Source organism: Vibrio sp. V04_P4A5T148 (assembly GCF_963875605.1).
GTDB classification, from domain to species: Bacteria; Pseudomonadota; Gammaproteobacteria; order Enterobacterales; family Vibrionaceae; genus Vibrio; species Vibrio anguillarum.
Genome location: NZ_CAWNMS010000027.1, coordinates 1 through 55,827 on the forward strand (window position 1 = coordinate 1; position 55,827 = coordinate 55,827).

The 55,827-nt window shown below is 43.9% G+C and carries 47 protein-coding genes; 15 read left to right on the forward strand and 32 right to left on the reverse strand.

The genetic code is table 11. From position 1 onward, the window contains the following. Positions 1-123: 123 nt before the first annotated feature. The 10 genes from ybeD to leuS all read right to left on the reverse strand — a co-directional run bounded on the left by ybeD (position 124) and on the right by leuS (position 10,811). Complete coding sequence (gene ybeD / locus AACT18_RS05010) at positions 124-402, reverse strand: DUF493 family protein YbeD (protein ID WP_010317329.1); 279 nt, start codon at positions 400-402, stop codon at positions 124-126. 119 nt (positions 403-521) lie between these two features. Beyond that, positions 522-1,700 carry a serine hydrolase gene (locus AACT18_RS05015; protein WP_017045828.1) on the reverse strand — a complete coding sequence of 393 codons (1,179 nt, stop codon included), beginning with the start codon at positions 1,698-1,700 and terminating at the stop codon, positions 522-524. A gap of 92 nt (positions 1,701-1,792) precedes the next feature. Beyond that, entirely contained in the window at positions 1,793-2,575 is a 783-nt protein-coding gene (locus AACT18_RS05020) for a septal ring lytic transglycosylase RlpA family protein (protein WP_017045827.1), read from the reverse strand. A gap of 2 nt (positions 2,576-2,577) precedes the next feature. Then, positions 2,578-3,699, reverse strand: coding sequence for a rod shape-determining protein RodA (gene rodA, locus AACT18_RS05025; protein WP_013857338.1), 1,122 nt, complete (start codon positions 3,697-3,699; stop codon positions 2,578-2,580). Further along, the gene (gene mrdA / locus AACT18_RS05030; RefSeq protein ID WP_013857337.1) at positions 3,699-5,579 is read right to left on the reverse strand and encodes a penicillin-binding protein 2; all 1,881 of its coding nucleotides are present in this window, start codon (positions 5,577-5,579) and stop codon (positions 3,699-3,701) included. Before mrdA ends, rodA begins: the two co-directional genes overlap by 1 nt. 6 nt (positions 5,580-5,585) lie before the next feature. After that, positions 5,586-6,056 (reverse strand): 23S rRNA (pseudouridine(1915)-N(3))-methyltransferase RlmH, encoded by a 471-nt coding sequence (gene rlmH / locus AACT18_RS05035; RefSeq protein WP_013857336.1) that lies wholly within the window; start codon positions 6,054-6,056, stop codon positions 5,586-5,588. A 3-nt stretch (positions 6,057-6,059) separates the two neighbouring features. Then, a complete protein-coding gene (gene rsfS, locus AACT18_RS05040) occupies positions 6,060-6,377 on the reverse strand; it encodes a ribosome silencing factor (RefSeq protein ID WP_013857335.1) in 318 nt (105 codons plus the stop codon). A gap of 62 nt (positions 6,378-6,439) precedes the next feature. After that, positions 6,440-7,465 carry a DNA polymerase III subunit delta gene (gene holA / locus AACT18_RS05045; protein ID WP_013857334.1) on the reverse strand — a complete coding sequence of 342 codons (1,026 nt, stop codon included), beginning with the start codon at positions 7,463-7,465 and terminating at the stop codon, positions 6,440-6,442. 9 nt (positions 7,466-7,474) lie between these two features. Then, positions 7,475-8,101, reverse strand: a complete 627-nt coding sequence (locus tag AACT18_RS05050) for an LPS-assembly lipoprotein LptE (protein WP_017045823.1) — start codon at positions 8,099-8,101, stop codon at positions 7,475-7,477. Positions 8,102-8,237: 136 nt separating this feature from the next. Beyond that, positions 8,238-10,811: a leucine--tRNA ligase gene (leuS, locus tag AACT18_RS05055; RefSeq protein WP_026028474.1), complete on the reverse strand. Its 2,574-nt coding sequence runs from the start codon at positions 10,809-10,811 to the stop codon at positions 8,238-8,240. Positions 10,812-10,933: 122 nt separating this feature from the next. Between leuS and AACT18_RS05060 the strand changes: the two genes are divergently transcribed. Further along, complete coding sequence (locus AACT18_RS05060; RefSeq protein ID WP_029388304.1) at positions 10,934-11,404, forward strand: zinc ribbon-containing protein; 471 nt, start codon at positions 10,934-10,936, stop codon at positions 11,402-11,404. Between the two features lie 51 nt (positions 11,405-11,455). On the opposite strand, the gene lnt is transcribed toward AACT18_RS05060, so the two are convergent. The 5 genes from lnt to miaB form a co-directional block, all read right to left on the reverse strand. Next, positions 11,456-12,976, reverse strand: a complete 1,521-nt coding sequence (gene lnt / locus AACT18_RS05065) for an apolipoprotein N-acyltransferase (RefSeq protein WP_088732071.1) — start codon at positions 12,974-12,976, stop codon at positions 11,456-11,458. Positions 12,977-13,009: 33 nt separating this feature from the next. Further along, entirely contained in the window at positions 13,010-13,885 is an 876-nt protein-coding gene (gene corC, locus AACT18_RS05070) for a CNNM family magnesium/cobalt transport protein CorC (protein ID WP_010317353.1), read from the reverse strand. A gap of 85 nt (positions 13,886-13,970) precedes the next feature. Beyond that, on the reverse strand, positions 13,971-14,435 hold the full coding sequence (gene ybeY, locus AACT18_RS05075) for an rRNA maturation RNase YbeY (RefSeq protein WP_047689615.1): 465 nt from the start codon (positions 14,433-14,435) through the stop codon (positions 13,971-13,973). Beyond that, positions 14,435-15,535: a PhoH family protein gene (locus AACT18_RS05080; RefSeq protein ID WP_017048013.1), complete on the reverse strand. Its 1,101-nt coding sequence runs from the start codon at positions 15,533-15,535 to the stop codon at positions 14,435-14,437. The genes ybeY and AACT18_RS05080 overlap by 1 nt, the downstream gene beginning before the upstream one ends. Positions 15,536-15,605: 70 nt before the next feature. Further along, positions 15,606-17,030 (reverse strand): tRNA (N6-isopentenyl adenosine(37)-C2)-methylthiotransferase MiaB, encoded by a 1,425-nt coding sequence (miaB, locus tag AACT18_RS05085; protein WP_017048014.1) that lies wholly within the window; start codon positions 17,028-17,030, stop codon positions 15,606-15,608. A 257-nt stretch (positions 17,031-17,287) separates the two neighbouring features. Between miaB and AACT18_RS05090 the strand changes: the two genes are divergently transcribed. Further along, complete coding sequence (locus AACT18_RS05090; protein WP_094143148.1) at positions 17,288-18,439, forward strand: 2-octaprenyl-3-methyl-6-methoxy-1,4-benzoquinol hydroxylase; 1,152 nt, start codon at positions 17,288-17,290, stop codon at positions 18,437-18,439. Positions 18,440-18,518: 79 nt separating this feature from the next. Here AACT18_RS05090 and crr read toward each other — a convergent pair whose 3' ends face one another. The 5 genes from crr to cysZ all read right to left on the reverse strand — a co-directional run bounded on the left by crr (position 18,519) and on the right by cysZ (position 23,432). Beyond that, positions 18,519-19,028 carry a PTS glucose transporter subunit IIA gene (gene crr, locus AACT18_RS05095; RefSeq protein ID WP_094124745.1) on the reverse strand — a complete coding sequence of 170 codons (510 nt, stop codon included), beginning with the start codon at positions 19,026-19,028 and terminating at the stop codon, positions 18,519-18,521. 106 nt (positions 19,029-19,134) lie between these two features. Next, positions 19,135-20,859 carry a phosphoenolpyruvate-protein phosphotransferase PtsI gene (gene ptsI, locus AACT18_RS05100; RefSeq protein WP_013857325.1) on the reverse strand — a complete coding sequence of 575 codons (1,725 nt, stop codon included), beginning with the start codon at positions 20,857-20,859 and terminating at the stop codon, positions 19,135-19,137. 138 nt (positions 20,860-20,997) lie between these two features. After that, a complete protein-coding gene (locus AACT18_RS05105; protein WP_026027491.1) occupies positions 20,998-21,255 on the reverse strand; it encodes an HPr family phosphocarrier protein in 258 nt (85 codons plus the stop codon). A gap of 298 nt (positions 21,256-21,553) precedes the next feature. Then, positions 21,554-22,522: a cysteine synthase A gene (gene cysK, locus AACT18_RS05110; RefSeq protein ID WP_013857323.1), complete on the reverse strand. Its 969-nt coding sequence runs from the start codon at positions 22,520-22,522 to the stop codon at positions 21,554-21,556. Positions 22,523-22,679: 157 nt separating this feature from the next. Next, positions 22,680-23,432, reverse strand: a complete 753-nt coding sequence (gene cysZ / locus AACT18_RS05115) for a sulfate transporter CysZ (protein ID WP_094125156.1) — start codon at positions 23,430-23,432, stop codon at positions 22,680-22,682. A gap of 230 nt (positions 23,433-23,662) precedes the next feature. Here cysZ and zipA point away from each other — a divergent pair, with 230 nt between their 5' ends. From zipA to cueR, 5 genes are all read left to right on the forward strand, one after another. Beyond that, the gene (zipA, locus tag AACT18_RS05120) at positions 23,663-24,487 is read left to right on the forward strand and encodes a cell division protein ZipA (RefSeq protein ID WP_094125157.1); all 825 of its coding nucleotides are present in this window, start codon (positions 23,663-23,665) and stop codon (positions 24,485-24,487) included. A 60-nt stretch (positions 24,488-24,547) separates the two neighbouring features. After that, a complete protein-coding gene (ligA, locus tag AACT18_RS05125; RefSeq protein ID WP_094125158.1) occupies positions 24,548-26,563 on the forward strand; it encodes an NAD-dependent DNA ligase LigA in 2,016 nt (671 codons plus the stop codon). A gap of 504 nt (positions 26,564-27,067) precedes the next feature. Further along, a complete protein-coding gene (locus AACT18_RS05130; RefSeq protein WP_013857319.1) occupies positions 27,068-28,180 on the forward strand; it encodes a porin in 1,113 nt (370 codons plus the stop codon). Positions 28,181-28,242: 62 nt separating this feature from the next. Further along, positions 28,243-29,040, forward strand: coding sequence for a YccT family protein (locus tag AACT18_RS05135; protein WP_094124712.1), 798 nt, complete (start codon positions 28,243-28,245; stop codon positions 29,038-29,040). Between the two features lie 112 nt (positions 29,041-29,152). Beyond that, positions 29,153-29,572 (forward strand): Cu(I)-responsive transcriptional regulator, encoded by a 420-nt coding sequence (cueR, locus tag AACT18_RS05140; protein ID WP_017043453.1) that lies wholly within the window; start codon positions 29,153-29,155, stop codon positions 29,570-29,572. Positions 29,573-29,693: 121 nt separating this feature from the next. On the opposite strand, the gene AACT18_RS05145 is transcribed toward cueR, so the two are convergent. The 4 genes from AACT18_RS05145 to AACT18_RS05160 all read right to left on the reverse strand — a co-directional run bounded on the left by AACT18_RS05145 (position 29,694) and on the right by AACT18_RS05160 (position 33,569). Then, positions 29,694-30,161, reverse strand: a complete 468-nt coding sequence (locus AACT18_RS05145; protein WP_088721046.1) for an NfeD family protein — start codon at positions 30,159-30,161, stop codon at positions 29,694-29,696. Between the two features lie 7 nt (positions 30,162-30,168). After that, on the reverse strand, positions 30,169-31,092 hold the full coding sequence (locus tag AACT18_RS05150; protein WP_013857314.1) for an SPFH domain-containing protein: 924 nt from the start codon (positions 31,090-31,092) through the stop codon (positions 30,169-30,171). Between the two features lie 308 nt (positions 31,093-31,400). Beyond that, the gene (locus AACT18_RS05155; RefSeq protein ID WP_094124910.1) at positions 31,401-32,255 is read right to left on the reverse strand and encodes a thioredoxin family protein; all 855 of its coding nucleotides are present in this window, start codon (positions 32,253-32,255) and stop codon (positions 31,401-31,403) included. 399 nt (positions 32,256-32,654) lie between these two features. Then, entirely contained in the window at positions 32,655-33,569 is a 915-nt protein-coding gene (locus AACT18_RS05160; protein WP_094124911.1) for a TIGR01777 family oxidoreductase, read from the reverse strand. A 228-nt stretch (positions 33,570-33,797) separates the two neighbouring features. Here AACT18_RS05160 and yfcE point away from each other — a divergent pair, with 228 nt between their 5' ends. Continuing rightward, complete coding sequence (gene yfcE, locus AACT18_RS05165; protein WP_141138037.1) at positions 33,798-34,355, forward strand: phosphodiesterase; 558 nt, start codon at positions 33,798-33,800, stop codon at positions 34,353-34,355. A 17-nt stretch (positions 34,356-34,372) separates the two neighbouring features. On the opposite strand, the gene AACT18_RS05170 is transcribed toward yfcE, so the two are convergent. The 3 genes from AACT18_RS05170 to AACT18_RS05180 all read right to left on the reverse strand — a co-directional run bounded on the left by AACT18_RS05170 (position 34,373) and on the right by AACT18_RS05180 (position 36,127). Further along, on the reverse strand, positions 34,373-34,651 hold the full coding sequence (locus AACT18_RS05170; protein WP_017045494.1) for a SelT/SelW/SelH family protein: 279 nt from the start codon (positions 34,649-34,651) through the stop codon (positions 34,373-34,375). 83 nt (positions 34,652-34,734) lie between these two features. Further along, complete coding sequence (locus AACT18_RS05175) at positions 34,735-35,286, reverse strand: regulatory protein ToxS (protein WP_094143651.1); 552 nt, start codon at positions 35,284-35,286, stop codon at positions 34,735-34,737. Further along, the gene (locus tag AACT18_RS05180) at positions 35,261-36,127 is read right to left on the reverse strand and encodes a winged helix-turn-helix domain-containing protein (protein WP_094144327.1); all 867 of its coding nucleotides are present in this window, start codon (positions 36,125-36,127) and stop codon (positions 35,261-35,263) included. Before AACT18_RS05180 ends, AACT18_RS05175 begins: the two co-directional genes overlap by 26 nt. A 258-nt stretch (positions 36,128-36,385) precedes the next feature. On the opposite strand from AACT18_RS05180, the gene htpG reads away from it, so the two are divergent. The 3 genes from htpG to hemH all read left to right on the forward strand — a co-directional run bounded on the left by htpG (position 36,386) and on the right by hemH (position 40,337). After that, positions 36,386-38,293, forward strand: coding sequence for a molecular chaperone HtpG (htpG, locus tag AACT18_RS05185; RefSeq protein WP_013857307.1), 1,908 nt, complete (start codon positions 36,386-36,388; stop codon positions 38,291-38,293). Between the two features lie 318 nt (positions 38,294-38,611). Further along, entirely contained in the window at positions 38,612-39,256 is a 645-nt protein-coding gene (gene adk / locus AACT18_RS05190; RefSeq protein WP_013857306.1) for an adenylate kinase, read from the forward strand. A gap of 115 nt (positions 39,257-39,371) precedes the next feature. Further along, a complete protein-coding gene (gene hemH, locus AACT18_RS05195) occupies positions 39,372-40,337 on the forward strand; it encodes a ferrochelatase (RefSeq protein WP_019280865.1) in 966 nt (321 codons plus the stop codon). A gap of 91 nt (positions 40,338-40,428) precedes the next feature. Here hemH and AACT18_RS05200 read toward each other — a convergent pair whose 3' ends face one another. Further along, positions 40,429-41,817 carry a peptide MFS transporter gene (locus AACT18_RS05200; RefSeq protein WP_094125138.1) on the reverse strand — a complete coding sequence of 463 codons (1,389 nt, stop codon included), beginning with the start codon at positions 41,815-41,817 and terminating at the stop codon, positions 40,429-40,431. A gap of 307 nt (positions 41,818-42,124) precedes the next feature. On the opposite strand from AACT18_RS05200, the gene rfaH reads away from it, so the two are divergent. Further along, positions 42,125-42,625 (forward strand): transcription/translation regulatory transformer protein RfaH, encoded by a 501-nt coding sequence (gene rfaH, locus AACT18_RS05205; RefSeq protein WP_013857303.1) that lies wholly within the window; start codon positions 42,125-42,127, stop codon positions 42,623-42,625. 81 nt (positions 42,626-42,706) lie between these two features. On the opposite strand, the gene asnB is transcribed toward rfaH, so the two are convergent. From asnB to nagA, 4 genes are all read right to left on the reverse strand, one after another. Beyond that, the gene (gene asnB, locus AACT18_RS05210) at positions 42,707-44,371 is read right to left on the reverse strand and encodes an asparagine synthase B (protein WP_017045499.1); all 1,665 of its coding nucleotides are present in this window, start codon (positions 44,369-44,371) and stop codon (positions 42,707-42,709) included. A 272-nt stretch (positions 44,372-44,643) separates the two neighbouring features. Next, a complete protein-coding gene (locus AACT18_RS05215) occupies positions 44,644-46,230 on the reverse strand; it encodes a cation:proton antiporter family protein (RefSeq protein WP_017045500.1) in 1,587 nt (528 codons plus the stop codon). 99 nt (positions 46,231-46,329) lie between these two features. Then, positions 46,330-47,544, reverse strand: a complete 1,215-nt coding sequence (nagC, locus tag AACT18_RS05220) for a DNA-binding transcriptional regulator NagC (protein WP_026028126.1) — start codon at positions 47,542-47,544, stop codon at positions 46,330-46,332. A gap of 2 nt (positions 47,545-47,546) precedes the next feature. Next, on the reverse strand, positions 47,547-48,683 hold the full coding sequence (gene nagA / locus AACT18_RS05225; RefSeq protein WP_094125755.1) for an N-acetylglucosamine-6-phosphate deacetylase: 1,137 nt from the start codon (positions 48,681-48,683) through the stop codon (positions 47,547-47,549). Positions 48,684-49,172: 489 nt separating this feature from the next. Here nagA and nagE point away from each other — a divergent pair, with 489 nt between their 5' ends. From nagE to AACT18_RS05240, 3 genes are all read left to right on the forward strand, one after another. Then, positions 49,173-50,660 carry an N-acetylglucosamine-specific PTS transporter subunit IIBC gene (gene nagE, locus AACT18_RS05230; RefSeq protein ID WP_013857296.1) on the forward strand — a complete coding sequence of 496 codons (1,488 nt, stop codon included), beginning with the start codon at positions 49,173-49,175 and terminating at the stop codon, positions 50,658-50,660. Between the two features lie 328 nt (positions 50,661-50,988). Further along, a complete protein-coding gene (gene glnS, locus AACT18_RS05235; protein WP_088732089.1) occupies positions 50,989-52,659 on the forward strand; it encodes a glutamine--tRNA ligase in 1,671 nt (556 codons plus the stop codon). Between the two features lie 226 nt (positions 52,660-52,885). Beyond that, positions 52,886-55,827 (forward strand): FimV/HubP family polar landmark protein (locus tag AACT18_RS05240; protein WP_094146639.1); only part of this gene is annotated, 2,942 nt, incomplete at its 3' end.

The window sequence follows — 55,827 nt, forward strand, 5'->3', positions numbered from 1 at the left end:
TTAGTGTGATGGGGTATATGCTATCTATATGATTTATATTAAAAAAGCAGCCTAAGCTGCTTTCAAAAAAAATTGAATAAATCAAAAAATGAGAGGCTAGGCATCTCAATCACGGTTTTTGGGCTACAGAACCATACGTACGATATCGATCTCGCCTAGCTCTTTGTACAGTATTTCAACTTGTTCGATAGAGGTGGCGGTAATGTTAATCGATAAGGAGTGGTAAGTCCCTTTTGCACTGGGTTTAACTCGTGGGCTGTAATCACCTGGAGCGTGACGTTGGATAACTTCAAGAACCTTCTCTGGAAGTTCGGGCTTTGCGTGGCCCATCACCTTGTAGGTAAATGAACAAGGAAACTCGAGTAAGTCTTTGAGTTTTGCATCAGAGTTGATAGTCAGCATAATGGAAACTCCCGTTGATAATTCGATTAGCGGTGGCGAATACTACAGCGAATGTTGATGGAACTCAATAATCACAAAGCCGCGGTAAGGCGGCTTTGTTTTATCTTCTACAAGGGATATCAGAATAACCCTTTGAAAAGCAATATAATGTAGTCCCAAAGACGGCTAAATATGCTGCCTTCATCCACATTTTCTAATGCCAAAAGAGGGTATTCAGCCACGTCTTTGCCATCAAGCTGGTAGTAAAGCTTACCGACCACATCACCTTGGCTTATTGGTGCTCTGAGTTCTTTTTCAAGAACAAAGCTTGCGCTGAGATCTTTCGCTTGACCGCGAGGCAGTGTAACGTAAGTATCTTCATTGACACCAAGCGCCACTTTATCCTTGTCACCCATCCAGATTTTTTCTTCGACGAATGTTTCACCTGCTTTGTGTGGCGCAACGGTTTCGAAGAATCTAAAGCCATAGCTCAGAAGTTTTTTACTTTCTGATTTACGAGCATTTTCATCTTTGGTCCCCATAACCACAGCAACGAGGCGCATTTTCCCTTCCGTTGCAGAGCTAACTAAACTGTACCCAGCATTACTCGTATGACCGGTTTTAATACCATCTACGTTCATGCTTTTATCCCACAGTAAACCATTTCGGTTGTACTGGGTAATCCCGTTATAGGTATATTTCTGCTCTGAATAAATACGGTACTCGTTTGGTACATCACGAATCAATGCTTGGCCTAGTAGCGCCATATCATATGGAGTTGAATAGAGATTTGGGTTATCTAGACCGTGTACGTTAGCAAAGTGCGTATTGCTCATTTTTAGTGAACTTGCCCACGCATTCATTAGGTCAACAAAAGCGTCTTCTGAGCCAGCAATATGTTCAGCCATCGCCACGCAAGCGTCATTACCAGACTGAATGATGATACCTTTATTGAGTTCTTCTACGGTAACTGTAGTGCCGACTTCAATAAACATTTTAGAAGAGTCAGGGAAGTTTTTAGCCCACGCATTTTTACTGACCACCACTTTATCTTGTGGAGAGATATTGCCACGTTTAAGTTCTTGGCCAATCACGTAGCTGGTCATCATTTTCGTCAAACTTGCAGGTGAAAGTTTGGTGTTCATCTCTTTTTCTGCCAGCACTTTACCTGAATGGTAGTCCATCAACACATAGCCTTTAGCGGCAATCTGAGGAGCATCAGGTATCACGATAGGCGCAGAAAATACTGAGCTAGTAAAGGTTGCAGAAAGCGCAATAGAAGACGCTAGAATCGGTTTTAAGAATGTGTGTTTTTTCATGAGGAATGCAAATTATCTTATTAACTGTCCATATCTTAACAGAAACGACCTATCAAACCAGAGCTTGAATCAAGATCACTGGATTTGATAAGTCACTGAGTGACGGGTTGCGCTTTGATGAAGGCGGTCTCGTAACCGAGTAATTTAACTTTTTCTAGCGTTTGTTGAGTCAGGGCATCGTCATTAAATGGCCCTAAAAATACGCGATGACTGCCATTCACACTGTCTACAAAGCTTTCAACCGTCAATGTTTGACTCAATTGTTCGGATAAAGTTCGTATTCTTTGCTCTGATTTTGCAGAGGCAACTTGGATGAGATATTGAACCTTCTTTTTCTGTGGTGACGTCGTGATGGGTTTATCGATGGTGATGACTTCGATAGCCACATTCGCAGTCCCGGTTTGAACTACACCCAATTTGTAAGCGGCAGCGTAACTTAAATCAATAATTCGTCCCTCATGAAAGGGACCGCGATCGTTTACCCGAACGATCGCGGTTTTTTTGTTATCTAAATTCGTTACTTTAACGTAGCTGGGTAACGGCAACGTTTTATGGGCGGCCGTCATCGAATACATGTCGTAGATTTCACCGTTGGATGTCAGATGTCCATGAAACTTTTTTCCATACCACGAGGCTTGGCCTTTCTCTGTAAATCCTTTGGCCTCTTTGACAATGGTGTAGTTTATGCCTCTCAAAGTGTAATTCTTGTTGCCGCCCAAACTATAGGGTTCGTATTGCGGATGTGCATCTTCAATATGCTCAACCGAGAGTGGCGTATTAGGGGCCACGTCGTCTGTTATTGAATAGCGGCTTGAAGAGCTACAACCGATGAGAAATAGACTCGTTAATATAAAAATAAATAGGGAGTTTCTCATGCTTAGGTTGCCTTAGAAAATGCTTTTCGGTGAGTGTGGATAGACATCAGTATGCCAAAGCCAGCCATGAGAGTGACCATGGATGTGCCACCATAGCTGATGAGAGCCAAGGGAACACCAACCACGGGTAAAATACCACTGACCATACCTATATTTACAAAAACGTAAACAAAGAAGCTGAGTACAATACTTCCAGCCATCATTCGGCCGAAAGCCGTTTGTGCGTTGCTCGCGAGGTATAGACCACGTCCGATGATAAAAAGATAAATAGCGAGTAAACACAAGATGCCAATCATGCCCCACTCTTCAGCAATGACGGCAAAAATGAAGTCGGTGTGCCGCTCAGGTAAGAATTCAAGTTGCGACTGTGTGCCGTGTAGCCATCCTTTTCCTGACAACCCTCCAGACCCAATGGCTATTTTACTCTGAATGATATGATAACCTGCACCGAGTGGATCGGATTCCGGATTGAAAAGTGTTCTGACTCGGGTTTTTTGATATTCACGCATCAGAAAGAACCAAAGCACAGGTATGAAGCCACCCAAAGCCACGGCGGCAGAAAAAATGATTCGCCAGCTTATTCCAGATAAGAAAATGACAAAAATGCCGGAGGCTGCAATCAATATTGAAGTGCCAAGATCGGGCTGCTTCGCGATTAGCACGGTAGGGATAAACACCATTAACAGCGAAACGACTAGGGTTTTAAAGGTGGGTGGAAGAGAACGTTTCCCTATGTAGCGAGCGACCATGAGAGGCACTGCGAGTTTAAGCAATTCTGAGGGCTGAAAACGAACAAAGCCTAAATTTAACCAGCGCTGAGCTCCCTTGGACGATTCGCCAAAAAACAGCACGCCGAGCAACAGCAGTACGCCACAGAAAAACATAAAGGGTGCAAGAGACTCATAAGTTCTTGGGGAAATTTGAGCAAGAAAGATCATCACACCAAGAGCCAGTACCATGCGCATGGCTTGGCGATCCATCATAGTTAAGCTCTGACCGCTGGCGCTGTACATCACGACCAGCCCAAACCCCATCAATAACAAAATACCCAGCAGTAATGGCAAGTCGATGTGCAAACGCTCAAAAAGCGCTCGATTTTGTCCTGTTGAAGGATCCAGTTCCATTATTTTTCAGCCTCTTTACCTAGAATGGCGCGGTCAAATATTTTCCTAACAACGGGTCCACCATTGCCAGAACCTCCCCCTGCGTTTTCGAGTACCAGAGTGACAATAAGCTGCGGGTCATCTACAGGCGCAAAGCCTGTGAATAGGGCATGGTCACGGAGGTGTTCGGCTAATTCATCGGCCTTATACACTTGGTTTTCTGCCAAGCCAAACACTTGCGCAGTTCCAGATTTTCCAGCGCTGACATATTTCATATTGGTAAATGAACGCCGTGCGGTTCCTTTTTTGCCGTGGTTTACAAGACGCATGCCATTGATTGCGATGTCCCAGTAGCGTTTCGGCACCCCTTCGATCGGTGGCGAAGTTTCTAATTCTGAAAGCTCTTGCCTGCTAAACTCTTCACCATTTTTGAGCGTCGAACGCAATAAATGCGGCGCAATCACTTTGCCGTGATTAACCAGCACGGAAGTCGCTTTGGCAATTTGCATCGGTGTTGATGTCCAATACCCTTGGCCAATGCCGACCGGAATCGTATCACCTTGATACCAAGGGGTTCGGTGACGTGCCATTTTCCACTCACGCGTTGGCATGTTCGCTTTGCCTTCTTCGTAAATGTCTAAACCTGTATAGTCACCAAAGCCAAATTTCATCATCCAACTAGAGAGACGATCAATACCCAAGTCGTAGGCGATTTGGTAAAAGAAGGTATCGACAGACTCTTCGAGTGCCTTATTAATGTCCACTCGACCATGTCCCCAGCGCAACCAGTCTCGGAAGGGCCGCGTTTTGGAGTTTGGTATTACCCAATAACCAGGATCATTACGTGTTGTTGTTGGGGTTATAACCCCTTCTTGAAGTGCAGCGACGGCAATAAAAGGTTTAATCGTTGAGCCGGGAGGGTAAATACCAAGTGTCGCTCGATTGACCAACGGGCGGTCTGGGTCATTGAGAAGTTCGTTGTAGGCGGCGCTAGAAATACCATGTACGAATGGGTTTGGATCGTAGCTTGGACTTGATGCCATGGTAAGGACACCGTTATCTTTTGGATCGAGCACTACAATTGAACCTCGACGGCCATCCAACAACTTGTGCACATAAAGCTGCAGATCAATGTCCAAGCTTAATACAATGTCTTTCCCTGCCACGGGAGGGACGTATTTTAAGGTGCGAATGATGCGTCCTCTGCTATTGACCTCAACTTCTTGGTAGCCAGCCGTGCCGTGCAACACATCCTCATAAAAGCGTTCAATCCCCAGTTTGCCAATATCACGAGTGGCTTGGTAATTGGCTGAGCGCTCTTCGCGTTCTAGACGTTCCATATCTCGGTCATTGATTCTGGATACATAACCGATAACATGAGTGAGAACTTCACCATAGGGGTAGTAGCGCTTTAAGCTTGCGCTTACTGATACACCGGGAAACTTGTGCTGATTGACCGAAAAAATAGCCACTTCTTCCGGTGTTAACTGTGTCAAAAGCGGCACTGAATTAAACCGGCGTGTCTGACGACGCTCTTTTTCAAAGGTGGCAATTTTTTCTGGTGAGATGGTCAGGTATTGCTGTAAGCGCGTGATCGTATCATCCATATCGCGCACTTGCTCAGGTGTGATCTCTAAGTTGAATACTGGGCGGTTTTCCGCTAGTAGCACACCATTGCGGTCATAAATTAACCCTCGATTAGGCGCAATCGGGACGATTTTGATTCGGTTATCGTTGGATCGCGTTTTGTAATCTTGATATTGGTTAATTTGAATATGGTACAAATTGGTAAGCAGAACGCCCACCAGCATGATGATCGCAATAAAAGAGACAATTGCTCGGTTGCGAAACAGCCGAGCTTCTGATTGGTAGTCACGAATTTGGCTACGCTTACGTAACATGAATAGTTATTCTCGGTGATAAGGGTGATTAGCCGTAATACTCCAAGCGCGGTACAAACTCTCTGCCATGACCACTCGAACCAAAGGGTGAGGAAGTGTCAACGGCGAAAGCGACCAGCTCTGCTCTGCGGCGGCTTTGCATGCAGGAGAAAGCCCTTCAGGGCCACCAATTAAAATTGATACATCACGGGCATCGAGCTTCCAACTTTCAAGTTGTTCCGCCAGTTGTTCGGTATCCCAACGCTTACCTGGAATATCGAGAGTAACAATTCGATTGCTTTTTGGCACGGCCGCGAGCATAGCTTCGCCTTCTTTTTGCAAAATTCTTGCAATATCCGCATTTTTGCCACGTTTGCCCGCTTGTATCTCCACTAATTCAAGCGGCATATCGTGTGGAAAACGTCGGCGGTACTCTTGAAAGCCTTCTTCTACCCATTTCGGCATTTTGGTACCAACGGCAATCAACTGAATTTTCAAAACTTAACTCCAAAGTTTTTCAAGCTGGTACAGATCACGGTGCTCTTCTTGCATAACATGCAACATGCTGCTGCCCATGTCTAGCACGACCCATTCACCTTCACTTTCGCCATCCATACCCAGTGGTTCCATGCCCACTTTTTTGACTTCAGTTGCGACATGTTCGGCAATCGAGGCTACATGTCGTTTTGATGTGCCTGTGCAAATGATCATGTAATCGGTGATGCTAGATTTTCCCTTAACATCTAAGGTTTTGATATCAATGGCTTTCATATCGTCGGCTTTATCGGCAAGAAAGTCTTTCAATTCGTGGTGTTGCAAGCGTCATCTCCTTTTAAAATTGGTCTGGTTACTGACAAAATGGCGCGGAGTATAACACGCCTTCAAGCCAACTTTGATACAACGGACTGTGGCAAGCAAAATTCAACACTGATTTGCTGCAATATTGGCCAAGTTGAGGTTTCATACTGAGTTTTAGTTACTCTTTCGGCTTGGGTGAGTAATGCAATCAGCTGTTTGAGTTTATCTCTCGATAGTCTTTTTAAGCTTGCCGCGTACCAAGGTCGCTTGGATTGCCAAATTCGGTACTTATCAAAGATTGAGCCAATCGGCATCTGGGTTAAATCTTGATGCATTTGCAGCAGCAGTAGCAGCTCTTTTTGTAGGCTACGTATCAGAATCACAGGCTCAGTGCCTTCGGTAATGAGCTGGCGTAAAATACGTTGTGACCGATTCGCTTGTCCTTCGAGCAGCGCATCGACCCAGTGAAAGACGGTGAAGTGGTTATGTCGGCTTAATGACTCTTCTAAGCGGATCAGCGTCAGTAAGCCATCTGGATAGAGTAGCGCGAGTTTTTCTAAGCTTTGAGATAGTGCGAACAGATTGCCTTCATGCCATTGCGCCAGCATCTGCACTGCTTCTTGATCAGGTTTTAGCCCCAATGCGCGGCAGCGCATCATGACAAATTGTGGCAGTTTGCTGATGTCCGGGGTTAAGCAACTCACCCAACATCCTAGGCTTGAGAGTGTCTTAAACCATTTAGTGCTTTCTTGTGCTTTGGTCAATTTCTCACCGATGATCACAAGTAGTACGTCAGGATGAAGCGATTGACCTAGGGCGACGAGCTCTTTTGCTGTTGCTGCATTTGCACCCGTTTCAGGTAATTCAATTTCAATGATTTTTTTGCTGGAAAATAAACTTAAAGCTTGGCAGCAGTCATAGACTTGATCCCAGTTTAAATGGGCATCGGCACTGAAACGATGGCGTTCTTCAAATCCTTGTTCTAATGCTTTTTTCTCTATCGCCACGCGTGATTCTTGCAGCAATAGCGGTTCGTTGCCAAACAGTAAGTAAAGCCCCATCAAGGGCTTGTTTAAGTGATCGGCCAGCTTGTCAGCAAATATTCTCATTACTCGCCTTTAGTTTGTCGCAGGAGCCGTGAATTGTGACGGTTCACTTTCCACGGTGTTTATCTCATAGGCCTGCTGGTCTGTTTGCTGCTGTTCATTTTCTTGTTGTTCAAGTTGATGTTCATTCGCTGCAATATCGGCTTTTAGACGTGCCATTTGGCGTAGAATTTGAGTTGCAGCTAGTTTACGCATCTCATCTTCAATCATGTCTCGCTCTACCGATTTGGCGAGAGCGGTTAATGGGTTATCAAGATAGCTACGAGTCACACTGGTTGAAAACGTTTTTATCCCCACTTCAGGTAGGGTGACGCTATAGGAGGCGTTGAACGTCAATTCCAATTCAGCAGCACGAGTATTTTGATAAAGCGAAAGCGTCCGTTCACCAACACTCTCGTTTATTAGATAGATGTTTGGCACCGTCTCTGAGGGGGAAACAATCTCAATGTCACTCATTCGTAATTGATTTTTTACCATACGAGTGAAGGTACTGTATTGGTCGTAGCTGGTGACAGAGACTCGATTGAGTTCTTCAGGAACGGAGTAATCGCCACGAAGATGAAAGCCGCAAGCGGAGAGTAGGCTGCTCATAATAACAATTAACGATAATTTCAGAGAGTAAGACGAAATTTGGCGCATTGGGGTTAAGTTCTCATATATTTAGGTGACTTATCTTAGCGCTCTATAGCTCTGTGGGTAAGAACGCTAAGATAAATCAACAGGGCAGCGAGCTACCCTGTTGATAAACCAGTTATTACGACATTAGGCTGCGATATTAGTTCGCAACGATGTTCAGTAACTTACCTGGTACATAGATAACTTTACGAACGGTTAAGCCATCCGTAAATTTCATGACGTTCTCGTCTGCTAAACCGAGTGCTTCAACCTGATCTTTACTTGCATCAGCGGCTACGGTCAGCTTACCACGAAGTTTTCCGTTAACTTGTAGGACGATCAGTTTTTCATCTTCCACTAGGGCGGATTCGTCGTAGGTCGGCCACACGGTATTATCTACATCACTCTCACCCAGTGCATTCCACAGTTCAAAGCTGATATGAGGAGTGATTGGGTAAAGCATGCTGACAACCGCTTTTAAAGCCTCGTCGAGAATGGCCCGATCTTGCACGGATTCTTGTGACGCTTTAGTGAGTTTATTCATCAACTCCATAATCGCAGCAATGGCGGTATTGAACGTCTGGCGGCGTGCAATATCGTCAGTCACTTTGGCGATGGTTTTATGCACATCACGACGCAGCGCTTTTTGTTCACCAGTAAGAGAGGCGCTATCTACCGCTTCAGCCACACCTTTAGCGCTATGTTCTGCAACCAGTTTCCAGACGCGTTTTAGGAAGCGGTTAGCACCTTCTACACCAGACTCTTGCCATTCAAGCGTCATGTCAGCCGGAGAGGCAAACATCATGAATAGACGAACCGTATCGGCGCCATACTTATCAACCATCTCTTGCGGGTCGATACCGTTGTTTTTCGACTTAGACATTTTGATCATGCCTGAGTGCTCAACGTTGCGGCCTTGGTTGTCTACGGCTTGAGTGATGCGACCTTTACCGTCGCGTTCCACTTTTACGTCAGTTGGCGCTACCCACTCTTTGGTGCCTTTCTCGTTCGTGTGGTAGAACGCATCTGCCAATACCATGCCTTGGCAAAGTAGTTGCTTGAAAGGTTCATCTGAAGTGACATAGCCTGCATCACGCAATAGCTTATGGAAGAAGCGTGAGTAGAGCAGGTGCATACAAGCATGCTCAATACCACCGATGTATTGGTCTACTGGTAACCAGTAGTTTGCCTTCGCTGGGTCTAAAATATCGTCCGCTTGTGGTGAACAGTAACGAGCGTAATACCAAGACGACTCCATAAACGTATCGAAGGTATCGGTTTCACGTAGTGCAGGCTCGCCATTAAAGGTGGTTTTGGCCCACTCTTTGTCGGCTTTGATTGGGCTAGTTACACCATCCATCACAACATCTTCTGGTAGAATGACGGGCAGTTGATCAATTGGCACTGGGTGAACTTGGCCATCTTCAGTGGTCACCATAGGAATCGGCGCGCCCCAGTAACGTTGGCGAGAAACCCCCCAGTCACGTAGACGGAAATTAACGGTTTTCTTGCCTTTACCTTCAGCCTCCAGCTTGGCTGCAATAGCATCAAATGCTGCTTGGAAGGCTAAACCATCAAATTCGCCAGAACCAAACAGGACTCCTTTTTCAGTGTACGCAGCGCTAGACACATCGACTTCAGAGCCATCTTCTGGTTTGATGACTGGAATGATGTCTAGGCCATATTTGGTGGCGAACTCAAAATCACGTTGGTCATGAGCAGGTACGGCCATCACCGCGCCTGTACCGTAATCCATCAGCACAAAGTTGGCGATATAAATAGGCACTTCACGACCATTTAAAGGATGAATGGCCGTTAAGCCTGTATCCATGCCTTTCTTTTCCATGGTCGCCAGTTCAGCTTCTGCAACTTTAGTGTTCTTACATTCGTCAATAAAAGAAGCTAAAGCAGGGTTATTTTGCGCTGCAATGGTCGCTAATGGATGACCAGCCGCAATGCCCACATAAGTGACACCCATCAAGGTATCAGGGCGAGTGGTATAGACGTCGAGATCTGAATGACCGTTGACACCAAACTTGAGCTCTACGCCTTCTGAGCGACCAATCCAGTTACGCTGCATGGTTTTGACCATTTCAGGCCAACCTTCTAAGTTCTCTAAATCGTCCAACAGTTCTTGTGCGTACGCGGTGATCTTAATAAACCATTGTGGGATCTCTTTTTGTTCTACTGGTGTATCACAACGCCAGCAGCAGCCATCTTCAACTTGCTCGTTAGCGAGAACGGTTTGGTCGTTTGGACACCAGTTAACGGAAGAGGTTTTCTTGTAGACTAAGCCTTTTTGATACAGCTTCGTGAAGAACTCTTGTTCCCAGCGGTAATATTCTGGCGTGCAAGTGGCGAATTCACGGCTCCAATCGTAGCCAAAACCCAGCAGTTTTAACTGGTTTTTCATGTACTGAATGTTTTCGTAGGTCCAAGGCGCTGGTGCCGTTTTGTTTTTTACAGCCGCATTTTCAGCGGGTAGGCCAAATGCGTCCCAACCAATGGGTTGCATGACGTTCTTGCCTTGCAGACGTTGAAAACGAGAGACTACATCACCGATAGTATAGTTACGCACGTGACCCATGTGCAGTCGGCCACTTGGGTATGGGAACATAGAAAGACAGTAGAATTTTTCTTTATTTGGGTCTTCACTTACAACAAAGGTCTTGTTGTCATCCCAGTGCTGTTGAACTTTTTGTTCAATATCTTGCGGGTTATATTGCTCTTGCATCGATGATATCCGGTTATCTTGGAATTTGTGAGTTCGGTTAGAACAGAGTCTAATAGATCGACATAGAATACCTAAAGCAGGGGTACACAACAATAGCCAATCTGGTTTGATGGAGGTGGGTGATGCCAAAACGTAAAACAAGTTACGAAGAGATTGTGGATGACGTGATTGAAACGCTCAAACATAGTCCTGATGAAATGTCCCAAGTTTTGCAAACATCAGGTAAGGTTGTTGATGCTGCCAATAATCTCACCAAAGATGAATTAGCGCTTATTTCTGCCTATGTAAAAGCGGATCTCAAAGAATTCGCGGATAGTTTTGAAGAGAGCAGAAGCAGCCCATTTTCATTGATGATTACCAATTCAATTTGGCAGGGGCTTTTTGAAATCACCGATAAAACAAAAGTGGAATGGGTGGAATTGTTTCAAGATTTAGAAAGACAAGGTTTGTACCAGGCGGGGGAGATGATAGGCCTTGGAATGTTAGTGTGTGACCATTGTGGGCATAAAACCCAGTATAATCATCCAACTGAAATTATGCCTTGTATTCAATGTGGGCAAACGGCTTTTACTCGTCAGCCATTAAAACCTTAAGTGTTGCTGATAGAAAACCTCAAAAAGGCGCTGAAATGCGCCTTTTTGAGGTTAAGAATGAGGTGAGTGACGTCTTGTCCATCCGACGATCAAACTGAGTAACACCCAGACGTAGAGCGGCCAAGTGCCGACAGCGTGATACGGCGTCTCTCCTTTGGTCGACGTGATGGTTGCTTTCAATACGGCTGTTTCAAATTGTGGGATCTGCTGCGTTATTTTACCTTTGTGATCCGTCACGGCGGTGACACCATTGTTGGTTGAACGAATGAGCGGTTTACCCAGCTCTAAAGCTCTCATCCGAGCAATCTCCATATGTTGCAATGGGCCATTTGAATGCCCAAACCACGCATCGTTAGAGAGGGTTAAGATAAAATCTGTTTCATCAGTGACATTCGCTCTGACTTGTTCATTGAAGATGATTTCATAGCACAGTGCCGCGGCTAGGTGTCTCCCCTTGGCAATCAGATTCGGTTGAATATAGTCACCACGGCTAAATGAAGACATCGGCAAGTTGAAAAAGGGTGCGATGGGCCTGAGCCAATCTTCAAATGGCACAAACTCACCAAATGGCAATAAATGATGCTTATGGTAGCGAGCGTCAGAGTTATAACGGTAGTCGCCATAAGGGTTGGTGCCAAGTACCAGAATGCTGTTGTAAAAGGATCGCTCTGGGCTTTGGTTGAGCACGCCTGTGACAATTGCACTGTCGTTCATTTTTGCCGCAGAATCTAAGTTACTCAAATAGGAAGGGATCTCGAATTCAAATGCGGGAATCGCCGCTTCTGGCCATACGATAATATCTGCGTCCCAGTTTTCTCGACTGAGATCGGTGTAGGCCATAATGGTTGGCCAGCGCTGATTGGGAAGCCATTTTTCCGCTTGCTTAATATTACCTTGAATCAGTGCGACGCGAGTTTGTGTGCTGGGATCGAGAGTGACCCAATCGAAATTGCGTAGTCCAAACCCCGTCGCCAATATGGTCAGAGGAATGAGCACGAGTATCCAAGAGCGCTTAAGCCACGTCATTGCTAGAGCGCTAGAACAGAGGAGCGTGAAGAAGGTGACCAGCTCAACGCCTCCCAGTGGTGCGAAACTGGCAAGCGGGCTATCAATTTGACTATAACCAAGCCATAACCAAGGAAAGCCGGTCATTACCCAGCCTCGAAGCCAATCGGTAATTAGCCAAAGCGCAGGGGTGGCTAATAAAAAATGGCTGATAGTGTTACGGCGGAAAAAACGGTTGAGTAAGCCAGTGAAAAGCCCAGAATAAAGGGCTAAATAACCGACCAGTAATGACATCAGGAACAGGCTGGCAATTTTGGGCATACCACCAAAGGTATCAATACTGACGTGCACCCAACTGATGCCAAAAGCAAAAAAACCTAAGCCCCAGCAGTATCCGATCCATGCTGCTTTTTTAGCTGGTTGCTGATTAATGAGCAACAATAGCAACATGGGGGTGAGTATGGCCAGCGGCCAAAACTGATAAGGAGCAAAAGCGAGTGGGGTTAATGCGCCAACAAAAGCGGCCGCAAGCGGCCGCATTAGGCGATGAAAAAGTGCTTTAATCATCTATCTCATTCTGCTGATGTGAGTGGGGTTATGTCACTCTTCTGCTATCACTGGAAGTGATTCAAGATCAGGAATAGTGACTTGCAGTTGAACCACTCGGCGGTTATCTGCTGCGGTGACTTTAAAGCTGTATTTGTCGATCTCTACAACTTCGCCACGGCTTGGCAGGTGGCCAAAGGCTGTCATCACCAATCCCCCTACAGTATCTACTTCTTCATCGCTGAACTTAGTACCAAAGGTTTCGTTAAACTCTTCGATGGTGGTCAGCGCTTTAACTGCAAAAGTATGTTTGCTGAGCTTACGGATATCCAATTGTTCTTCATCATCGAACTCGTCTTCAATGTCGCCAACGATCTCTTCCAAAATATCTTCAATGGTCACTAAGCCAGACACGCCACCGAATTCATCCACGACGATCGCCATGTGGTAACGCTCCTCTCGGAACTCCTTCAATAAGCGATCAACCCGTTTACTTTCTGGTACCACGACTGCCGGTCGGATCACTTCTAAAATGTTAAAAGGTGCACTGTCTGAACCTAAATATTTGAGTAAGTCCTTCGCTAGTAGAATGCCTTCAACATGGTCTTTATCTTCACTGATCACTGGATAACGTGAGTGCTGAGCATCGGTGATCAGCGCAATTAAGGTATCCAAGTCATCGTTTTTATCGATAGTGACCATTTGTGAGCGTGGGATCATAATATCACGCACGCGCATCTCAGAAATCTCCATTACACCTTCAAGCATATCTCTTGTGTCATGGTCGATAAGGTCATTGATTTCAGAGTCGCGGATCACATCCACAAGCTCTTGGCGATCTCTCGGATCACCTTGAAATAATTGGCCTAGGCGTTCAAAGAAGGACTTTCTACTCGGACCTTCAGAATTCTGGGGGTTATCTTCGTTCATTGTTTCTCTAATTTTCCTCGCTATCAGATGTGTGATAGCACACGTATCGTACCGACTTTAGCGGTACTAGCTTCATTGTCTGGAGCTATTCCTTCTCAGCAAGATACGGGTCTTCAAAGCCCATTTTTTGCAGAATTTCAGTTTCAAGAGATTCCATCTCTTCGGCTTCATCATCATCGATATGATCATAACCTAGCAGATGTAGACTGCCGTGTACAACCATATGAGCCCAGTGTGCCATCAACGGTTTTTGTTGCTCATCGGCTTCTTGTTCCACCACTTGGCGGCAAATGACAAGGTCACCGAGCAGATCCAACTCTATGCCCGGAGGCATCTCAAAAGGGAAGGATAGCACGTTGGTCGGCTTATCTTTTCCTCGGTAATCGCGATTGAGCTGTTGACTCTCTTCGGAATCAACAATTCGCACAGTGACTTCCGCTTGTTCCTGAAATGGGGTCACCGCGTGAGTTAACCAATGGCTGATATCATCAAAAGTAGGTAACCCTTGCTCATTTTTGACCGCTAATTGTAAATCTAGTTCGATACTCATTATTCACCAACGTTTTTTGTTGCGGTTACTGTATTCACTTCAGTAGAAACATCCACAGGCTTGACTTCTCGCTCTTCACGACGACGTTGCTCTTGAGCTTTACGCTCTTTTTGGTCCTGAGCTTCCCATTTTTCGTAAGCGTTGACGATACGAGCAACCACTGGATGACGTACGACATCATCAGACAAAAAGAAGTTGAAGCTGATTTCGTCAACTTCATTGAGCACTTCAATGGCGTGGCGAAGACCTGAACGAGCGCCACGCGGCAAATCGATTTGTGTCACATCACCCGTAATAACGGCTCTTGAATTAAACCCAATCCGTGTCAGGAACATTTTCATTTGTTCAACGGTAGTGTTTTGACTTTCATCTAAAATAATAAAAGCATCGTTGAGCGTACGTCCGCGCATGTAAGCGAGTGGCGCAACTTCAATCACATTGCGTTCAATGAGCTTTTCTACTCGCTCAAAGCCAAGCATTTCAAACAACGCGTCATAAAGCGGTCGTAGGTACGGGTCGACTTTTTGGCTTAAATCACCGGGTAGGAAGCCCAATTTTTCACCTGCTTCAACCGCCGGGCGTGTTAACAAAATTCGACGAACTTCTTGGCGCTCTAGCGCATCAACTGCAGCGGCAACGGCTAAGTAGGTTTTACCTGTCCCTGCTGGGCCAATACCAAAGCTGATGTCGTGCGTCACCATGTTAACGAGATACTGAGCTTGGTTAGGCGTACGCGGCTTTATCAGCCCTTTCTTGGTCTTAATGAAGACTTCTTTGCCATGTTGAATACTTGATTCAGACGGCTGCTCAAGGATCCCTGAATCTTTGATGGCTAGATGAATTTGCTCTGGTTCGATATCGGGAATTTGACCACGTATGGGTGAGGTATTAACGTACAAAGATTTGATAATATCCAACGCAGCCGCGGCAGTGTGTGGTTTACCGACTATGGTGAAAAACTGGCTGCGGTGATTAATTTCAACACCAAGACGGCGTTCTAATTGTTTGATGTTGTCATCGAATGGACCGCACAGGCTAGCAAGACGGCGGTTGTCTGAAGGTTCTAGATCTATCTCTAGCGTAACAATTTTATTGCTCAATGTTGCCTCTCAGTTTGCCATGGTACAGTGCCCGATTATGATCGAGCACTGTATGACATTATGCTTAAACCTAAGGTGTAAAAGTGGCTACCCCTAGCTCATTTTCTCGACGTGTTTTCGCCATCATTTGCGTTGGTGAAATCACGGTGCGAAGATCCATCGCTTGTTCAGTGCGAACAAGTTCACCACGCAGTGAGTTGGCAAACACATCGACAATTTTTACATCGACAAATTGGCCAATCAGATCGGCGGAGCCTTCAAAGTTAACGACACGGTTATTTTCGGTACGGGCGCGAAGCTCCATTAGATTTTTCTTAGATGGGCCTTCGACTAATACGCGTTGTTCTGTACCTAACATCAAACGTGAGTAACGCATCGCTTGTGCGTTGATTGTTTGCTGCAGTTCATATAAGCGCTCTTTTTTGGCGTCTTCTGATAAATCACATGGGTAATCAGCGGCTGGCGTACCCGGGCGAGGGGAGAAGATAAAGCTGAAGCTCATATCAAAATCAACGTCTTTAATCAGCTTCATTGTATCTTGAAAGTCTTTATCTGTTTCACCGGGGAAACCGACAATAAAGTCAGAACTAATTTGGATCTCTGGGCGCGCCTTACGCAGTTTGCGAATAATGGATTTGTACTCAATCGCGGTGTGTGGGCGCTTCATCATGGTTAAGATTCGATCTGAACCACTTTGTACCGGAAGATGCAGGAAACTCACCAGTTCAGGTGTGTCTTCATAAACGGCAATAATATCGTCGGTAAATTCGAGTGGGTGGCTGGTGGTGAATCGAATGCGATCAATGCCATCAATGGAGGCGACTAAGCGTAACAGATTGGCAAATGAACAGATTTCACCATCGTGCATAGGGCCACGGTATGCGTTAACGTTTTGTCCTAAAAGATTGACTTCGCGTACACCTTGCGCCGCGAGTTGCGCGATTTCATACAACACATCATCCATCGGGCGACTGACTTCTTCACCGCGAGTGTAAGGTACTACGCAGTAAGTGCAGTATTTTGAACACCCTTCCATAATAGAGACGAATGCAGTTGCGCCGTCTGCTTTTGGTTCTGGTAAACGGTCGAATTTTTCAATCTCTGGGAACGAAATGTCCATGACTGGCGCATCGTTGGTTTGCGATTGTTTTATCATTTCTGGCAAGCGGTGTAGGGTCTGCGGGCCAAAAATAACATCAACAAAGGGAGCGCGTTCACGAATGTGATCACCTTCTTGGGTTGCAACACAGCCGCCAACGCCAATCACGACGCCTGGTTTTTTATCTTTCAATGTTTTCCAACGACCCAGTTGGTGAAAGACTTTCTCTTGTGCTTTTTCTCGGATCGAACAGGTGTTAAGTAATAATACATCTGCTTCCTCTGGCTCTTCCGTTAGCTCGTAGCCGTTTGCAGCGTTAAGCAGGTCGGCCATTTTTGATGAATCGTATTCGTTCATCTGGCAGCCCCAGGTTTTAATTAGCAGTTTCTTACTCATCTCACTTTCGCTCGTCTTATTGGTCTAAATTGGTTGAACTAATGCTCAAATTGTAGCCGCCATCTCGGCGGTAAGCCGCGTATTGTACTGCTTTAAAAAGTCACTGACTAGTCATCCAATAAAATCTCTCGCATGTTCCGTCATCTCTAGATTTTCACCATAGAAAGTGCAGGGTTTTTGTGTAAAAAAATTCGCAAAAAAGAGCTGAAAACGTACAATGAAAATCGACTCAAAACTCAGACGATTAAGTGTAAACAATGAACAATTTTGACGTGGTGGTGATTGGCGGTGGCATGGTTGGGGCGGCAGTGGCTATAGGCTTTGCTAAGCAAGGTCGCACGGTTGCTATGGTCGAAGGTATAGAGCCTGAAGCATTTACAATAGACCAAGCAATGGATCTGCGCGTTTCTGCCATTTCGCAAACTTCGGTTCAGTTACTTACTGACTTAGGCGCATGGGATGAAATTATGCAAATGCGTGTTTGCCCTTATCGCCGCCTAGAAACCTGGGAGCACCCAGAGTGCCGTACTCGTTTTCATAGCGATGCACTGGGCCTCCCTCAGCTGGGTTATATGGTCGAAAATCGTCTTATTCAGATCGGATTGTGGGGGCAATTTGTGCACTATCCGAATTTGCAGGTTTTTTGTCCTGATAAGCTCAAGCACATTGTGTTTGGCCAACAAAATAGCGTGCTTTTAGAGTCAGGCGCAACTCTTACTGCAACTTGGGTGATTGGTGCGGATGGTGCAAATTCTCTTGTGCGGCAGCTGGCGGGAATTGGTGTTACCGCGTGGGATTATCGGCACCATTGCATGTTGATCAATGTCGAAACTCATCAACCTCAGCAAGATATTACTTGGCAGCAATTTTTTCCATCCGGCCCGCGCTCGTTTCTTCCTTTGCCGGATAATCAAGCTTCTTTGGTATGGTATGACTCACCAAAACGAATTCGCCAATTGTGTGCGATGAACAAGCAGCAGTTAAGGGAGCAAGTGTTGGCCTCTTTTCCTGAGGAACTAGGCGATATTAACGTGTTGCAGTGTGGGGCATTTCCCCTCACTCGTCGTCATGCTCAGACGTATGCGAAACGGCAATGTGTTTTGGTTGGCGATTCAGCACACACGATTAACCCTCTGGCTGGGCAAGGGGTGAATTTAGGGTTTAAAGATGTAAAAGCGTTGTTAGCTGTGACACAAAATCAAGAAGCTTTAACACCAGCGCAATTACGGAATTATGAAACACGCAGAAGGCCGGATAATTTAGTGATGCAATCAGGAATGGATCTGTTTTATAAAACGTTCAGCAACGAGGTTTTGCCTGCAAAGTTGGTGCGCAACGCGGTATTGAAGTTGGCCGAACATTCAGGCCCAGTGAAGGAAAAACTGTTGAAATACGCGTTAGGTTTGTAGTGCGATTTGAGCTGTTTTTGTAGAAACAAAAAACGCTGCAAATCAGCAGCGTTTTTTACGTAATAAAAATTTTAACGAATTACTTAGTTACACGTAGAACCGGTGTTTCACCAACAACGACGGTGCCAGAAAGCTTGTTCAGCTCTTTGATTTCGTCCATGTTAGAGATAACAACAGGTGTTAGTGTTGATTTTGCTTTCTCTTCAAGAAGCGCTAGGTCGAATTCGATAACAGTATCGCCTGCTTTAACCGATTGGCCTTCTTGAGCGATACGAGTAAAACCTTCACCTTTTAGCTCAACTGTGTCGATACCAAAGTGAACGAATAACTCAACACCGTCATCAGACTCGATTGAAAACGCGTGGTTAGTTTCGAAAATCTTACCGATAGTGCCGTTAACTGGAGCTACCATTTTGTTGCCTGATGGTTTAATCGCAATACCATCACCAACAATTTTTTCAGCGAAAACAACATCTGGCACATCTTCGATATTGACGATTTCACCTGAAAGAGGGGCAATAATTTCAATCGCACCTGCATCTGAGCTGTCGTCAGATACTAGCTTCTTAAGTTTATCAAACAGACCCATTGTGTCATGCTCCTAACGTTTAATTTTATTCTGTCGAATTATAGTATACCAATCGCCAACAATAGACGACCTATTTTTAGTCGTCTATCTCATTGGTATTAGCGAATTATTGCGTTTTCTCTGCGATGAATTTTTCCACACAAGCTTCGATTTCAGCTGCGGTTGGGAAAGAGAGTGCTTCTTCTGCCATCGCTTTAACTTCGGCGAAGTTTGAGTTGCGGATCACTTTCTTCACTTTAGGGATAGAGATACCACTCATAGAGAATTCATCGAGTCCCATACCAAGTAGAAGTAGCGTTGCACGTTCATCACCCGCTAACTCGCCACACATACCCGTCCATTTACCTTCAGCGTGTGAGGCATCAATCACCTGCTTAATCACGGTTAAAACCGCTGGAGAAAGTGGGTTATACAGGTGTGAAATCATTTCGTTACCACGGTCAACCGCAAGAGTGTATTGGGTTAAATCATTGGTACCGATAGAGAAAAATGACACTTCTTTTGCCAAGTGGTGCGCAATTGCCGCTGCCGCAGGTGTTTCAACCATAACGCCGATTTCGATATTTTCATCGAACGCTAAGCCTTCAGTGCGAAGTTCTTCTTTGTATTCTTCAATGGCGTTTTTAAGCTCACGAATTTCTTCTACAGAGATGATCATCGGGAACATGATACGCAGTTTACCATGCGCAGATGCACGCAGAATGCCACGAAGCTGATCTCGTAAGATGTCACGACGGTCTAAGCTGATGCGAATCGCGCGCCAGCCCAAAAATGGGTTCATCTCTTTTGGTAGATCCATGTACGGAAGATCTTTATCACCACCGATATCCATGGTACGGATAATCACCGCTTCACCACTCATTGCTTCTGCAACTTCTTTATAAGCTTGGTATTGCTCATCTTCAGTTGGTAGCGCGCTGCGGTCCATGAATAAAAACTCAGTACGATATAAGCCAACGCCTTCACCACCGTTGCGTAAAATACCATCGCAGTCTTTTACTGTGCCGATGTTACCGCATACTTCAACTTGGTGGCCATCGAGTGTGATAGCAGGTAGGTCTTTTAGTTTTGCGAGCTCTTCTTTTTCCGCAGCAAAATCATCACGAATTTTTTTCGCTTCTTCAAGCTGTGCTTCTGAAGGATTAATGATGATTTTGTTGTTCATGGCGTCAAGAATAAGCATGTCGCCATTCTTTACTTTCTTAGTGATGTCGTTAGTACCAACAATCGCTGGAAGCTCAAGTGAACGTGCCATGATTGAAGTATGAGATGTACGACCACCGATATCACAAGCAAAACCCAGCACGTAATCAAGATTGATTTGTGCAGTTTCAGAAGGTGTTAAATCGTAAGCAACAAGAATCACCCGTTCGTTAATATCACTCAGTGAAACGATATTAATGCCGAGTGCATTTTTAACAAAGCGCGTACCGATATCGCGGATGTCTGTCGCGCGTTCTTTTAGATATTCATCATCAAGAGATTCTAGGGCAGCAGCCTGCTCTTCGATCACGGTATAGATCGCGTTGTCTGCATGCATTTTGTCATTTTTGATGAGTGCTAAAATTTCTTCTTCTAGCTCTTCATCTTCAAGCAACATGATGTGGCCTTCAAAGATGGCTTCTTTTTCTTCACCAAATGTTTCAAGTGCTTTTTGTTTGATCACTTCTAGCTGAGCAGAAGATTTGTTACGAGCGTCATAAAAACACTGAACTTCTGCTTCTACTTGGTCATCTGAAATAGAGTGAGTATTTAGGACAATTTCATCTTCTTGAAGTAGCAGTGCTTTACCAAAAGCAATGCCTGGAGATGCTAGGATGCCTGAAATCATAGCGTTACCTTAAATTGGTCAACTGTAAACGGGAGAATGTGGACTATTGCGCTAACGGTAATTAGTAGCTCAAAATGTAGACTATTTCCAACAAAGCCATTTTGTTTTCACAAAATGGCTTTGAAATAGTGGACCGGATTAATGTAGTTGGTCCATGAGAGCAACTAGGTGATCTACCGCTTGCTTAGCTTGAGGGCCTTCAGCAGAAATAGTCACAACGGTACCTTTTACTAGGCCAAGAGTTTGAAGTTTGAATAGGCTCTTAGCACTTGCGCTTTTGCCGTTAGAAGTCACTGTGATGTCTGCATCGAATACTTTTGCTTCTTTAACGAACTGCGCAGCAGGACGAGTGTGAAGGCCGTTTTCTGCAGTGATTTCTACTTGCTTCTCGTACATGTTATATACCCCAATTGATTTATTTTTTGTTAGTTTCTTCACCAGAACAGCTTAACTGCTAATCAACGGTTCTGCTAGCAGAGTAACGCTGTTTTAGTGTCATAGCTGATACTGATTTAAATTTCATAATCACGATTTCAATCTATGTTGTCATTCGTCATTATAGTTAATACGTTTCTGACTTCTTTATTTCGAAGCTTAAAATAAAACGAGGTGATATTACCAAAGGTGAGGCAAGGATCAACAAAAAAGCCCCTGTATGGGGCTTTTTTAAACGAAAATTTGATTTAACCACCTATTATTGTTGGTTCTCTTTCTCGGTAAATAGGCCAGAAAATAGTGCGGTGCTCAGATAACGCTCACCTGAGCTTGGTAGTACCGCTACAATTGTTTTTCCTTCAAATTCAGGTAGTTCTGCTAATCTATTCGCTGCTACAATCGCTGCGCCTGATGAAATTCCAGCCAAAATCCCTTCCTCTTCCATGAGGCGTCTTGCCATTTCAATCGCTTCTTCTGAAGTGACGGCTTCAACACGGTCAATGAGGGATAAATCGAGGTTGCCAGGAATAAATCCTGCTCCTATACCTTGGATTTTGTGTGGCGCAGGTTTGATTTCATCTCCAGCAAGTGCTTGAGCAATGACTGGCGACTCCGCAGGTTCAACCGCAACTGAGATGATAGCCTTGCCTTTTTGGCCCTTAATGTAGCGACTTGTGCCCGTTAAAGTACCACCGGTTCCGACACCTGCAACGAACACGTCAATCTCACCATCAGTTGCATCCCAGATTTCGGGCCCGGTTGTTTTTTCGTGGATTTGTGGGTTGGCTGGGTTATTGAATTGCTGCAGCAACAAGTATTTTTCAGGGTTGCTGGCAACAATTTCTTCTGCTTTAGCAATTGCGCCTTTCATGCCTTTCGCCGCTTCGGTGAGTTCAAGGTTGGCTCCTAAAGCTTTAAGCAGTTTACGGCGCTCTAAACTCATTGATTCAGGCATAGTAAGCGTCAACTTATAACCACGAGCTGCTGCAACAAACGCAAGAGCAACACCGGTGTTACCGCTGGTTGGCTCCACAAGTTCAACGCCAGGTTTCAGTGTGCCAGCTTTTTCTGCTTCCCAAATCATGTTGGCACCGATACGGCACTTCACGCTAAAGCTTGGGTTGCGCGCTTCAATTTTCGCCAGTACCTTACCTTTACTGACTTTGTTTAAGCGAACAAGAGGAGTGTTACCAATAGTCAGAGAGTTGTCTTCGTAAATTTTGCTCATTGCGATATTCCTTTATTACACACGTTATATGTGCCTGGCGGTCTGATAAGACACGTGAGTGGATACAGATGCAGAATAGGTGTTAACCTTAAAACGTAAAAGGATTAAAAAGTTATAACTTATAGAGGGATATGCAGGTTGAATCTCCCTCGCACCATCACTGCAGTTTGTTTTTAAATTCACCAACCCACATGGCTGTTGCACCGCATACAGCAACCGGCATGACGATTAAGTTAACAATGGGTATGGTGGTAAAAATCGACACTAAAACACCAAAGCTATATGCCTTGGTCTGTTTTTGTTTCAAATTGTGTCTCATCTGGTTAAAGCTCACTTTGTGGTTGTCAAATGGGTAGTCACAGTATTGTATGGCTAACATCCATGCAGTGAAAATGAACCACAGCAAAGGGCCTAAGGTTTGTCCTAAGGCAGGAATTAGGAGCAATAAGAACAAACCGATTGCTTTGGGTAAGGTATAGATTAATTTTCGCCACTCTCTTGCGAGGATACGTGGGATGTCTTTGACTATAGACCAGATGCCATCGCTGTTGATTGGAGCGCCAATTAATCTTTCTTCCACTTTTTCTGCGAGTAGCCCATTCAATGGTGCAGCGACGAAGTTAGCCAGCGTACTAAAAAAATAGGAGAACGTGGCTAAGATAGTGATCGCGAGCAATGGCCATAAAACGTAACTTAGCCAAGATAAAAAATCAGGGATTTGACCAATAAACTGTTCTATCCACGTATTGAGATGATTGAATAAGTAAAAAAGAGCGCTGCCGACGAGAATGATGTTGATGAGTAATGGCAGAATCACAAAGCGTCGAATGCCGGGGGTCAGTGCTAGCTCTAGACCAAAAAAGAAGTATCCAAAACCTGAACGTTGCTTAAGTGTCATACCGTTATCCATGTGAATATCTGTTAATCAATGCTAAAAAGCTATTCTACTCAACCTGCCGAAGAAGAAAAGCGTGGTGAAAATCACATCATGTATTGAACTTCTCACATTAAGTTGTTCTAAATCGGTACAAACTTTTGGTAAAGTACCCCGATAGACCGATATAACCCACGTTGGTGACACGTTCAATTCAAGCTGGTAAAGCTGAGAATAACCATGCATCGAGAAACTGAGAGTGAAACATGCAGGAATTGCGATTCGTACTCATAATTGTTGGCGCGCTAGCGATAGCCGCGTTGCTATTTCATGGTCTTTGGACCAGTAAGAAAGAAGGGAAGTCCAAGTTTGAGGATAAGCCTCTTGGTAAAATTGATGTTGATCACGATGATACACAATCTGCGACCCCGCGTTCATTTGCTCCGGAAGATGATTTCGAAATTATTCGCAAAGTACGTAAAGAGCCAGATTTTAGTGAAGCGGTTGACCCTCTTATTGACGGTTATTCACCAAGCTTTGAACCTGAAAATGTGCTTGATGAACTCGATGATGTGCCCTCAATATCGATGAAAACCGAATCCCCAAGTCTCAGTGAACAAGATGATGTCGTTGTTGACGATAATCAAAAATCCGACGTTCAAGAAGCCGAAATGGAAGTTATTGTGCTGAATGTGCATTGTGCGGGAAATGATCCCTTTGTCGGCACTAAGCTTTTTGACAGTATGCAGCAAAACGGCCTTCTTTATGGTGAGATGGATATTTTCCACCGGCATGCCGATCTGTCAGGTACAGGGAAAGTGCTGTTTAGTGTTGCCAACATGATGCAACCCGGTACATTGGCACATCATGATCCTGCGGAGTTTACTACCCGCGGTATCTCATTCTTCATGACACTGCCTTGCTACGGCGAGCCTGATCAAAATTTCAAATTAATGCTTAAAACCGCTCAGCAAATCGCCGATGATTTAGGTGGTAATGTATTGGATGATGCGCGTAATTTAATGACGCCAGATCGATTGGCTGCCTACCGACGCCAAATCCAAGAGTTTAAAAGCGCACGCAACGCGTAGAATAAACATCGACCATTAAGGGCTCCTAGTCGGAGCCTTTTTTCATGATCCGAGAGAATTATGATGCAAACAATAGAACACAAATTAAGCCAACTTCGTGAGACGCTGCATTATCATGCTGTACGTTATTATGTAGAAGATAACCCTGAAATTCCTGACGCTGAGTATGATCGTTTGATGCGTGAGCTGCTTGAGTTGGAATCGCAGTATCCGGAGTTAGTCACAGCGGATTCACCCAGCTTGCGTGTTGGAGGTAAGCCTTTAGAGGGTTTTGCCCAGGTGACTCATGAAATTCCAATGCTCTCTTTAGATAATGTGTTTGATGAGAAAGAGCTTGATGCCTTTCACAAGCGGATGCAAGACCGGATACCGAGTGCCCACTTTAACGCTTTTTGCTGCGAACCTAAGCTTGATGGTTTAGCCGTGAGTTTGCTTTACGATAATGGTGTGTTAGTACAAGCCGCCACGCGTGGGGATGGCGCGGTCGGTGAAAATATTACGGAAAACGTGCGAACGATCAGTGCTATTCCACTGAAGTTACAGGGAAAAGGGTGGCCCGTTCGTTTAGAAGTTCGTGGTGAAGTGTTCATGCCTAAAGCCGGTTTTGAGCGATTGAACCAACAAGCACTCAAAAAAGGTGAAAAAACCTTTGTTAACCCAAGAAATGCGGCCGCAGGGAGCTTGAGACAGCTCGACTCAAAAATCACAGCTCAAAGGCCGTTGAATTTTTATGCTTACAGTGTTGGTGTGATTGAAGGCGCTGAGTTAGCAAGCAGTCATTATCAGCGCTTTTTGCAGTTAAAAGGGTGGGGGCTGCCGATGTGCCCTGAAACACGTCTAGTCTCTTCAATGGATGAAGTGAAAGAGTACTACCAAAGTATCTTAACTCGTCGCGCCCAACTCGCGTATGAGATTGATGGAGTGGTGATTAAAGTTGATGATATTGAATTGCAACAAAAGCTCGGTTTTGTCGCGCGGGCACCTCGCTGGGCGATTGCTTATAAATTTCCTGCCCAAGAAGAAATAACGCTCCTGAACGATGTTGAATTTCAAGTGGGCCGTACTGGGGCTATTACACCTGTTGCGAAGTTAGAACCTGTATTTGTGGGGGGAGTCACCGTCAGCAATGCGACATTACACAACGCTGATGAAATTGAGCGCCTAGGCGTGAAAATTGGTGATAGCGTTATTATTCGTCGAGCAGGCGACGTTATCCCACAGATTGTTTCTGTGTTGTTAGACAGACGCTCTGATGCAGTGGTCGATATTGTTTTCCCGCAGTACTGCCCGGTGTGCAACTCTGACATTGAGCGTGTTGAAGGTGAAGCTGTCGCCCGTTGTACAGGGGGGTTAGTGTGTCAAGCTCAGCGCAAAGAAGCATTAAAGCACTTTGTCTCTCGCAAAGCGTTAGACGTGGATGGTTTAGGCGAAAAAGTGATTGAGCAGCTTGTTGATAAAGAGATGGTGAGCACGCCCGCGGACCTCTTCCGTCTAAAAGCAGGGCAGCTAACGGTGTTAGAGCGTATGGGACCAAAATCAGCACAAAATATCGTTAATGCACTGAATGCCGCCAAAATGACCACATTACCCCGTTTTTTGTATTCATTGGGCATACGTGAAGTCGGGGAAGCGACGGCGGCGAATCTTGCGCTCCATTTCGGGTCATTAGACAAAATTCGCCAAGCGACCCATGAAGAACTACTTGAAGTTCAAGATGTTGGAGTTATCGTTGCGAGTCATATCACATCTTTTTTTGAGCAAGATAAAAACCAACGGGTGATTAATGAATTGATCGAACTCGGTATCCAGTGGCCTAATATCGAAAAGCCGAGCCAAGATGCTATTCTCCCTTTACTTGGTAAAGTGGTGGTTTTGACGGGGAGCTTGTCGAAACTCTCTAGAAGTGATGCGAAAGCGGCGCTACAAGAGCTTGGCGCAAAAGTAACGGGAAGCGTCTCTAAAAACACCGATATACTATTTGCCGGAGAAGCGGCCGGTTCAAAATTAGTAAAAGCGCAAGAACTAGGGATCGAAATTCGCAGCGAACAAGATTTGCTTGAGTTAATGAAAAGCTAATTTTTTAAGCATCCCTTCCTTCATAAAGCCTCAAAATTAATTTTGAGGCTTTATTTTTATCTCAAACCGCCACATTAAAATGTCCAGTAATTAGAAAAAAAGCCCTCATTTTCTTCGATGCCAATCAAGAAGAACTTTACTCTCTTTCAATTTATTATTGCGATGCACTTCAAGCTATTAGTGTAATTGTTTTTTTATCATTTTGAAAATTAATGAGTTTTTTGTTTTTATATTTTGTTTTATGACTTATTAGATCTTGATCACTTACTTGGTCAAAGTTTGCCGTAGCTCATATTTTTTTAGATAAAAATTAAGTTCTCATTGATGTTTTCTGTTGCGAAGTTAGTCTAGTGAACATGGATACACGATGTGTATGCAGGAAAAGAGAAAATCAGAAAATTAATGACTAATTTAGGTTTTCAACATAGGAAATGATTTCTCCCTTCGGCGGCCAACTTAAGGGGGAAATAAAAAACAGCTATATCTATTCTTAGGAGTTTTTCCATGGACAAAATGTTTAAACGTACTCTTTTAGGCGCTGCAGTTGCTATGGCTGCAGTTGGTGTTCAAGCTGCTCAACTAACGGACAATGTCCAGTTGTACGGTCAAGCTGCTGGTAACCTTTACTTTGAAAGTAAAGGTGATAGCGCGAAAGATGATACTGTTGGTGTGGAAATTGAATCACGTGTCGGGCTTCGTGGCACTCAATCATTCAATAATTTTGGCCCTGATTTTGTGTGGCAAATTGAAACATCTAACGCATTTAATGGTGATACTGGTGGTCAATTTGGTGGTCGTGATACCTATCTTGGTTTAGCATTTGATGATGTAGGTACAGTCAAAGTCGGGCGTCAACTTGTTTCTATCTACGATTATGTAGACTGGCCACACTCAAACCCAGGTTTAGGTAATGTATTTGACTGGCACAATGCAATTGGTGCTGGTTACCAAGACCGTGCAGATCACGTGATCCGTTTCGACTCTGTAGACTACAGTGGTTTCAAATACTCTCTATCTGCCAGCAAAATGGAAAGCTCTACTGATAACGCAGTAGTGAGCTTTGCGTTAGCTTATAACGCAGAACGTTTTGGTATCCACGGTGGTGCTTATCTTGGTTCGAAAGAGAAAACTGTAACTGCAGCTAAAGATGGCTACTATGAATTTGACAGTTCTAACGGTGAGAAAAAATGGGTTGATGCAACGGCTGCTAAGACAGATGAAGCCCAAGCTGCTTATTACTTAGTTGGTGGTAACGTATCTATTACTGACAAGTTGAGCTTGACAGCTGCTTGGAAACATATGACTAACGAAGTAAATAATGTTGAGAAAAAACAGGATGCTTACTCTGCAACACTAGCTTACTGGGCAACATCTGAGTGGTTATTTAAAGCAGGTTATTCTGCTACGACTAAAGCGAAATTTGGCGGTGAAACACAAGCAGAAAGTAGCAGTCGTGCAATTACAGCACGCGCATTGTATGTACTAGACCCATCTGCAGTACTCTACTTTGACGTGCGTAATTACGATATGATGACCCCTGCTGACGGTGATGGTAAAGGCAATGCTGATGCCAATGACCAAACTCGTTTCTTGATGGGTGTAGAATACTACTTCTAATCATATAGATTAAAAGTGTAAATCGAGGCGAGCGATAGCTCGCCTTTTAACTGGAGGTAATAATGAACAAACTTATGATTAGCGCGTTATTAGGAATGGTTATTTCTGCTAGCTCCTACGCTGATGTGGTGGTGAATATAGATCGAAACCTCCAGATTCTAGCCGTGAATGGCGTTGAACCTGAAATATCGTTTGGCCATACCAATGAAATTACTCTACCTGATGGCGCAAACCAGCTTTTGGTACGTTTTGACAAAGTAATTCACTTTGGTGGTAATCAAAATAAATATAAATCACCGGCGATCGTGGTGAGTTTTAATCAAAGCAATAGTAAGGTGCTGCTTAAACCGGCATCGATGGTCAAAGATGAAACCACTGCCAAAGCATTTGATAAGAACCCTGCGGTTGTCTTGACTAATGCAGCTAAGCAGTCAGTGGAGTTGCAACAAGACGTTTTAGTTACACAAGGCTTTTCACTGATCCGAGATTATGAAAAAGAGCTCTATCAATATAATTCGCAAGCGAAAGTCGCCTCAATCAGTGCACTGAATCAGGTCGGATTTAATCAAAAACGTGGTCAAGCAGCTCCAATTCCTGCTCAAGCTAGTGAGACAGTAACCAGCGCAGAGCCGGTAACGACTGCCGTGCCAGCTAGTTTCACAATGGTGCAGTATCTCTATGGCGAAGCAACTAGCGCGGAGCAACAAGAATTTGCCAATTGGGCCTTTGCAAACCGTGCCGCTGTTAATCAGCCGCTGGTGAGCGAAAATAAGCTAGTGACCATGATGGCCGATTGGTACCAGAAAACTGACAAAGCCGATAAAGCGGCGATTCTAGCGTGGCTGATTAGCCAAGAGTAAAGGCTATTTTTCTTGCGTAAATGGCATTTCATTGTATTTTTAGCACTAACAAGGCATGGTTCACTCCCATGCCTTTTGTGTTTTTGTCTTTGTATTTCTCAATGGTTAGCCTATGAATATTAGCCAAGTTTCTCAGTTAACAGCACTTACCGCTAAGTCCATTCGTCTTTATGAAGAGAAAGGGCTGATATCGCCGCCCCTTCGTTCAGAGAATGGTTACCGTCATTATCAACAAGCGCATATTGATGATCTTTTACTTATTGCGCGATGCAAGCGCGTTGGTTTTAGTTTAGAGGAATGTAAATCTTTACTCGCCCTTGCCAACGATCCGTCCCGGACCAGTTTTGCAGTCAAAGAGAAAGCGCAAGAGAAGTTGAAACAAGTATCACAGAAGCTGGCAGAGCTTTCATTGATTAAGTTGCAACTAGAAGAGTGGATTACCGAATGTCCAGGCGACGGCGGTAGTGAATGCCCGATCATAGATAATTTGAAGGGGCAGTGTTGCCATAACGACTTGAACAAGTCAGTGTGAAAATGAGCTCATTAGCTAATGAGCTGTCGAGGCACACACTACAATTGGGTTGCCCATAAATGAAAAAACCAAAAGCAATTCATCACTTTTGGTTTTTATGTACTTTCTTACTGATGTTTACTCAATGAGGCTGGCTCTCTTTAGGCTCAACAATCAACACAATTCCTTCGACATCTACGACTTTAACCACAACATCAACTTCTAGGTTTTGCTGGCATTTCGCTGTCCACGTCGTATCGCCGAGCTGCAATCGAAAAGTTGCCCCTTCTTGAACGCTCTCTTTAAGACGAGCTGTTTGTCCGATCAGCTGTTTCTGTTTCTGGTTCAGATCACGAGTCTCGTCACCATCGTGGTCTGATTTAAATTGTTTACGCCACCATAACCAAGTCGTGACGAGTGATAAACTTGCAAAAGCCATCCACTGAAGTTGCCAACTGATGGGGAGCATCGCAAAGATAAGACCAACGATGAGTGCGGAAATACCTAACCAAAGAAAATACCCAGCAGTTCCAAGCAGTTCCAATGCAACAAGCACTAAGCCTAATGCGAGCCAGTGCCAATAATTCATTTGTTGTATTAGCTCTATCACGTTAGGCCTACTTATCTTGTGAGGATTTCAGGTTGAACATTTCAGCAATGCCAGCAACCGAACCCATCAACCCAGTTGCTTCTAATGGCAGCATGATGATTTTGCTGTTCTCTGCTTGACCAATGGCTTTAAGTGCTTCGGTATATCCTTGAGCGATAAAGTAGTTAACCGCTTGCATGTCACCTTGCGCAATCGCATTCGAAACCATCTCTGTCGCTTTAGCTTCCGCTTCGGCAGCGCGTTCACGTGCTTCTGCTTGAAGAATAGCCGCCTGCTTTTCACCTTCAGCTTTAAGTATTTCAGACTGTTTTTGGCCTTCGGCGCGTAAAATTTGTGCTTGACGTACGCCTTCGGCTTCTAACACTTCAGCACGTTTATTTCTCTCCGCTTTCATTTGCGCATTCATCGCTGCGGTTAAATCCGCTGGTGGTTGTACATCTTTAATTTCGATACGAGTGACTTTTACACCCCAAGGGTTAGTCGCCTGATCGACTATCGATAACAATTTAGTGTTGATCATGTCACGCTGGCTGAGCATTTCATCCAGTTCCATCGAGCCCAGTACGGTACGCATATTGGTTAGAGTTAAGTTGCGAATGGCGTGTTGTAGTTCGCTAACTTCATAGGCGGCTTTCGCAGCATCAATCACTTGCACGAAGCAAACCGCGTCGATAACAACATTGGCGTTATCTTTGGATATCACTTCTTGTGCTGGGATATCAAGCACCTGTTCCATCATATTAATTTTTTGTCCGACGCGATCAATGAACGGAATAATGATATTTAAACCGGGGCGTAGGGTGTGTGTGTAACGTCCAAAACGCTCTACTGTCCAATTGCTCCCTTGTGAAACGGTTTTCACTGCAGAAAAGATAAATGAAATAACGACGAATACAAATATGCCAACGGCGACGAGTGAATCAATAGCCATAACGGTTCCTTTTTAGTATTAAATAATCCTAATGTTGATGTTCCTTTCTCTATTGAAACGGCCGCTGTGTTAGCTAAGTTCGTTCACCCCAATCATAGAGCTTATTGTGCTCATAGGGATGAACTCACTTGCCGACTGCCGGTATCTCCAAGTCATTTGGATATAGGAGCGATTCTCATCAACGTTTGAGCTTTGCTATTGATCATTCTCTATCAGTTATCGATATGGAACAAATGAAATAATGAGATTTGATACTGGTTTTTTAAACAATCAAAGCAGAACGTTTCCAGTTTAATTGATTGATATTATTAATATAATAATGAATACAGCTTTCTGCGATAAAGATTTGCCACACTATTTCCTTGTCCAAGAGCACTTAAAATGTCCATAAACACTTTTTTGAGCCCGCCATCGAGGCAATTAAGGTCGCTTTGTAAAAATGACCATAACAGCTCGAGAGCTTCTTCATTACGGTTAACTTGATGATATTGAAGCGCTAACTCACTTGCTATGTGAGCGTTGTTTGGCTCTGCGGAAAAAATCTCTTCTAATGCTTGAATCTCTGGGCTGTCAGCGGCTTGCTTGTGCAGCTCCAGTTTGGCGATTAAGCCTTTGTAGTAACCATCTTGATACTCTAGTGGGATGCGTTCCAGTTCTGTTTCTGCCGCTTCATACTGCTGAGTTTCCAGAAACACATCAGCGAGGGCCAGTTTGACCTCTGCTTTTGCTTTCATATCGTCAGGTAGACTTAGTAGCAAGGGGAGTGCTTGCGAATGTTGTGTTTGCTCTATCAGTGTTAAGGCTTGCTGTAGCGCAACTTCATCGTGGCTTGGCAAATGTTTGCTTAACATTGCATTCACTGTTTCTATGGTCTGAGCACCTGCTAAACCGTCGACCGCTTGACCATTAATAAACAGAGCGATTGTTGGCAGGGCTTGAACACCAAATTGTGCTGCCACTTGCTGTTCTTGTTGGCAGTTGAGAATAGCCAAGGTGAATGCGCCACTATGTTGTTGCGCTACGCTTTGTAATTCAGGAATGAGTTGTACGCTCTCTTGATTCATGGGTGCCCAAAAATAAAAGAGAATAGGAGTCTCAACTGAGCGTTCGAACACCTCTCGAAAGTTGTGCTGATTGACCTCAACGATGTAAGGTGATTGCATGATATTTTCCTTGCGATAATCAAGTTTATAGTCTTAGAAATAGGGGTGAAAATTGGAATATCAAGGGCAAATGAAAAACGCTACCGTTAAAGTAGCGTTTTTTATCTCTCAAAGAGAGGGCAAGCAAAGGTGTCTATAATATTAAAAATAGTGTCAGCGCAACACCGACACTGAGCCAATTTAATTGGTGTAATGTCATATTCGTCGTACCACATGTAACGCTTTATATTGGATTAACTGGGATATCCAGAGTTGTATCATGTCACATGAATGTTACGAATTAATGACAATTAAGTTGGTTGTGCTACTTTATGCAACCGTCGGTTTATCCACTGATAAGTATCGCTTTTGTCATTATCGTATACCTTGCTATTCACAAAAAATATAGGCCAGTTTTGGTTAAGCACGATGTTGTAATATATTTTTCAACGCAGGTTCTAGGTGTGAAAACTGGAAGTGAAATCCTAGCTCGGTTAGCTTTTTAGGTTTTGCTCTAATACTGTCAAACAGTAAAACAGCCGCTTCACCCATTGCAAGGTTTAGAACCCATTTGGGAGTGAATAGTATGTGTGGTCGACGTAATGTTTTCGCCAATAGCTGGCTAAAATGCTTATTAGGTACGGGATGTGGAGCACAGAGGTTAAAAGCACCTTGTGCATGTGGCGTGTCTAATAAATAGGCTATCGCTCGTGCCATATCTAATAAGTGGATCCATGGCATATACTGCTCACCCTTACCAAGAGGGCCGCCCAAGCCTAAACGGTAAGGTGGCAGCATTTTCTTTAAAGCCCCACCATCGCTAGCGAGCACGATCCCCGTACGCAATAGGCACACTCTAGTTTTTTCTGATTGCGCTTGGAGGGCGATGCGCTCCCATTTTTCGCAAACGTGATGAGGAAAACTTTGTTGGTGCACATGTAATGTTTCATCAAACGGATGAGACTGTTGGTCACCATAATAGCCGACGGCCGAGCCACTGATGAAAACGGAGGGTGGTTCAGTACTGGCATGGATGAGTTCAACTAACCGCTCTGTTATTTCCCATCGACTAGCGCAAATGATCGCTTTTTGCTGTTTGCTCCAACGTTTGTCGGCGATCGGTTCTCCTGCAAGATTGATAATGGCGTCAAATTGATTCGCGTCTTTTAAACTCGCTAGGGAAGTCAGGTAGGTGATACTACCGTTGTCTACATGGGCGAGCTGTTGCTTAGCTCGCTCTATATCGCGCGTAAGGAGGTAGATATTGTGCGTGAAAATCTGTTTCATCAGCTCTTTACCGATAAAGCCAGTCCCTCCCGTTAATAGTATTTTCATGTTTCTACCTCATTGGTCTGTGCGATATCACCTAAATGGTGGTGATGAGAACGATAGCCATGTTAGTTAAGTGGCGATGCTTGTTTGCCATCTAACCTAATATAGGAAACTTATTTAGCATACGTGAATTGTTCGTGGTGATAAATGACAATGTTTATCCATAACTCGAGATGACGAAGTGTGCTGAAATTCGTACAATCTGTAGCTCCAAAATACGGAGATAAAAGTATGAAGTTGTTTTTTGCTTCGGATTTACACGGTTCACTGCCTGCTACTGAAAAAGTGCTCAGTCTATTTGAACAGTCAGGTGCAGACACTTTAGTACTGCTAGGAGACCTTTTAAATCATGGTCCTCGTAATCCCATACCTGATGGGTATAATCCGACCGCAGTTGCGGAGTGCTTGAATCGATGGGCGCCGCATATTGTGGCGGTCAGAGGCAATTGTGATAGCGAAGTCGACCAAATGCTGCTCGACTTTCCGATGATGATGGATTTTTGTTGGGTAGTTTTGGAGTCAGGAACTCGTTTTTTCTTAACGCATGGCCATCAATATAATGCTCAAAATAGGCCACCATTAAAAAAAGGTGATGTTTTGATCCATGGCCACTCGCACATCCCTATGGCGCAAGGTCAAGGTGATGTCATTATTGTTAACCCGGGGTCCGCGACCTTTCCACGTAATGAATTTCCCCCAAGCTACGCTATTTATACGGATGGATTATTTCAAGTCATGGGGCTAGAGGGGCAACGACTGGCGCAATATCGTTTAGCGACTAGCTCTTAAACCGGTCGCTATCTGATTTACCTGTTGTCTGAATGACCCAGATCTCGCTCTGGGTCAATGATATCTCTGACTCGTTGCTTAAGAACTTTTGCTTCAGGGAAACCACCATCATGTTTACGTTCCCAAATACGTTGCCCATTGCACATGATTTCAAATCGTCCCCCTGTATCAGGGTAGAGACGCACAGATTCAATTTCTTCACTAAAAGTATGCAGTAACTCTTGGCTTAGCCAAGTGGCTCGAAGCATCCAATTACACTGGCGGCAATAGTAGATCTCAATATTGGCTTTTTCCATGGTGTACCTTTTGTGAAGAAGTAAGGGCGATTCGCAACAAAGGACCTTTCGACCCTTCAGTAAAGTTACAGATTACTCGATGGCTAATTGATAAACAGCACTGTCGAACCATGGCTTAGGCTGGTGAGCAATAATGTTTTTTCATTGACGACATCAATACGTCGGCTTTGTTGAGCATCCATCTTGAAAAATTGAGTAATCAGTTCTAATTGCTCAGGGGTAAAGTCCTTACTTTTACTAGAACTAATGTTTTTAAATTCGCTAGGCGATATCAATAAGTAGCTATCACTGATATCCCAGGTGCCGGTTTCTGAGATATTAATGAAACTTTCACTTTCACCATCCACGGCGAATAACTTCACATTTGACATTCTAATATAAGTACCGTTAGGTAAATATTTTACATTCGAATTGACATCAACCCGACGGATTGGCCCAACAGAATCATTCTGTTGACTGTGTTTTACCACAGTGACCATTTTAGATTGCCATTCTTGCGCCGTTAGGATTTGTTCTATTTTTAAATCACTGCCCCAGTATAACCAACTACTGAATAGTGCAGAGATAGCTAAGATGAGGGTTGCCACTTTTGGATTCATATTTATGCCCTTATTTACACACGTTGGCCAAATCATCTTGGTTAGCTAAAATTCGTAAAGTGACATTTTCACCCGAGAACTCAGAACTATGGATGTAATTCAATACGAGCTGATTATTTTGACCACCAGTCGCAATCACCTGCTTAGGTGCCAGTTCTCCAGTATGTGATTCATTGTATTTTTTTACGCATTTTTCAATAGAAGGTAACCATTTGTTTAGGTCTGGATGATTGATGGGCGTATTCACAACTATGTTGTTATAAACCGCAATCTGTTTAAATTTTGATTGTGCAGGGCTAGTCAATAGGAGAGCCAGAATAGGTAAGAAAAGAGCTACAACCAACATTAATTTGCTTTGCAGTGTTAACTTTTCTTTCCCTATTTTTACTTTCGCGAGTGGATCTGTCGTCACGGTTTGGGATGTTGTCTCTTCGGGTTGCGAAGTTGTATCCGCGTCAATGTCTTGGATAGACTCACTGGCCAGTAACGGTTCCTCTTCAGGCTCGTTGATGGTGTTTTTTTGTGAGTAGGGAGTTGCTCGAGTCACCGAGGCGATCATTTGATAACCTCGTTTCGGCACGGTTTTAACGAATTCTGGTGATTTGGTTTGATCTTTCAACATCTTACGAAGTGTTGAAATCGCTTGAGTTAAGCTTGAGTCATCAACTTCAAAACCTTGTTCACGCCACACAAACTCATGCAGTTCATGGCGTGTAATGACTTCATTTGGGCGTTCACAAAGTAGAAGTAAAATTCGACTTTCGTTACTACCAAGGCGAACAGCCTCTTGTTCGTTTTCTTGTTCAAGCAAAGAGTTACTATTGGGATCAAACGTGAATCGGTTAGCAAGGATGAATTTTGTGCCTATGTTACTCATGATAATCTTCTTATTGTTGGCATGTTTAACCGTCCATCAACCTAGCCTGCTTGGGGAAGCAATTGATGAAACATTATGCTAGTTTTTATTTTCTTTGATAAAAATTACGGCAAGCATAATCAAAATAAATGAAAAAAACAGTGTTTTTATGATTATTGACCTTGAATTTACAATTGCCAGCCTCATCTTACTAGCAAATCATCCTTGGTTGCACACTCTGTGTGTGAATGAAAATAACTCAGATGTTATGGAGCTAGTATGAGCGAAACGGCTACTACCAATAAAGAAACTCGTGGTTTTCAATCTGAAGTCAAACAGTTACTTCATCTTATGATTCACTCTCTTTATTCCAATAAAGAGATCTTCCTTCGCGAATTAATTTCAAATGCCTCTGATGCTGCGGATAAACTTCGTTTTCAAGCGTTGTCTAATGCCGATTTATATCAAGGTGATGCCAACTTAGGCGTTAAATTATCGTTTGATACCCAAGCGAATACGCTGACCATTTCAGATAACGGTATTGGTATGAGCCGCGAAGATGTCATTGAACATCTCGGTACGATTGCAAAATCCGGCACTGCGGAGTTTTTCTCTAAACTATCCCAAGATCAATCTAAAGACTCTCAGCTTATCGGTCAGTTTGGGGTGGGTTTTTACTCGGCCTTCATCGTCGCTGATGCGGTCACTGTAAGAACTCGCGCTGCGGGTTTACCTGCTAACGAAGCGGTTCAATGGTATTCACAAGGTGAAGGTGAATATACAGTAGAAAGCATTAATAAAGAGTCTCGTGGAACCGATATCATTTTGCACATGCGAGAGGAAGGCAAAGAGTTCCTTTCTGAATGGCGTCTGCGTGATGTGATTTCTAAATATTCAGACCACATTGGAATTCCAGTTTCTATCCAAACCAAAGTTCGTGATGACGAAGGTAACGAGACTGAAGAGACCCAGTGGGAACAAATCAACAAAGCACAGGCGTTGTGGACGCGTTCTAAGTCAGAAATCAGTGATGAAGAGTATCAAGAGTTCTATAAGCACGTTTCCCATGATTATGCTGACCCACTGGTGTGGAGCCATAACCGTGTAGAAGGTAAAAACGATTATACCAGCCTACTTTATATTCCAGCGAAAGCACCTTGGGATATGATGAATCGTGATCATAAATCAGGCTTGAAACTTTATGTTCAGCGTGTCTTTATCATGGATGATGCTGCGCAATTTATGCCGTCCTACTTGCGCTTTGTACGTGGCTTAATCGACTCAAACGATTTACCGCTTAATGTTTCACGCGAGATTTTACAAGATAACAAGGTGACTCAATCATTGCGTAATGCTTGTACCAAGCGTGTATTGACCATGCTTGAGCGTATGGCGAGCAATGATGCTGATAAATATCAAACCTTCTGGAAAGAGTTTGGTTTGGTACTCAAAGAGGGGCCTGCAGAAGATTTTGCTAATAAAGAGAAGATCGCCAGCCTATTGCGCTTCGCCTCGACCGAGGTTGACTCAGCAGAGCAAACGGTTAGTTTAGCGGCTTATGTTGAACGGATGAAAGAGGGGCAGGATAAAATCTACTACCTCACCGCCGATAGCTATGCAGCGGCCAAAAATAGCCCACACCTAGAGCAGTTTAAAGCCAAAGGTATCGAAGTTATTTTAATGTTTGATCGCATTGATGAGTGGTTGATGAACTACCTCACTGAGTTTGATGGGAAAATGTTCCAATCCATCACCAAAGCAGGGCTAGATCTGAGCCAGTTCGAAGATGAAGCGGAAAAAGAGAAGCATAAAGAGACTGAAGAAGAGTTTAAATCGGTAGTTGAACGTACGAAGCAGTACCTTGGCGATCGTGTCAAAGAGGTTCGAACTACCTTTAAACTGGCAAGTACTCCTGCGGTTGTTGTGACCGACGATTATGAGATGGGTACGCAGATGGCAAAATTGCTTGCTGCGGCTGGTCAACCGGTACCAGAGGTGAAGTATATTTTGGAACTTAACCCTGAACATGCGTTAGTGAAACGGATGGCCGATGAAGCGGATGAGCAAGTATTTGGTCGCTGGGTTGAAGTTTTATTAGGTCAAGCGACGCTCGCTGAGCGTGGTTCGATGGAAGATCCGTCACAATTCTTAACCGCAATTAATCAGCTTTTGACTAAGGTTGAATAGCTAACTGGCTAACCAAAAGCTCGCAACTGCGAGCTTTTTGCTTTGAATAGCGATTCTCTGCTGAGAACGAGCGATATTTTAGGCAAACTTGCAGCGAACATCCGGCCAAGATTATATTCTTTAGTCTTAATCTGGTTAGTCGCTTAAATTTGTATGTTAGAATGCATCGCTTGAATGCGATCGGTAAGCTGTGTATGTTGCTTGCCGAATTATTATTCACTCATCTCATTACCGTTATACCGAAACTTACCGTTGGTTTTAAGTCTCATCTGGTTGTGAGCTTCGGTATAAATCATAATTTTCTAAAGAGGATTAAACATGCGCATCATTCTTCTAGGTGCTCCCGGTGCAGGTAAAGGCACTCAAGCTCAATTCATCATGGAGAAGTACGGTATTCCACAAATCTCTACTGGTGATATGTTACGTGCTGCGATTAAAGCAGGTACTGAACTTGGCAAAAAAGCGAAATCAGTGATTGATGCTGGTCAACTTGTTTCTGATGAAATCATCCTTGGCTTAATCAAAGAACGCATCACCCAAGCTGATTGTGAAAAGGGCTTTTTACTCGATGGTTTTCCTCGCACGATTCCTCAAGCTGATGGCTTAAAAGCAATGGGTATTAATGTTGACTATGTGATTGAGTTTGATGTTGCCGATGACGTTATTGTTGAGCGTATGGCGGGACGTCGTGCTCACTTGGCTTCTGGTCGTACCTACCACGCCATTTACAACCCGCCAAAAGTGGAAGGTAAAGATGACGTAACAGGTGAAGATCTTGTCGTTCGTGATGATGACAAAGAAGAAACCGTTCGTGCTCGTTTAGGTGTTTACCACGAGCAAACAGCGCCACTGATCACTTACTACGGTAAAGAAGCACAAATGGGTAATACGAAATACCTAAAATTTGATGGCACTAAGCCAGTTGCTCAAGTTAGCGCTGATATTGAGAAAGCATTAGCATAATTGGCTCAGTATAGGCTTGTTAACTTTGTTATAGTGAAAGCGACCTAAAGGTCGCTTTTTTTATGAACTTTCCTACCGCAAATTCGTACTCAATAATTAACAATGAAATGGATGAATGGAAGTAATGCAAAATAATCAAAAACAGGGTGTGCTATTGGTTAACTTGGGAACGCCGAGTGAACCGACGGCATCGGCAGTAAAACGATTTTTAAGCCAATTTTTACATGACCAGCGTGTGGTTGATATGAGTCGTTGGATCTGGTGTCCATTATTACATGGTGTGATTCTTCCGCTGCGAGCCCCCAAGGTTGCTAAGTTATATCAATCTGTTTGGATGGAAGAAGGCTCTCCTTTGATGGTGTACTCTAAACGCCAAGTGCAAGCGTTAGAACAGTATCTCGGTACACCAGTGGAACTTGGTATGACCTATGGTTCACCAAGCCTTTTAGAGGGTATCAACACATTATTGGAGCGTGGTGTTGAAGAGATTGTGGTGCTGCCTCTGTACCCTCAATATTCTGGTACTACTACGGCTGCCGTGTTTGATGGCCTTGCCAAAGCGATGAAACGTATCCCTGTGACGCCCAATTTACGTTTTATTCGTGATTATCATAATCACCCTGCTTATATACGATCTTTGGCGAGTAAGGTCCGTGACTCTTGGCAACGTAACGGGCAAGGTGACTATTTGCTTTGTTCCTACCACGGTATCCCTAAGCGATACGCCGATAACGGTGATATCTACCCACAGCATTGCCAAAAAACCACAGAACTTTTGGCACAAGAGCTTGGTTTGAATGCTGACCAAATCGGCATGACCTACCAGTCTATTTTTGGACGTGAAGAGTGGCTACAGCCTTATACGGATAAAACATTAGAGGCTCTGCCAAGCCGCGGTATTAAAAAGTTGGATATCATCACACCCGCCTTCTCGGTGGATTGTTTAGAAACCCTAGAAGAGATAGCTGAGCAAGGTAAAGAAACTTTTATTCACGCTGGTGGAGAATTGTTTACCTACATTGAGTGCCTAAATGATTCGGCAATGCATATAGAAATGATGGCTTCCTTAGTTAAGCGCTGATGAGTTGAATTCTTTTCTGGTACAAAAACGGTCACTATAGCGTGACCGTTTGTCATTATTATTCTTGAATTACTACTAGGTGAATTTGAAGCTAAACCAACTGAGCTTGTTGCTCTTCAATTTCTTCAGCGTAGCTTGTGGTTCTTTCTGCACCGTGCATCCAACGAACGAGCGTGTTAGAGCACAACAGTAAAATGACGCCGCCAATGGTTGCTGTTACTGCAATACCGCTGAAGATAGCCATCGCACCAAGCTCTCCCACATGAGAACCTACATGGCCTGCTACATAATTCGCGATTGCGTTACAACCGAACCATGCTCCCATCATTAATGAAGCAAGGCGTAGTGGGGCTAGTTTAGTGACAAGCGATAGACCAATTGGTGATAGACACAGTTCACCCAAGGTATGGAAGAAGAAGGCACCGACAAGCCATAGCATTGATGTTTTTACGGTAGTGTCACCACCTTGCTCCATAACCGCACCAACCATACATAGGAAGCCTAGGGCTAAGAAGAACATCGCTAATGCAAACTTCATTGGAGAGTTTGGTTCACGCTTACCTAATTTTACCCATAATACGGCTAATACAGGGGCAAGAGTAATAATGAAAAATGGATTTAACGATTGGAACCAAGCCGCAGGTATCTCAAAACCGCCCATCATACGATCAGTGTATTGCTGCGTGTAAATGTTCATTAAACCACCAGCTTGTTCGAAACCCGCCCAGAAAACAATAGTAAACAAACTCATCACAAGGATAACTTTGATACGATCTACTTCTGCTTTCGTTAGTGGTTCTTTATTTGCTGATCTTTTCAGTTTTAGATCGCGCTTAGCTGCTGGTTCGCGGCCAATATCACCAAGCCATGATTGAGCCATTGCCATTTGCATCACAAGGCTGATCAGCATACCAATACCAGCGGCCACAAAACCGGCTTTCCAACCAAATGAGTTAGTAACAGAACCAGAGATCACACCAGCAAGTAGCGCACCTAAGTTGATCCCCATGTAGAAGATGGTGAACGCGCCATCACGACGGTTATCACCTTCATTATATAGGTCACCAACCATTGTTGAGATATTGGGCTTAAATAGACCGTTACCACAGATAAGCAGTGCAAGGCCTAAATAGAAAGTGTGTAGAGAGCCAATGCCTAGCACATCTGCAGGCAGTGCCAACGTAAATTGACCAATGGCCATTAACGCTCCACCCAATAAAATAGAACGGCGTTGCCCAAGGTAGTTATCTGCAAGGTAACCACCAATAAGCGGTGTGATGTAGACTAGCCCTGTATAGGTGCCGTAAAGATCGAGAGCATCTTTAGTCGACCAACCTAGACCGCCATTCATCGTTGCGTCTGTAAGATAAAGTACCAAAATGGCGCGCATCGCATAATACGAAAAACGCTCCCATAGCTCTGTGCCAAAAAGTAAAAATAGGCCCCTTGGGTGCCCAAAGTATTGATGTTGGTTTGTCATAAGAATTATTAGTATTTGAGATGAGAAAAATTGTGCTTTAGATATACATGGGCTTTTAGCGTATCGCAATGAGCAAAATCAGTGTTTTATTCTGGCATTATTAACTAACTCATTGTTTTTGAAATGCATGTCTATCAATACTCAAAGTTTTGTTGCGTTATGAAAACTTATCTTTCATTACTGATTATTTGAATTTGCCTTGTTCGGACATTAAGGGTTTATTTTTGTGTTCAGTTTATTAGCCGTTTATTGAGGAGGAGGATGGTGTTAGGATTCAAGAAAAAGAAAAGCAGTAGCTAGGAATAAAATGAAACGTTGGTATTTGTTGTATTGTAAACGTGGCGATCAGAGGCGTGCTAAAGCACACCTTGAAAACCAAGGTGTCGAATGTTTCTACCCAGAAATTGAACTAGAGAGAATTCTTCGGGGTAAGCGGCAAGTTGTCAAAGAGCCACTTTTTCCCTCCTATATGTTCATTTACTTTGATTTTGAAATTGGCCCAACCTTTACCAGTGTGCGCTCTACTCGCGGTGTGGTTGATTTCATCCGATTTGGTTCACATCCGAAGGAGTTGGACAGTGATTTGATCGAGGAATTGAAGTTACTCGACCAGTTAAAATTACCGGTAGCATCGTTCAATATTCCAGAAAAAGGGCAGGTAGTTCGACTTAAGGGTGGGCAGTTCTCAGGAATTGATGCCATTTATCAAGAGCCCGATGGTGAGACGCGATCGATTATGCTGGTTAAAATGATCAGTCAAGTGATACCGATGAGCATTGATAATAAGCATTTAGAATTAGATTCGTGATTGACTCTCTACGGTAAGCTCTTTAGACAAATAAAAGGCGCATTTTGCGCCTTTTATTTGCTTTATTAGCCAGCGTTTTGGTTAGTACGCTTCATTATGCACCGCTTTGACAGCTCGGCCTGACGGGTCAATACAATTTTTAAAGGATTCATCCCACTCTATTGCTTTGGCGGAAGAACAAGCTACAGAAGGACCTCCAGGAACGCATTGTGCAGCAGACTCTAACGGGAACAGCTCTTCGAAGATCTCGCGGTAAACATACCCTTCTTTTGTCGCTGGAGTATTATATGGGAAGCGGTATTTTGCTGTTTCCATCTGTTGATCGGTAACTTTTTCTTCAGCAACACTCTTTAGTGTGTCAATCCAGCTATAGCCCACACCATCGGAAAATTGCTCTTTTTGACGCCAAGCAATCGAGGCTGGCAGATAATCTTCAAAGCACTCACGTAGAATGTGTTTTTCCATCTTGCCATTGCCACACATTTTGTCAGCAGGGTTAAGCCTCATTGCAACATCAATAAACTCTTTGTCTAGGAAAGGAACGCGTCCTTCCACTCCCCAAGCCGCTAAAGATTTATTAGCGCGAGCACAGTCAAACAAGTTCAACGCCAGCAGTTTACGCACCGTTTCTTCGTGGAATTCTTGCGCGTTTGGTGCTTTGTGGAAGTATAAGTAACCACCGAAGATCTCATCCGCTCCTTCGCCGGAAAGTACCATTTTGATACCCATAGCTTTGATTTTCCGCCCCATCAAATACATCGGAGTAGAGGCTCGAATTGTCGTCACGTCATACGTTTCAATATGGTAAATAACATCACGAATAGCATCTAAACCCTCTTGGATGGTATACGTCATTTCGTGGTGTACAGTGCCAATTTTTTCAGCCACTTCACGAGCCGCTTTAAGGTCTGGAGCACCGTCTAAACCCACCGCAAAAGAGTGAAGCTGTGGCCACCATGCTTCTGATTGTTCATCATCTTCAATTCGCATTGCGGCGTAACGTTTCGCAATGGCTGACGTAATTGAAGAGTCCAATCCTCCAGAAAGCAAAACACCGTAAGGTACATCTGTCATCAGTTGGCGCTTAACGGCCGCTTCTAATGCTTGTTTTAGCTCTTCTTTACTGCTGCTATTGCCTTGGACTGCCGCATATTCATTCCAATCTCGAATATAGTAGCGCTGTGCGCCTGCCTCTTTCGAGCTGTAGTAACTACCAGGAGGAAATTCACTGATAGTTTTGCAAATGCTTACCAAAGCTTTCATTTCGGATGCAATGTAGTAGTTACCGTGTTCGTCATGGCCTTGGTAAAGAGGAATGATACCAATATGGTCACGCCCGATGAGGTACTCATCTTTTTCTTCATCATAGAGCACAAAGGCAAAGATGCCGTTGAGTTCTTCAAGTAGCGCGGCACCCATGTCTGCATAAAGCGCTAATATCACTTCGCAGTCAGAGTCGGTTTGAAAATCGTATTTGCCTTGGTAACGAGCACGAATTTCTTTGTGGTTATAAATCTCACCATTGACCGCTAATATGTGCTTTTTATTTGGGCTGTAAAGTGGTTGTGCGCCGCTGTTTAAACCGACAATAGAAAGGCGCTCATGAGCCAAGATTGCTTTTTCTGAAGCATAGATGCCAGACCAGTCAGGGCCGCGGTGCCGCATTTTTTTAGACATCTCTAGCGCTATTGGGCGTAACGCTGTTGCATCACTTTTAATATCAAGAATGCCAAATATAGAACACATACAACTTCCTTTTGATGATTTTTAATCTGTTGGACCTAATTTGCCATTCTGGTTAAAAAAAGCAACCATATGGTGTCGTTAATATCACATAATACGTATCTTGGTGAATGTAATTTAAATAATGCTCACTTTATATGAATTTTTTCTATTTGTTTTCTATTTTTGAGCGATGGTGGGTAAATTATGCCCAACTAAGCTCTGGGGCCGTATTGAGTTGGGCATAGAAATGACAATGTTTTACCTAAAAATTGCGATGGCTTACCTAGACATTATTACGGTTTAGTAAAATTAGGTTGGAGTTGTTTACATACGTGACGGGCAAAACCGCTACCCGCTTCGCTATAGATGTTGAATGCTGCATCAACACCACTTTCCAATAGTGATTCCAATTGGTCTGGGTATTCGGCGATGGCTGCGATTTGTCCTTTAAAATTACGGTGTTGTAACTGCGATAGTGCGATTTGGTTACCCTGATGATGCGGCATAGCAAGTAGTACGAGTTTTACATTACCAGTGTCTAGAATACGCTCCCAAAAATCAGGGTCGGTTGCATCACCAGCAATAACATTGCGCCCTTGTGAGCGGTGATCATGAGCAACCTCTTCTCGGACTTCTATGCCTAAACTTATTTTGCCATAACGAGAGCGCAACTCATCATATGCACCGGTACCGATGCGGCCCATCCCTAATATGAGTACCTGGGCATGGCCTGGATTAATTAATTGATCTTTGGTGTTGAGTTTTTCAGCGGCATGTTCTTTTAGCCATTGCCGTGAATGTTGATAGAGTTCATGGCCTTTACGGCTTATTGGGGCTGCGATTACAAATGAAATGGATACCGCAATGGCCAGTGCGACCAATATATCACCCGACATCCATCCCATTTTGAAAGCAAGTCCTCCCACAATCAGCCCGAATTCACTGAAATTGAATAAAGACAAGGTGGCTAACAGTGAGGTTCTCACTCGGAATTTAAAGCGGTTGAGTACCCAAAAATAGAGGATACCTTTGATGGGAAGCAGCAGTAAGAGCAACAATGCGAGCGCAAACCCAGTCATTGTGGGCTGTTCTGATAGTCCAATATTGAGGAAAAAGCAGACGAGAAACAGCTCTTTTAGATTAAAGAGTGATTTTGACAGCTCAGATGCTTTGCGATGGCCTGCTAGCAGCATGCCTAAAATCAGAGCACCAAGATCGGGTTTCATCCCAACCAATTCAAATGATCCTGCTCCGACCACTAAGGCAAAAAATATACCAAACAGAACAAGCATTTCACCGTGACCAACCCAGTCGAGCAGTTTGTAAAATAGTGGCCGCATAAAGGGTAGGATCAATAAAGTGGCAGCGTACCAATGAGGAAGTTTTCCTGTCGAGACGGTTAAAAATATGACAGCAAAGATATCTTGCATCACAAGAATACCGATGGCGATAGTGGCGTATGTCGCGTTCATTTCTCCTTTCTCTTGCAGTGATTTCACCGCAAAAACAGTACTGGAGAATGACAAAGCAAAACCAAGCAGAACTAATTGTTCAATTGACATGGAGGCCAGAGAGCTAACCCCTAAATATTTGAATATCAATAAAGCAATGCTGAAAATCCCTGTCGAAAGGAGGTTATGAACCGTGGCACCAGCCCAAATCTCTCTCGCAAGTAAGGTTTTAATCTCTAGCTTAAGTCCAATTGTGAACAGCAATAAGGTAACCCCTAGATCGGCTAGGGTCAGAATGGTATCGCTGCTGTGGTAGCCAGCAGCATTAAGGCCAAACCCAGCAACTAAAAAGCCAACCAACGGAGGTAAATTGCATTTCAAGGCAATAAACCCTGCGAAAAAAGCCGTTGAAATTAGGATAAGTTCCATAAATTCCTTTAGTAATGCTTTGGTTTAAAAATAATGTTTTGGTTGTAAAAAAGGCTGTGTCATGACGACACAGCCTTTTATTATAATTCAATCGGTTGCTTAATCGCCAAGTAATTTTTGAAGTAAAACACCATTTAACATTGCCCGTTTAATCATAGCAAATGCACCTATGGTTGGTTGTTTATCAATCTGCGACGCGACTATGGGTAAATTGGTGTGGAAAGTTTTGAGTGATTGATTCTCTACATTTCGTTGAATCGCGGGGAATACGATCTCTTGAGCGGCTGTAATTTGACCTGCAATTACCACTTTTTGTGGGTTGAACAAGTTAATGGTCATCGCAATGGCTTTACCGAGTTGATTACCCACTCGAATTAAGCTCTGTTTTGCTAGCTCATCACCGAGATTGGCGTGCTCACATACATCATTGATGGTAATGCTCTCTATATTCGCTAGGCTAGATTCATAGCCCTGAGCAATCAGTTTTTTAACACGAGATATAATAGCCGGGTTTGCGGCTACCGTTTCTAAACAGCCGAAATTTCCGCATTGACACTGTTCGCCGAGTGGGTCGATTTGGATATGACCAATTTCACCCACGTTACGGTTATAGCCTAGGAATACTTGACCATTGACGATAATGCCAGCACCAGTTCCTCGGTGAACGCTGACTAGGATAGAGTCTTGACAGTCTTTGCTGGCACCAAAATAATGTTCGGCAAGCGCCATACCGCGCACGTCGTTGCCAACAAAACATTCAACATGAAAATTATCACGAATGATGTCACCTAAAGCGAGTGCATCAATAGCAATGTTGGGCATGTATTCTACGACACCTGTTTCTGGGTTGACTAAGCCGGGTAGGGCAATACCAATGGCAATGAACTGTTCGATTCGCTCTTGCTGTTGTTTGATAAAGGTATTGAGGTGGAAAAGGAGTCCCTCAATTAATTGTGTTTGGTGAGAATAGTGAAACTCGTGATAGTCCGACGCGAGTTCTTTGCCCCCTAAATTATACAGGCTGAGCTGAATGTAATCTCGACCTAAACGTACGGCGACAGAGTGAAAAGGGGCGACTTCGGTTGTTAAGGAGATGGCTCTACGTCCGCCAGTAGAGGCTTGTTGTGCGACCTCTTTAATGAGGCCGCGTTCTAGAAGTTGGCGGGTTATTTTTGTAACACTTGCTGGAGCAAGTTGGCTCACATCGGCAACTTGAATACGAGATATCGGACCTTGTAGGTCGATCAATCGGTACACTGCTGCGCTGTTGAGTTGTTTGACTAAATCTACGTTACCTATTTGTCCGCCATTCATTATCAATTGTGCTCGTATTGTCCGTTAACAACCGTCGCCTGAACATTGAAGTCTCTATCAAATGCAGTGAGGTTCGCCACCATACCTTTTTTTACTCGGCCTAGTTTTTGATCCACACCAATTGCTTTTGCCGGATACAGAGTCGCCATCCGCAGAGCTTCGTCCAATGCGATACCAACGTGCTCAACAGTGTTTTGCACTGCCTCAATCATAGTGAGTGCTGAGCCGCCCAGTGTGCCGTTTTCATCAACACACTTACCATCACGGTAATATACTTTCTTACCGACAAAAATAAAGTAATCCATGTTAGCGCCTGCAGGAGCTGTGGCATCGGTCACTAATACAAGCTTTTCGCCTTTGATTTTGTGAGCAATTCTGATGTTAGCATAATCAACATGAAAGCCATCAGCAATAATGCCAGCATAAACTTCTGGGGTGTCATAAATTGCACCAACGACACCGGGTTCACGTCCAACCATCGGCGTCATGGCATTAAATAAGTGTGTGGCAAAGGTGATGCCTGATTCAAAGCTTTTACGTGCTTCAGTATAAGTTGCGTTAGTGTGACCAATCGATACCACAATGCCAGCTTTCACCAGACGTTCAATGTGTTCTGGATTGTTGTGCTCTGGCGCCAATGTCACTTTAGCAATCACATCGCTATTTTCACACATAGTGGCGATCATGTTGTCATCTGAAGGGCGGATGAAATCCACACTGTGAATGCCTTTTTTCATCACATTAAGATATGGCCCTTCAAGGTGTAAACCCAGTGATTGGTTTTTATATTGAGAGTGATATTCACGTGCGGCAGAAATCGCTTTGCGCATGTCTTCGTCTGAAGAGGTGATTAACGTTGGCAAAAAGCTTGTGCATCCTGATTTTAGGTTGGCTTTATGCATGATCTGCATCGTAGTCGCCGTTACTTCATCATTCAGCATCACACCGCCACAACCATTCAATTGCAGGTCGATAAAGCCTGGGCTTAGGTTTGCACCATTTAAATCTTGTGTCGCTATATCTTGTGGTAAATCCGCAATAGGACAGACCGCTTCAATCAACTCGTTGTTGATAATCACAGCATGGTCAACTAGCACATCACTGCCAGTGTAGATTTTACAGTTAGTTAGTGCGTACATAATCATCAAATCCTTATCTATCAATACTTTATAAATTTGGCGAGGCGACGAAATGAAAGGTGGAATGTGCCAGTACGGTGCTTTCGTTTCTTACTTCAATTAGGTCGCGAATTATCTTGCTAGCAAACAGCCAATGCTGGATGACATTAAAATTAAGTGCTCGTTTTGACTGGGTTATTTGATAGTTATAGTTTGCATTTTATACGAAAAAAGCCAGTCGGGGTTGTTTAGCTTACATGCTATTCGACGATGAAACAGGCAAATATTATCGCCTAATTTCCATTTTTTTTAATTGTAAAATAAGTTTTATGATCTCGCTAGCAAAAACCTTGGTATTTGGCAGATTGTGGTGATTATGATCACAAATGATAAGGTTTTAATTTGCGGAGCAAAATTAATATCATAAACTGAGTTTGACTAAATTGAGCGACTAAAATAAGTGGCTCAACCAAATACAAAAAATCCTAAATCCTATAGGGGGAACTTAAGGTGAATATTCTTGGATACTTTCAAAAAGTAGGCAAGGCGTTGATGGTACCAGTTGCCACATTGCCAGCTGCCGCGATACTAATGGGTATTGGTTATTGGATCGACCCAAATGGGTGGGGTTCAAACAGTGCCTTGGCTGCATTCCTGATTAAAGCAGGTGCTGCAATCATTGATAACATGTCTGTACTGTTTGCTGTTGGTGTGGCTTACGGTATGTCTAAAGATAAAGACGGTGCTGCTGCATTGTCGGGTTTTGTTGGTTTCTTAGTCGTGACGACTTTGCTTTCTCCAGGAGCCGTTGCACAGATCCAAGGTATTGATCCAAGCGCAGTTCCTGCTGCTTTTGGTAAAATCAACAACCAGTTTGTTGGTATTTTAGTAGGTATTGTTTCTGCTGAAATCTACAATCGCTTCTCTACTGTAGAATTGCATAAAGCATTAGCCTTCTTCTCTGGCAAACGCCTAGTACCTATTTTGACGTCGTTTGCCGGTATCTTTATCGCTTTCGTTCTGATGTATGTATGGCCGCATGTTTATGGTGGTCTAGTATCGTTTGGTGAATCGATTCAAGGTCTAGGTTCTGCGGGAGCAGGTATCTATGCGTTCTTTAACCGTTTGCTAATCCCTGTTGGTCTTCATCACGCACTGAACTCAGTATTCTGGTTTGACGTTGCGGGTATTAACGACATTCCTAACTTCTTAGGTGGTGCAAAATCTATCGCTGAGGGTACTGGTATCCCAGGCGTAACGGGTATGTACCAAGCAGGCTTCTTCCCTATTATGATGTTCGGTCTACCTGGTGCGGCATTGGCTATTTACCACACATCTACAGCGAAGAATAAAGAGAAAGTTGCTTCTATCATGATTGCAGCTGGTTTTGCTTCATTCTTTACCGGTGTAACTGAACCTCTAGAATTCTCGTTCATGTTCCTTGCTCCTGCACTATATGTACTGCATGCAGCATTGACGGGTCTATCAGTATTCATTGCTGCTTCAATGCAGTGGATTGCGGGTTTCGGTTTCTCTGCAGGCCTTGTGGATATGGTATTGTCATCACGTAACCCACTGGCGGTTAATTGGTACATGCTAATAGTTCAAGGTATTGTGTTCTTTGCTCTGTACTATGTGATTTTCCGTACCGTTATTTTGAAATTTGGCCTTAAAACACCAGGTCGCGAAGATGACGACAGCGATAGCAAAGTATCAGGCGCGAAAGAGTCTTCTGAGCTCGCTAAACAATACCTTAAAGCTCTAGGCGGTCACAGCAACCTATCTAACATCGATGCTTGTATCACTCGCTTACGTTTATCTGTCAATGACATGAGCATTATCGACGAGAAAACATTAAAAGCATTGGGTGCAATGGGTGTGGTGAAACTGGGTACTAATAACCTACAAGTTATCTTAGGCCCTCTTGCTGAAATCGTTGCTGGTGAGATGAAGTCTATCAATGCAAACGAAGATCTTTCTAGCGTGAAACTTCCTTAGTCTTAATCGCAACGGATGATTAGGTTATTTTAAAGCCTCTGCTTCATGCAGAGGTTTTTCTTATTCATCAAATGAGCGCTATTCAAATTTAAGGCTGCCCACAACGGTAGCTTTTGTCTATTTCTTACGCCCTTTGCCTGAAATTTTGCTTAGCCTAGCCAGACAAAAGGCAATGTCTTGAAATAATCGCAGGAAATGCCCACTTTTTATTGTGCAAGAGCGGATAATTGTGGATCATTAGCGACAAACTTTCTGTTTCTGCAAGCATTGCTGCTCTTACATACAGAAAAATCTTCTGACGATACTAAATAATTTTGAGGTGCTATAGATGAGTGAAGCTGAGGCTCGTCCATCGAATTTTATTCGCCAAATCATTGATAAAGATTTAGCGGATGGCAAACACACAAGTGTGCATACTCGTTTTCCGCCCGAGCCAAATGGTTACCTGCACATCGGTCATGCTAAATCTATCTGCTTAAACTTTGGTATTGCTCAGGACTATCAGGGACAGTGTAATTTACGTTTTGACGATACAAACCCTGAAAAAGAAGATATGGAGTACGTTGAGTCAATCAAAGCCGACGTGAAATGGCTCGGCTTCCAATGGTCTGGTGATGTTTGTTATTCGTCAGATTATTTTGACAAACTATACCAATACGCGGTTGAGCTGATCCAAAAAGGTCTGGCTTATGTTGAAGAGCTCAGTCCAGAAGAGATCCGTGAATATCGAGGTACATTGACTCAAGCAGGTAAGCCAAGTCCGTACCGCGATCGCAGCATTGAAGAAAACCTAGCCCTATTTGAGAAAATGCGCGCTGGTGGTTTCGAAGAAGGCAAAGCGTGTTTACGTGCCAAGATTGACATGGCGTCATCCTTTATGGTGATGCGCGATCCTGTGCTTTACCGTGTTCGTTTCGCTGAGCATCACCAAACGGGTAACAAATGGTGCATTTATCCAATGTACGATTTTACCCACTGTATCTCGGATGCCTTGGAAGGGATCACGCACTCAATTTGTACCCTAGAGTTTCAAGATAACCGCCGTCTGTACGATTGGGTGTTGGAAAATATCACGATTGATTGTCGACCACATCAGTATGAGTTTAGCCGTTTAAACCTTGAATACACGGTAATGTCTAAGCGTAAACTAAACCAGCTGGTTACGGAAAAATTAGTGGATGGTTGGGATGACCCACGTATGCCGACGATTTCAGGTTTACGCCGCCGTGGATTCACACCAGCATCGATTCGTGAGTTTTGCAAACGCATAGGTGTGACAAAACAGGAAAATATGATCGAATTCAGTTCGTTAGAGTCTTGTATCCGTGAAGACTTAAACGAACATGCGCCTCGCGCCATGGCGGTTCTTGACCCTGTAAAAGTGGTGATAGAAAACTTTGAGGCGGGTAAAGTCGAGACGTTAACGCTGGCAAATCATCCAAACAAGCCTGAAATGGGCGAACGTGAAGTTCCATTTACTCGCGAATTGTGGATTGAACGTGAAGATTTCCGTGAAGAAGGCAACAAGAAATACAAACGTTTAGTGCTAGGCAAAGAAGTTCGCTTACGCGGCGCTTACGTAATAAAAGCAGAGCGCATTGAAAAAGATGCACAAGGCAATATTACGACAATATTCTGCACTTACGATGTGGATACTCTGGGTAAAAACCCGGCTGATGGACGCAAAGTAAAAGGTGTTATTCATTGGGTATCCGCCGATAAAGCCTTGCCAGCTGAAATTCGTTTGTATGATCGCCTATTTACCGTTCCCAACCCGGCGGCGGCTGACAACTTTGCCGAAACCATTAACCCAGATTCATTGGTTAAAATTAATGGTTTTGTTGAGCCTAGTTTGGTGTCGGCACATGCGGAGCAAGGTTATCAGTTTGAGCGCATGGGTTATTTCTGTGCTGACTCGAAAGATTCTAAACCAGAAGCGTTGGTTTTTAACCGCACAGTGGGTCTACGTGACACTTGGGCAAAAATAGACGCAGAGTAAGCTTAAGTACTATTTAAAAAGGTCAGCCAATGCTGGCCTTTCTTTTTATTATGGTACTGTTTTTGTCTGAGCAAGCTCACTTAGCGGGGAAAAATGTGTGAGATTCCTGCGATTATCGTAGTCGTGACACATTTTTTACCTTGCGTCCTATAGTTTTGCTAGCGTTATCCGATATATTAAACAGATCATCGTATTTATTTATTCCAAGCACATAGCTGAGCCTTATATGCGTCAAATTTTTCAGCGTCTACTGTTGCCGATAGCAATGGTTGCCGTGACTCAGACTTCTATCGTTAGTGCCGAGAGCATTCGCCTGGTTGGGCCGAATGGTGAGATCCAGTCTTCTCCTCAATTTTCAGAAAATCTCACTCAAACTCGTAATCTTCAGCAGGCTAATAGCCAACCATCGACGTTTTTTGGGCCAACCTTAGACAGCGACACTTTGTGGTCTATTGCCACTCGACTACGCCCATCGAATAACGTCACTGTACAACAAACCCTGCTGGCCATTTATCGGCTAAACCCTCAGGCGTTCGAAAATCAAAATATTCACAGTTTGATTCCGGGTAGCAACTTACGTGTTCCATCATTGGCACAGGTAAATAGTGCGCCCACCCAAGAAGCGGTCAATATCATGGCCGCGCATCAAGCCAAATTGAATGCTAATACGGCGCAGCCAACAGCGCCTGTTACTGCTGCTTCTACAGCTTTGCCTGAAAAAACAATTGCCTCTACTGTCGCTCAACCAGTTGTTGAAAAGACGAAGAGTGAACCTGTGCTAAAAGATATTGGCACACAAGTTGCGAAATCTGATACTGAATTACTGGCGCTTGAAGAGAAAAATCATAAGTTACGTTTGATGCTGGCAGATGTTCAATCTGAAGTCGATGCACTCAAAGGAGAACTCGGTGACGAAAACCGCATTCGCTCTGAAGTTGAAAAGCTACTTGATGAAGAACGTAGAAAAGCACTAGAGGCGCAAAAGCTTGCACCAAGTGCACTTGATCAACTGCTTTCCAACTCTTGGTTGGTCGCCGCTCTCGCCCTTATTCCTGGTCTGTTAATTGGTTTACTGGTTGTGATGTTGCTTGGCCGCCGATCCAAGCCAACGGAGCAGCCTGTTGTCACTCAAGGTAATCAAGAGCCCATAACGCCAATGGCTGCTGGCAGCCTTGAAGATATTGACGATGATTTAATGCTGGATGATGACTTGTTTGGTGAGTCTGATGATAGTGAGAAGTTATTTGGTGACGACATCACACTGGATGATGAAATCGATGACAACGCTGAGCAAGAATCGGACATTTTTGCCGATTTAGACGATACAGATTTAGACTTCAACCTCGAAGGTGAAGATGGCGAAGACCCATTTGCGAGTATCGGCGATGATGGTGATCTTGCTGCGGATTTAGAAGATTTGACTGCTAGCAGTAACGGCATCAGTGTTGGTGCTGACGAAAAAGCTGTCGGTCTCGATGAGATGGCGCGAGCTTTAGACGAAGCGTTATTAGATGAAGATGACGGCGAAACAGAATTTGATTTATCCGATGATGATGATTCCATTTCTGAAGACGACATTGACGCGTTATTGGCTGGAGATGAGAAAGCTGAAGATCTCGGAAGCGATACTTTAGATCAATCGCTACTTGACGATTTGTTTGCCGCCAATAGTGATGACGATCATCATGATAGTTTTGACTTTGATTCATTATTGGATGAGTCCGAAGATGATTTCAACTTGGATTCAGAAGAGCCCGAGCTAGCAAAAACCGGCGGTAACTTCGATTTAAAAGAAGCAGAGCTAGCGTCGGATAGTGAACTTGATGATCTATTCGCAACGATTGAAGCGCAATCTGACCTCACCTCAATAGAAACTGATTCCTCCACTGAAACAGCGCTGCTGGATGAATTATTAGAAGAGCAAGATGAAGACGTCCTAGCAATTGATAGTGACAGTGTCGAACTGCTCGATGAGCTACTCGGTGATGATGAAGAGAGCGAGACAGACTTATCGGAAAGCACCGACTTACTTGAAGAACTTGTGCAGCCCGATAAAGACATCGCTTCGAGCGAAGAAGATATTGATGATGTTGACTTCACTGGTGATCAAACTCTGTATGAGTTATTGGGTGAAGAAACTACGGAATCCGACATTGAAACCGAGCTGGATGAGAATAGTACAGAGCTATTGGACGAACTATTTACTGACAATGGTTCTGAATCACTTGAGTTTGAAAAGGCAGACCAAGAGCAAGAAGGTGCTGAAGATAAGGATAGTCTCGCTGAAGAAGATGGTACGGCATTATTTGAAGAGTTGCTGGAAATCGAGCAGCATGCTCAGAATATCGAAGAGACCGAACAGCAAAATAGCGAGTTGTTGGATAATGAAAACGATAGCGTTGAAGATTCCGAGTTTAACAGCGACATCTTCATTGACGATCTGCTAAGTGCCGCTCCTGAAAAAGATCCTCTACTGGATGATGAACAGATGGGAGTGGTTGATGGCGACATCGATGAAGAATTTATCGACGACTCATTTGATTTTAACCCAGAAATTGAAGGGGCAAGTTATCCGGATCTGAAGCCGAATGAGGAGCAACCTCTAAGCAGCTCGACATCCCCGGAAAAAATAGAACCCGCACAGGTTAGCAAACCAGAAGTCAGCCCTAACGAATTTGGAGTTCCACAAGATGAAGACTGGGACATTGGTGAGCTGGAAGACGAAGAACCAAGCCAAGCTGATGTTGAGCCGCTTCAAACCAATTCAGTAGAATCATCGGCAAAGGACCATGTTGAGGAGCTCCACGATGACAAGTTAGTGGAGTTCGAAGAAGAAGATCTCCTTGCTTCCTTTAATGAGCCATCGCTAGAAGAACAGTCACAGAGCGAGCTTTCCGAAGTCCAACTGCCAGAGCAGTCAGAAGAAGACGCGCTGGCGGATGCGATAGCTGAGCCTCAAGAAGCGGCGTCAGAGCCTGTTGCTCAAGAAAGTTTTGAAGCGATTGACGAGCAAGCCTTACCTGAATTTAGTGAAGAAGATGCACTTGCTTCAATTAACGAGCCTCCTCTAGAAGAAGAAAAGGAAGACGAGAGAGACCTTACGGATCTTGAGCTGCCAGAGTACACAGAAGAAGACGCGCTGGCGGATGCGATAGCTGAGCCTCAAGA

What these genes read in the sequence shown, in the direction of transcription:
- nagA (WP_094125755.1), bottom strand. Translation starts at nt 48,683, where the DNA reads ATGTACGCACTAACTAACTGTAAAATCTACACTGGCAGTGATGTGCTA.
- AACT18_RS05175 (WP_094143651.1), bottom strand. Translation starts at nt 35,286, where the DNA reads ATGATTTGGCCAACGTGTGTAAATAAGGGCATAAATATGAATCCAAAA.
- lnt (WP_088732071.1), bottom strand. Translation starts at nt 12,976, where the DNA reads ATGATTAAAGCACTTTTTCATCGCCTAATGCGGCCGCTTGCGGCCGCT.
- AACT18_RS05215 (WP_017045500.1), bottom strand. Translation starts at nt 46,230, where the DNA reads ATGGAACTTATCCTAATTTCAACGGCTTTTTTCGCAGGGTTTATTGCC.
- AACT18_RS05180 (WP_094144327.1), bottom strand. Translation starts at nt 36,127, where the DNA reads ATGAGTAACATAGGCACAAAATTCATCCTTGCTAACCGATTCACGTTT.
- asnB (WP_017045499.1), bottom strand. Translation starts at nt 44,371, where the DNA reads ATGTGTTCTATATTTGGCATTCTTGATATTAAAAGTGATGCAACAGCG.
- AACT18_RS05015 (WP_017045828.1), bottom strand. Translation starts at nt 1,700, where the DNA reads ATGAAAAAACACACATTCTTAAAACCGATTCTAGCGTCTTCTATTGCG.
- AACT18_RS05160 (WP_094124911.1), bottom strand. Translation starts at nt 33,569, where the DNA reads ATGAAAATACTATTAACGGGAGGGACTGGCTTTATCGGTAAAGAGCTG.
- AACT18_RS05170 (WP_017045494.1), bottom strand. Translation starts at nt 34,651, where the DNA reads ATGGAAAAAGCCAATATTGAGATCTACTATTGCCGCCAGTGTAATTGG.
- ybeD (WP_010317329.1), bottom strand. Translation starts at nt 402, where the DNA reads ATGCTGACTATCAACTCTGATGCAAAACTCAAAGACTTACTCGAGTTT.
- AACT18_RS05020 (WP_017045827.1), bottom strand. Translation starts at nt 2,575, where the DNA reads ATGAGAAACTCCCTATTTATTTTTATATTAACGAGTCTATTTCTCATC.
- adk (WP_013857306.1), top strand. Translation starts at nt 38,612, where the DNA reads ATGCGCATCATTCTTCTAGGTGCTCCCGGTGCAGGTAAAGGCACTCAA.
- AACT18_RS05150 (WP_013857314.1), bottom strand. Translation starts at nt 31,092, where the DNA reads ATGGCTATTGATTCACTCGTCGCCGTTGGCATATTTGTATTCGTCGTT.
- AACT18_RS05155 (WP_094124910.1), bottom strand. Translation starts at nt 32,255, where the DNA reads ATGCAATCACCTTACATCGTTGAGGTCAATCAGCACAACTTTCGAGAG.
- mrdA (WP_013857337.1), bottom strand. Translation starts at nt 5,579, where the DNA reads ATGTTACGTAAGCGTAGCCAAATTCGTGACTACCAATCAGAAGCTCGG.
- leuS (WP_026028474.1), bottom strand. Translation starts at nt 10,811, where the DNA reads ATGCAAGAGCAATATAACCCGCAAGATATTGAACAAAAAGTTCAACAG.
- cysZ (WP_094125156.1), bottom strand. Translation starts at nt 23,432, where the DNA reads ATGGATAACGGTATGACACTTAAGCAACGTTCAGGTTTTGGATACTTC.
- yfcE (WP_141138037.1), top strand. Translation starts at nt 33,798, where the DNA reads ATGAAGTTGTTTTTTGCTTCGGATTTACACGGTTCACTGCCTGCTACT.
- zipA (WP_094125157.1), top strand. Translation starts at nt 23,663, where the DNA reads ATGCAGGAATTGCGATTCGTACTCATAATTGTTGGCGCGCTAGCGATA.
- corC (WP_010317353.1), bottom strand. Translation starts at nt 13,885, where the DNA reads ATGAACGAAGATAACCCCCAGAATTCTGAAGGTCCGAGTAGAAAGTCC.
- htpG (WP_013857307.1), top strand. Translation starts at nt 36,386, where the DNA reads ATGAGCGAAACGGCTACTACCAATAAAGAAACTCGTGGTTTTCAATCT.
- ybeY (WP_047689615.1), bottom strand. Translation starts at nt 14,435, where the DNA reads ATGAGTATCGAACTAGATTTACAATTAGCGGTCAAAAATGAGCAAGGG.
- nagC (WP_026028126.1), bottom strand. Translation starts at nt 47,544, where the DNA reads ATGAATGGCGGACAAATAGGTAACGTAGATTTAGTCAAACAACTCAAC.
- AACT18_RS05050 (WP_017045823.1), bottom strand. Translation starts at nt 8,101, where the DNA reads ATGCGCCAAATTTCGTCTTACTCTCTGAAATTATCGTTAATTGTTATT.
- AACT18_RS05060 (WP_029388304.1), top strand. Translation starts at nt 10,934, where the DNA reads ATGCCAAAACGTAAAACAAGTTACGAAGAGATTGTGGATGACGTGATT.
- rfaH (WP_013857303.1), top strand. Translation starts at nt 42,125, where the DNA reads ATGAAACGTTGGTATTTGTTGTATTGTAAACGTGGCGATCAGAGGCGT.
- cysK (WP_013857323.1), bottom strand. Translation starts at nt 22,522, where the DNA reads ATGAGCAAAATTTACGAAGACAACTCTCTGACTATTGGTAACACTCCT.
- cueR (WP_017043453.1), top strand. Translation starts at nt 29,153, where the DNA reads ATGAATATTAGCCAAGTTTCTCAGTTAACAGCACTTACCGCTAAGTCC.
- holA (WP_013857334.1), bottom strand. Translation starts at nt 7,465, where the DNA reads ATGAGAATATTTGCTGACAAGCTGGCCGATCACTTAAACAAGCCCTTG.
- AACT18_RS05135 (WP_094124712.1), top strand. Translation starts at nt 28,243, where the DNA reads ATGAACAAACTTATGATTAGCGCGTTATTAGGAATGGTTATTTCTGCT.
- ptsI (WP_013857325.1), bottom strand. Translation starts at nt 20,859, where the DNA reads ATGATTTCAGGCATCCTAGCATCTCCAGGCATTGCTTTTGGTAAAGCA.
- rodA (WP_013857338.1), bottom strand. Translation starts at nt 3,699, where the DNA reads ATGGAACTGGATCCTTCAACAGGACAAAATCGAGCGCTTTTTGAGCGT.
- AACT18_RS05200 (WP_094125138.1), bottom strand. Translation starts at nt 41,817, where the DNA reads ATGACAAACCAACATCAATACTTTGGGCACCCAAGGGGCCTATTTTTA.
- hemH (WP_019280865.1), top strand. Translation starts at nt 39,372, where the DNA reads ATGGAAGTAATGCAAAATAATCAAAAACAGGGTGTGCTATTGGTTAAC.
- AACT18_RS05090 (WP_094143148.1), top strand. Translation starts at nt 17,288, where the DNA reads ATGAACAATTTTGACGTGGTGGTGATTGGCGGTGGCATGGTTGGGGCG.
- glnS (WP_088732089.1), top strand. Translation starts at nt 50,989, where the DNA reads ATGAGTGAAGCTGAGGCTCGTCCATCGAATTTTATTCGCCAAATCATT.
- ligA (WP_094125158.1), top strand. Translation starts at nt 24,548, where the DNA reads ATGATGCAAACAATAGAACACAAATTAAGCCAACTTCGTGAGACGCTG.
- crr (WP_094124745.1), bottom strand. Translation starts at nt 19,028, where the DNA reads ATGGGTCTGTTTGATAAACTTAAGAAGCTAGTATCTGACGACAGCTCA.
- AACT18_RS05130 (WP_013857319.1), top strand. Translation starts at nt 27,068, where the DNA reads ATGGACAAAATGTTTAAACGTACTCTTTTAGGCGCTGCAGTTGCTATG.
- AACT18_RS05105 (WP_026027491.1), bottom strand. Translation starts at nt 21,255, where the DNA reads ATGTACGAGAAGCAAGTAGAAATCACTGCAGAAAACGGCCTTCACACT.
- miaB (WP_017048014.1), bottom strand. Translation starts at nt 17,030, where the DNA reads ATGAGTAAGAAACTGCTAATTAAAACCTGGGGCTGCCAGATGAACGAA.